55 protein-coding genes, 1 tRNA gene, 1 pseudogene and 1 riboswitch (1 of these 58 cut by a window edge) are annotated in these 54,939 nt (G+C 72.5%); of the genes and pseudogenes, 26 read left to right on the top strand and 31 right to left on the bottom strand.

Going from position 1 to position 54,939, the window contains the following annotated elements; genetic code table 11:
- A partial coding sequence (locus AB0M97_RS17610; RefSeq protein WP_365961761.1) for an MFS transporter occupies positions 1-1,438 on the bottom strand: 1,438 nt, incomplete at its 3' end.
- 164 nt (positions 1,439-1,602) lie between these two features.
- Here AB0M97_RS17610 and AB0M97_RS17615 point away from each other — a divergent pair.
- Entirely contained in the window at positions 1,603-2,364 is a 762-nt protein-coding gene (locus AB0M97_RS17615; RefSeq protein WP_365961762.1) for a phosphoglyceromutase, read from the top strand.
- A gap of 727 nt (positions 2,365-3,091) precedes the next feature.
- Here AB0M97_RS17615 and AB0M97_RS17620 read toward each other — a convergent pair.
- The 3 genes and pseudogenes from AB0M97_RS17620 to AB0M97_RS17630 form a co-directional block, all read right to left on the bottom strand.
- Positions 3,092-3,284: pseudogene (locus AB0M97_RS17620) on the bottom strand (site-specific integrase); the annotation flags it as partial.
- 176 nt (positions 3,285-3,460) lie between these two features.
- Positions 3,461-3,898: an ATP-binding protein gene (locus AB0M97_RS17625; protein WP_365961763.1), complete on the bottom strand. Its 438-nt coding sequence runs from the start codon at positions 3,896-3,898 to the stop codon at positions 3,461-3,463.
- A 275-nt stretch (positions 3,899-4,173) separates the two neighbouring features.
- Positions 4,174-4,914 carry a GntR family transcriptional regulator gene (locus tag AB0M97_RS17630; protein WP_365961764.1) on the bottom strand — a complete coding sequence of 247 codons (741 nt, stop codon included), beginning with the start codon at positions 4,912-4,914 and terminating at the stop codon, positions 4,174-4,176.
- Positions 4,915-4,994: 80 nt separating this feature from the next.
- Here AB0M97_RS17630 and AB0M97_RS17635 point away from each other — a divergent pair, with 80 nt between their 5' ends.
- Positions 4,995-6,095 (top strand): DUF1152 domain-containing protein, encoded by a 1,101-nt coding sequence (locus AB0M97_RS17635; RefSeq protein ID WP_365961765.1) that lies wholly within the window; start codon positions 4,995-4,997, stop codon positions 6,093-6,095.
- 316 nt (positions 6,096-6,411) lie between these two features.
- Here the strand turns inward: AB0M97_RS17635 and AB0M97_RS17640 are convergent, their stop codons facing one another.
- The 3 genes from AB0M97_RS17640 to phoU all read right to left on the bottom strand — a co-directional run bounded on the left by AB0M97_RS17640 (position 6,412) and on the right by phoU (position 7,932).
- On the bottom strand, positions 6,412-6,660 hold the full coding sequence (locus AB0M97_RS17640; RefSeq protein WP_365961766.1) for an SCO4226 family nickel-binding protein: 249 nt from the start codon (positions 6,658-6,660) through the stop codon (positions 6,412-6,414).
- Positions 6,661-6,987: 327 nt separating this feature from the next.
- Complete coding sequence (locus tag AB0M97_RS17645) at positions 6,988-7,143, bottom strand: hypothetical protein (protein WP_365961767.1); 156 nt, start codon at positions 7,141-7,143, stop codon at positions 6,988-6,990.
- Between the two features lie 90 nt (positions 7,144-7,233).
- A complete protein-coding gene (gene phoU, locus AB0M97_RS17650) occupies positions 7,234-7,932 on the bottom strand; it encodes a phosphate signaling complex protein PhoU (protein WP_365961768.1) in 699 nt (232 codons plus the stop codon).
- A 221-nt stretch (positions 7,933-8,153) separates the two neighbouring features.
- Between phoU and AB0M97_RS17655 the strand changes: the two genes are divergently transcribed.
- Positions 8,154-9,434: an ATP-binding protein gene (locus AB0M97_RS17655; RefSeq protein ID WP_365961769.1), complete on the top strand. Its 1,281-nt coding sequence runs from the start codon at positions 8,154-8,156 to the stop codon at positions 9,432-9,434.
- On the top strand, positions 9,431-10,111 hold the full coding sequence (locus tag AB0M97_RS17660; RefSeq protein ID WP_019326704.1) for a response regulator transcription factor: 681 nt from the start codon (positions 9,431-9,433) through the stop codon (positions 10,109-10,111). Before AB0M97_RS17655 ends, AB0M97_RS17660 begins: the two co-directional genes overlap by 4 nt.
- A gap of 89 nt (positions 10,112-10,200) precedes the next feature.
- On the opposite strand, the gene AB0M97_RS17665 is transcribed toward AB0M97_RS17660, so the two are convergent.
- Positions 10,201-10,848 carry a DUF461 domain-containing protein gene (locus tag AB0M97_RS17665; RefSeq protein ID WP_365961770.1) on the bottom strand — a complete coding sequence of 216 codons (648 nt, stop codon included), beginning with the start codon at positions 10,846-10,848 and terminating at the stop codon, positions 10,201-10,203.
- 658 nt (positions 10,849-11,506) lie between these two features.
- Between AB0M97_RS17665 and AB0M97_RS17670 the strand changes: the two genes are divergently transcribed.
- The 6 genes from AB0M97_RS17670 (at position 11,507) to AB0M97_RS17695 (ending at position 17,913) form a co-directional block, all read left to right on the top strand.
- Positions 11,507-11,989 carry a CarD family transcriptional regulator gene (locus AB0M97_RS17670; RefSeq protein WP_003953493.1) on the top strand — a complete coding sequence of 161 codons (483 nt, stop codon included), beginning with the start codon at positions 11,507-11,509 and terminating at the stop codon, positions 11,987-11,989.
- A gap of 347 nt (positions 11,990-12,336) precedes the next feature.
- The gene (ispD, locus tag AB0M97_RS17675; protein ID WP_365961771.1) at positions 12,337-13,089 is read left to right on the top strand and encodes a 2-C-methyl-D-erythritol 4-phosphate cytidylyltransferase; all 753 of its coding nucleotides are present in this window, start codon (positions 12,337-12,339) and stop codon (positions 13,087-13,089) included.
- Positions 13,079-13,597, top strand: a complete 519-nt coding sequence (gene ispF / locus AB0M97_RS17680; protein WP_365961772.1) for a 2-C-methyl-D-erythritol 2,4-cyclodiphosphate synthase — start codon at positions 13,079-13,081, stop codon at positions 13,595-13,597. The genes ispD and ispF overlap by 11 nt, the downstream gene beginning before the upstream one ends.
- A gap of 67 nt (positions 13,598-13,664) precedes the next feature.
- Entirely contained in the window at positions 13,665-15,065 is a 1,401-nt protein-coding gene (gene cysS / locus AB0M97_RS17685) for a cysteine--tRNA ligase (RefSeq protein ID WP_365961773.1), read from the top strand.
- A gap of 98 nt (positions 15,066-15,163) precedes the next feature.
- A complete protein-coding gene (gene rlmB / locus AB0M97_RS17690) occupies positions 15,164-16,105 on the top strand; it encodes a 23S rRNA (guanosine(2251)-2'-O)-methyltransferase RlmB (protein ID WP_365961774.1) in 942 nt (313 codons plus the stop codon).
- Between the two features lie 140 nt (positions 16,106-16,245).
- Positions 16,246-17,913, top strand: coding sequence for a DoxX family membrane protein (locus AB0M97_RS17695; protein WP_365961775.1), 1,668 nt, complete (start codon positions 16,246-16,248; stop codon positions 17,911-17,913).
- Between the two features lie 142 nt (positions 17,914-18,055).
- Here the strand turns inward: AB0M97_RS17695 and AB0M97_RS17700 are convergent, their stop codons facing one another.
- From AB0M97_RS17700 to ugpC, 3 genes are all read right to left on the bottom strand, one after another.
- Positions 18,056-18,787: a nucleotidyltransferase family protein gene (locus AB0M97_RS17700; protein ID WP_365961776.1), complete on the bottom strand. Its 732-nt coding sequence runs from the start codon at positions 18,785-18,787 to the stop codon at positions 18,056-18,058.
- Between the two features lie 122 nt (positions 18,788-18,909).
- On the bottom strand, positions 18,910-19,362 hold the full coding sequence (locus AB0M97_RS17705) for a hypothetical protein (RefSeq protein ID WP_365961777.1): 453 nt from the start codon (positions 19,360-19,362) through the stop codon (positions 18,910-18,912).
- 198 nt (positions 19,363-19,560) lie between these two features.
- A complete protein-coding gene (gene ugpC / locus AB0M97_RS17710) occupies positions 19,561-20,649 on the bottom strand; it encodes a sn-glycerol-3-phosphate ABC transporter ATP-binding protein UgpC (protein ID WP_365961778.1) in 1,089 nt (362 codons plus the stop codon).
- A 296-nt stretch (positions 20,650-20,945) separates the two neighbouring features.
- Between ugpC and AB0M97_RS17715 the strand changes: the two genes are divergently transcribed.
- Positions 20,946-21,018, top strand: a tRNA-Thr gene (locus AB0M97_RS17715).
- 40 nt (positions 21,019-21,058) lie between these two features.
- Here the strand turns inward: AB0M97_RS17715 and AB0M97_RS17720 are convergent.
- From AB0M97_RS17720 to AB0M97_RS17740, 5 genes are all read right to left on the bottom strand, one after another.
- Entirely contained in the window at positions 21,059-21,538 is a 480-nt protein-coding gene (locus AB0M97_RS17720) for a GNAT family N-acetyltransferase (RefSeq protein ID WP_365961779.1), read from the bottom strand.
- A 10-nt stretch (positions 21,539-21,548) separates the two neighbouring features.
- Complete coding sequence (locus AB0M97_RS17725; protein ID WP_365961780.1) at positions 21,549-22,442, bottom strand: aminoglycoside phosphotransferase family protein; 894 nt, start codon at positions 22,440-22,442, stop codon at positions 21,549-21,551.
- A 176-nt stretch (positions 22,443-22,618) separates the two neighbouring features.
- Positions 22,619-24,121 carry an MFS transporter gene (locus tag AB0M97_RS17730; protein ID WP_365961781.1) on the bottom strand — a complete coding sequence of 501 codons (1,503 nt, stop codon included), beginning with the start codon at positions 24,119-24,121 and terminating at the stop codon, positions 22,619-22,621.
- A gap of 110 nt (positions 24,122-24,231) precedes the next feature.
- Positions 24,232-25,212 carry a zinc-binding dehydrogenase gene (locus AB0M97_RS17735; RefSeq protein WP_365961782.1) on the bottom strand — a complete coding sequence of 327 codons (981 nt, stop codon included), beginning with the start codon at positions 25,210-25,212 and terminating at the stop codon, positions 24,232-24,234.
- A gap of 219 nt (positions 25,213-25,431) precedes the next feature.
- Positions 25,432-26,601, bottom strand: coding sequence for an NAD(P)-binding protein (locus AB0M97_RS17740; RefSeq protein ID WP_365961783.1), 1,170 nt, complete (start codon positions 26,599-26,601; stop codon positions 25,432-25,434).
- A 213-nt stretch (positions 26,602-26,814) separates the two neighbouring features.
- Between AB0M97_RS17740 and AB0M97_RS17745 the strand changes: the two genes are divergently transcribed.
- On the top strand, positions 26,815-27,504 hold the full coding sequence (locus AB0M97_RS17745) for a pentapeptide repeat-containing protein (RefSeq protein WP_365961784.1): 690 nt from the start codon (positions 26,815-26,817) through the stop codon (positions 27,502-27,504).
- A gap of 65 nt (positions 27,505-27,569) precedes the next feature.
- Here AB0M97_RS17745 and AB0M97_RS17750 read toward each other — a convergent pair whose 3' ends face one another.
- The 3 genes from AB0M97_RS17750 to AB0M97_RS17760 form a co-directional block, all read right to left on the bottom strand.
- Entirely contained in the window at positions 27,570-28,070 is a 501-nt protein-coding gene (locus AB0M97_RS17750) for a hypothetical protein (protein WP_365961785.1), read from the bottom strand.
- 380 nt (positions 28,071-28,450) lie between these two features.
- Positions 28,451-29,092, bottom strand: coding sequence for a response regulator transcription factor (locus AB0M97_RS17755; RefSeq protein WP_365961786.1), 642 nt, complete (start codon positions 29,090-29,092; stop codon positions 28,451-28,453).
- Positions 29,089-30,363 (bottom strand): sensor histidine kinase, encoded by a 1,275-nt coding sequence (locus tag AB0M97_RS17760; protein ID WP_365961787.1) that lies wholly within the window; start codon positions 30,361-30,363, stop codon positions 29,089-29,091. Before AB0M97_RS17760 ends, AB0M97_RS17755 begins: the two co-directional genes overlap by 4 nt.
- 292 nt (positions 30,364-30,655) lie before the next feature.
- Between AB0M97_RS17760 and AB0M97_RS17765 the strand changes: the two genes are divergently transcribed.
- Positions 30,656-31,237, top strand: coding sequence for a heme-binding protein (locus AB0M97_RS17765; protein ID WP_365961788.1), 582 nt, complete (start codon positions 30,656-30,658; stop codon positions 31,235-31,237).
- Between the two features lie 81 nt (positions 31,238-31,318).
- Here the strand turns inward: AB0M97_RS17765 and AB0M97_RS17770 are convergent, their stop codons facing one another.
- Positions 31,319-31,894 carry a TerD family protein gene (locus tag AB0M97_RS17770; RefSeq protein WP_365961789.1) on the bottom strand — a complete coding sequence of 192 codons (576 nt, stop codon included), beginning with the start codon at positions 31,892-31,894 and terminating at the stop codon, positions 31,319-31,321.
- Positions 31,895-32,092: 198 nt separating this feature from the next.
- Between AB0M97_RS17770 and arfB the strand changes: the two genes are divergently transcribed.
- Complete coding sequence (gene arfB, locus AB0M97_RS17775; protein ID WP_365961790.1) at positions 32,093-32,530, top strand: alternative ribosome rescue aminoacyl-tRNA hydrolase ArfB; 438 nt, start codon at positions 32,093-32,095, stop codon at positions 32,528-32,530.
- Between the two features lie 63 nt (positions 32,531-32,593).
- Here the strand turns inward: arfB and AB0M97_RS17780 are convergent, their stop codons facing one another.
- Entirely contained in the window at positions 32,594-33,148 is a 555-nt protein-coding gene (locus AB0M97_RS17780) for a flavin reductase family protein (protein WP_365961839.1), read from the bottom strand.
- Between the two features lie 421 nt (positions 33,149-33,569).
- Between AB0M97_RS17780 and cdgB the strand changes: the two genes are divergently transcribed.
- A complete protein-coding gene (gene cdgB / locus AB0M97_RS17785; protein ID WP_365961791.1) occupies positions 33,570-35,228 on the top strand; it encodes a diguanylate cyclase CdgB in 1,659 nt (552 codons plus the stop codon).
- A gap of 121 nt (positions 35,229-35,349) precedes the next feature.
- A complete protein-coding gene (locus AB0M97_RS17790) occupies positions 35,350-36,294 on the top strand; it encodes a carbohydrate-binding protein (protein ID WP_365961792.1) in 945 nt (314 codons plus the stop codon).
- A gap of 8 nt (positions 36,295-36,302) precedes the next feature.
- Here the strand turns inward: AB0M97_RS17790 and AB0M97_RS17795 are convergent, their stop codons facing one another.
- The 3 genes from AB0M97_RS17795 to AB0M97_RS17805 all read right to left on the bottom strand — a co-directional run bounded on the left by AB0M97_RS17795 (position 36,303) and on the right by AB0M97_RS17805 (position 39,519).
- Positions 36,303-37,232: a 1-phosphofructokinase family hexose kinase gene (locus AB0M97_RS17795; protein ID WP_365961793.1), complete on the bottom strand. Its 930-nt coding sequence runs from the start codon at positions 37,230-37,232 to the stop codon at positions 36,303-36,305.
- Positions 37,233-37,342: 110 nt separating this feature from the next.
- Complete coding sequence (gene nagA / locus AB0M97_RS17800) at positions 37,343-38,578, bottom strand: N-acetylglucosamine-6-phosphate deacetylase (RefSeq protein WP_365961794.1); 1,236 nt, start codon at positions 38,576-38,578, stop codon at positions 37,343-37,345.
- Positions 38,578-39,519 (bottom strand): ROK family protein, encoded by a 942-nt coding sequence (locus AB0M97_RS17805; protein WP_365961795.1) that lies wholly within the window; start codon positions 39,517-39,519, stop codon positions 38,578-38,580. The genes nagA and AB0M97_RS17805 overlap by 1 nt, the downstream gene beginning before the upstream one ends.
- Positions 39,520-39,653: 134 nt before the next feature.
- On the opposite strand from AB0M97_RS17805, the gene AB0M97_RS17810 reads away from it, so the two are divergent.
- Entirely contained in the window at positions 39,654-39,899 is a 246-nt protein-coding gene (locus tag AB0M97_RS17810; RefSeq protein ID WP_365961796.1) for a DUF3263 domain-containing protein, read from the top strand.
- 27 nt (positions 39,900-39,926) lie between these two features.
- Positions 39,927-40,802: a trehalose-phosphatase gene (otsB, locus tag AB0M97_RS17815; RefSeq protein WP_365961797.1), complete on the top strand. Its 876-nt coding sequence runs from the start codon at positions 39,927-39,929 to the stop codon at positions 40,800-40,802.
- 185 nt (positions 40,803-40,987) lie between these two features.
- Here otsB and AB0M97_RS17820 read toward each other — a convergent pair whose 3' ends face one another.
- Both AB0M97_RS17820 and AB0M97_RS17825 read right to left on the bottom strand, forming a co-directional pair.
- Entirely contained in the window at positions 40,988-42,400 is a 1,413-nt protein-coding gene (locus tag AB0M97_RS17820; protein ID WP_365961798.1) for a trehalose-6-phosphate synthase, read from the bottom strand.
- A gap of 88 nt (positions 42,401-42,488) precedes the next feature.
- Positions 42,489-43,433, bottom strand: a complete 945-nt coding sequence (locus AB0M97_RS17825; RefSeq protein ID WP_365961799.1) for a glucosyl-3-phosphoglycerate synthase — start codon at positions 43,431-43,433, stop codon at positions 42,489-42,491.
- A 167-nt stretch (positions 43,434-43,600) separates the two neighbouring features.
- Positions 43,601-43,757: riboswitch (SAM riboswitch) on the top strand.
- An 18-nt stretch (positions 43,758-43,775) separates the two neighbouring features.
- Here AB0M97_RS17825 and thrC point away from each other — a divergent pair.
- The 5 genes from thrC (at position 43,776) to AB0M97_RS17850 (ending at position 49,340) form a co-directional block, all read left to right on the top strand.
- Complete coding sequence (thrC, locus tag AB0M97_RS17830; RefSeq protein WP_365961800.1) at positions 43,776-45,059, top strand: threonine synthase; 1,284 nt, start codon at positions 43,776-43,778, stop codon at positions 45,057-45,059.
- Positions 45,056-45,334 carry a MoaD/ThiS family protein gene (locus AB0M97_RS17835; protein WP_365961801.1) on the top strand — a complete coding sequence of 93 codons (279 nt, stop codon included), beginning with the start codon at positions 45,056-45,058 and terminating at the stop codon, positions 45,332-45,334. The genes thrC and AB0M97_RS17835 overlap by 4 nt, the downstream gene beginning before the upstream one ends.
- Before the next feature lie 414 nt (positions 45,335-45,748).
- On the top strand, positions 45,749-45,952 hold the full coding sequence (locus AB0M97_RS17840) for a cold-shock protein (protein ID WP_004986573.1): 204 nt from the start codon (positions 45,749-45,751) through the stop codon (positions 45,950-45,952).
- A gap of 389 nt (positions 45,953-46,341) precedes the next feature.
- Positions 46,342-47,964 carry a chaperonin GroEL gene (gene groL / locus AB0M97_RS17845; protein ID WP_365961802.1) on the top strand — a complete coding sequence of 541 codons (1,623 nt, stop codon included), beginning with the start codon at positions 46,342-46,344 and terminating at the stop codon, positions 47,962-47,964.
- A gap of 230 nt (positions 47,965-48,194) precedes the next feature.
- Positions 48,195-49,340, top strand: coding sequence for an NADH:flavin oxidoreductase (locus tag AB0M97_RS17850; RefSeq protein ID WP_365961803.1), 1,146 nt, complete (start codon positions 48,195-48,197; stop codon positions 49,338-49,340).
- A 12-nt stretch (positions 49,341-49,352) separates the two neighbouring features.
- Here AB0M97_RS17850 and AB0M97_RS17855 read toward each other — a convergent pair whose 3' ends face one another.
- The 3 genes from AB0M97_RS17855 to AB0M97_RS17865 all read right to left on the bottom strand — a co-directional run bounded on the left by AB0M97_RS17855 (position 49,353) and on the right by AB0M97_RS17865 (position 51,983).
- A complete protein-coding gene (locus AB0M97_RS17855) occupies positions 49,353-49,922 on the bottom strand; it encodes a hypothetical protein (protein ID WP_365961804.1) in 570 nt (189 codons plus the stop codon).
- Positions 49,923-50,036: 114 nt separating this feature from the next.
- The gene (murQ, locus tag AB0M97_RS17860; protein ID WP_365961805.1) at positions 50,037-50,972 is read right to left on the bottom strand and encodes an N-acetylmuramic acid 6-phosphate etherase; all 936 of its coding nucleotides are present in this window, start codon (positions 50,970-50,972) and stop codon (positions 50,037-50,039) included.
- A 69-nt stretch (positions 50,973-51,041) separates the two neighbouring features.
- A complete protein-coding gene (locus tag AB0M97_RS17865) occupies positions 51,042-51,983 on the bottom strand; it encodes a MurR/RpiR family transcriptional regulator (protein WP_365961840.1) in 942 nt (313 codons plus the stop codon).
- A gap of 68 nt (positions 51,984-52,051) precedes the next feature.
- Here AB0M97_RS17865 and AB0M97_RS17870 point away from each other — a divergent pair, with 68 nt between their 5' ends.
- The gene (locus tag AB0M97_RS17870; protein WP_365961806.1) at positions 52,052-52,444 is read left to right on the top strand and encodes a hypothetical protein; all 393 of its coding nucleotides are present in this window, start codon (positions 52,052-52,054) and stop codon (positions 52,442-52,444) included.
- A complete protein-coding gene (locus tag AB0M97_RS17875) occupies positions 52,441-52,704 on the top strand; it encodes a DUF4031 domain-containing protein (protein ID WP_365961807.1) in 264 nt (87 codons plus the stop codon). Before AB0M97_RS17870 ends, AB0M97_RS17875 begins: the two co-directional genes overlap by 4 nt.
- Before the next feature lie 27 nt (positions 52,705-52,731).
- Here the strand turns inward: AB0M97_RS17875 and AB0M97_RS17880 are convergent, their stop codons facing one another.
- Both AB0M97_RS17880 and AB0M97_RS17885 read right to left on the bottom strand, forming a co-directional pair.
- On the bottom strand, positions 52,732-53,802 hold the full coding sequence (locus AB0M97_RS17880; protein WP_365961808.1) for a GNAT family N-acetyltransferase: 1,071 nt from the start codon (positions 53,800-53,802) through the stop codon (positions 52,732-52,734).
- Between the two features lie 28 nt (positions 53,803-53,830).
- Complete coding sequence (locus AB0M97_RS17885; protein ID WP_365961809.1) at positions 53,831-54,493, bottom strand: hypothetical protein; 663 nt, start codon at positions 54,491-54,493, stop codon at positions 53,831-53,833.
- A gap of 217 nt (positions 54,494-54,710) precedes the next feature.
- On the opposite strand from AB0M97_RS17885, the gene AB0M97_RS17890 reads away from it, so the two are divergent.
- On the top strand, positions 54,711-54,939 hold the 5' end (the start) of the coding sequence (locus tag AB0M97_RS17890) for a copper homeostasis protein CutC (protein ID WP_365961810.1). 506 nt of this gene lie beyond the right edge of the window; the window shows 229 of its 735 coding nt (coding positions 1-229); the start codon lies at positions 54,711-54,713; its stop codon lies off the right edge, out of view.

Raw genomic sequence — 54,939 nt, forward strand, 5'->3', positions numbered from 1 at the left:
ACGACCCGGGCGGGGTGATGCCGTCCGCGCATCCGGGCGGGGTGGTGCCGTCCACGGACCCGGGCGGGGTGATGCCGTCCGCGCATCCGGGCGGGGTGGTGCCGTCCACGGACCCGGGCGGGGTGATGCCGTCCGCGCATCCGGGCGGGGTGATGCCGTCCACGGACCCGGCCGGGATGATGCGGTCCCGAGCCGGCGGCCCCTCGTTCCCCTGGCTCTCCCGGCTCAGTTCGCTCTCCTCGTCCGGCAGCCGGCGCATGAGGACGCTGTACCCGGCGGCGGCCACCGTCCCGACGACGGCGCACAACCCCCACAGCCACTCGGCCCCGTACCGGTCGATGACGAAACCGGACAGCAGCGGCGCGACGAGCGCGGCCACGGACCAGGACATCGTGTACATGCCCTGGTAGCGCCCGCGCCCCCGCACCGGCGAGAGCCGCACGACGAGCGCGGTCTGTGTGGGGGCGTTGACGATCTCCGCGAGCGTCCACACGCACACCGTCAGCGCGAAGACCCCGACGGAACCGGCGAAGGCGGTCAGCCCGAAGCCGTACCCGGCGACCAGGGACGACAGGACGAGCAGCCGCCGGGTGTCGCGGTGCTCGATGAACCGGGTGACGGGGATCTGCAGCGCGACGATCAGCACGCCGTTGACGGCGATGGCCATGCCGTAGTCGGCGGGGCTGAACCCGGCCTCGCCCATGGCGACGGGCAGCCCGAGGAACCCCTGCTGGAAGACGAGCGCGACGAGGAAGGACAGTCCCACGACACTCATGAACCGCCCGTCGCGCAGTACGGTCCCCAGCCCGACGGCGTCCTCGCTCGCCGTCTTCCCGTCCTGGACGGGCCGGGACTCGGGCAGCTTGAGGAAGACCAGGACGGCGCAGATCAGGGTCATGCCGCCCTCGATGAGGAAGCCGGCGAGGTAGCTGAACTCGGCGATGAACCCGGCGGCCATGGACGACACGGCGAACCCGAGGTTGATGGCCCAGTAGTTGAGCGAGAAGGCGCGGACACGGTCCTCGGGCCGGATGATGTCGGCCATCATCGCCTGCACGGCGGGCCGGGAGGCGTTGGAGGCCATCCCGACGACGAAGGCGACGGCGGCGATGGCCACCGGGTGGTGCATGAACCCGAGCAGCGCGACGGACAGCGCGGTGGAGACCTGCGCGACGAGCAGGGTGGGCCGCCGCCCGAGCCGGTCGGTCATGACGCCCGCGACGAGGGAGGAGATGACGCCGCCGAGTCCGTGGAGGGCGGCGACCAGGCCGGCGTACGTGGCGGAGTAGCCGCGGTCGAGGGTGAGGTACAGCGCCATGAAGGTGGCGACGAAGGCGCCGAGCCGGTTCACGAGGGTGCTGGTCCACAGCCACCAGAACTCACGGGGCAACCCGGAGACGGTCTCCCGGACGGCGCGTCCGGCACGGGCGTACGGCATGAGGATCCCCCACGGACATCAGGCCAGCTGTAAGCGGCTCAAGCGGTGAGCACAACTTACGAGAGCGCGGCCGTCGGTGACCACTCGATTAACAGATCCCGTCAACCGTCCGCCCTGCGGGCGGGGCGCGCGAGGCATCCGGGGGTTCGATTACGCTCAGGCCCATGGCCGACGCACCGTACAAGCTGATCCTCCTCCGCCACGGCGAGAGCGAATGGAACGCGAAGAACCTGTTCACCGGATGGGTGGACGTCAACCTGAACGAGAAGGGCGAGAAGGAGGCAGTCCGCGGCGGTGAGCTGCTCAAGGACGCCGGCCTGCTCCCCGACGTTGTCCACACGTCCCTCCAGAAGCGCGCCATCCGCACGGCGCAGCTCGCGCTGGAGGCCGCGGACCGCCTCTGGATCCCCGTGCACCGCTCGTGGCGCCTGAACGAGCGTCACTACGGCGCCCTCCAGGGCAAGGACAAGGCGCAGACGCTCGCGGAGTTCGGCGAGGAGCAGTTCATGCTGTGGCGCCGCTCCTACGACACCCCGCCGCCGCCGCTGGACCGCGACGCGGAGTACTCCCAGTTCGACGACCCGCGCTACGCGACCCTGCCGCCGGAGCTGCGCCCGCAGACGGAGTGCCTGAAGGACGTCGTCGTCCGCATGCTCCCCTACTGGTTCGACGGCATCGTCCCCGACCTCCTGACCGGCCGCACGGTCCTGGTCGCCGCCCACGGCAACAGCCTGCGCGCCCTGGTCAAGCACCTGGACGGCATCTCGGACACGGACATCGCGGGCCTGAACATCCCGACGGGCATCCCGCTGTACTACGAACTCGACGCGACGTTCAGGCCGGTCACTCCGGGGGGCAAGTACCTGGACCCGGAGGCGGCGGCGGCTGCGATCGAGGCGGTCAAGAACCAGGGGAAGAAGAAGTAAACAGTACTGATCAAGCCCCCTGCCTGCGGCTTTTCCGTAGGTAGGGGGCTTGTTTCTGCACTGGGGCCGTCGCTGGGCCGTGAAAGGGATTCGGGGCCGCTGTCAAGGGTTCCCGCGCGCCTCGGTGAATAGCGATGTGCCCGGTATGCTGTTCGCGCCTCACCTGAACCTCCCCTGAACTCCGCGTAGATGTGCGTGAGTTCCAAGGCTCCGGCCCGAGAAGCAGGCCGGTTGGAGGAGAAGGGAGGCGGTAGAGGTGAGCCTTGAGAAGGACGAGCCTCGTAGGTGGACCAGCGCCGAGAGGTGGCAGGTCTGGCTTACGGGGGCAAGCCTCGTGGTGGCCATCGCTACCGGCGTGATGCAGTTCGCTCGATGAGCGAGTCACGCGCGAGGACGGTCGCGACCGGGAGCTGTACATGCAGCGAGCCCGGTCGGGTAGTAGGCGACCGGGCTCGTTGACTGCATGAGGGCCTGGGTCCGGCGGCAACCGGATCCAGGTCCGCAGTCTTTCCAGACTCCAATCTCTCACGCGTGAAATCTCGAATCAACTTTGTGAGCTTGTCCGCGAACTTTGCTCGCTTGCTTCTTCAGCGAACTTCTCCATCGAAATGTTCGTACGGCTACAGCAGTACCGGCTTCTGACCACGGCCCTCGTGTCACCGGTGATCGAAGACCGAAGCCACAGCCTTGTGGGACTCGGCGTACGGGGTCGGCCCCGTACGAGCACAGGGATGACGCCCGACGCAGCCAGCGCAGGCTGCCACGCCTCCTCGTTGAGTGAGGTACGCCAGACGTGCCGCCGCGCGGCCCGGTGAAGACGAGCCGCTTGGTCACCGGAGCTCCGTCGGCGTCCACGGAAAGGTGATCTCGACCGGCGAGAACCGCTTCATGTGCACCCGCAGCTTGGCGCCCTTCAGCGGCGCGACTCAACAAGATTCCGGCAAGACCCAGAGCAACAAGGAGCCTGCGCTTTCCTGGCCCGTCTTGCTGCTTCTTGGCAGGTGGGGGCTTTTCGTGGACCTGGGCTGTCTCTCTGCCGTGGGGGACGGTGGTGGGGATGTCCGCCCTATCGGGGCGAGGTGTCCTGTCGCGTCGGTCAGTCCGGCCAGGCGTCGGCGACCAGGAACGAGACGACGGTTCCGCCGAAGCGACTGGGGCCGGAGTGCCAGGAGTCGGCGATGGAGTCGACGAGGAGCAGCCCGCGGCCGTGAGCGTCACCAGCTTCCGGTTGCCGGAGTTGCACCTCTGTCGGGAGGCCGGGGTTGTGCACGTCGACGCGGAGCGCGTTTTCCTGGCGGTACCACTCGACCCGCACCAGCCAGGGTTCATCCGACTTCCCGTAGAGGATGGCGTTGGTGACCAGCTCGGAGATCATCAGCGTGCAGTCGTCGATCGAGCAGGCCGGGTTGTAGGGAGCGATGAATCTCCGGAACCAGCGCCGGGCACGGGGCACGGACTCAGGCTCCGGGTGAAGGGTCATCGCGCCGAGCCGGGGCGAGTCCTCGCAGGGGTAGCGGTCGATTGTGTAGGTCACGCGTGCTCGCTCCTTGCCGCTGCTGTCACCGACGAGGCAGCGCCGCTTCGGCGTGGCACGGCTGCGGTCGTTGGCCGGGGGGAACGTCAGCGTCACGCGGGAGGAGACGCGTTGGCACCCGCGCCCTCGACACCCGCGGCGAGCTGATCGTGCTCCCTTCACCGGCCGACGACTCGCCATCTCGTGCGTGCTCGTCAAGTGGCTAATGCCACTTCTCTGGATGGTGGCATTAGCCACATTGGCGGCGCAAGCGGCTCCCTGAAAGTGTCAAGCCATCAGGCGAGGGGATAGCCCTGCTCGAACGCCCAGCGGTGCGGCGGGTAGGTGGCTTCTGCGAACTCCAGAGGCCGGTCCTGGAGGTCGAAGACGACATGATGAACGACGAGGACCGCAGATCCGGGCTCCAGCTGCAGGTCAGCCGCCTCTTGGTCCCTGGCGGCCCGAGCGCACATGCGGTCTTCGGCGTAGCTGCCCTGGCGACCCGTCATCCGCTCGACGTACATCAGCGTCCCTTCCTGGATGCGCTCGGACTCCATGAGCTTGGGCGCCCGCCGACCGATGTCCGGAGCGAACCACGAGGTGGACAAGTCGATAGGGCCGTCCTGGTTGTGGGTCACGCGCCGGCGGTGCACGGCTCGGCGGTCCTTCCCCAGGCCCAGGGCCTCGGCCACATGGTCCGGAGCCTCAAGCCAACCGGCCGACGTGATCACCGCATACTCACCGGGCGTGTAGATCTTTCCGGTCTGCCGGGCCCGCCCGTACAGCTCCCTTGCGCGCCGGTTCACTTCGAGGCTGCGCACGTACGTCCCTGAACCCTGGCGCTTCTCGACCAGCCCTTGATGGCTCAGAGCTTCCAGTGAACGCGCGGCCGTTGGCCGGGAAACCTTCCAGTCGGCGGCGAGCTGTCGCTCCGAGGGCACTTCATCTCCGGGGCGTAGGTCACCCCGAAGGATTTGATCGCGGATGTAGTGAGCGATCTGCAGATACTTCGGCTGCGCCTCTTCGATCTGAGGCATTTCCCCTCCTGGTCCGAGTGGCCAAGGCCATTGGCCACTATAGGGTGAACGGTCAGCACCTGGACCCGTAGCCTGATCGCATGACGCGGTTGATCGTGGCAGCAGGAGGAGGGGGCGACGCAGTCGCGGCCGCAATGCTCCATGCCGCCCTGTACGGCGACGAGGATCAGGTGGTCATCCTCACCTATGCCTGGGACCGCCTGCTGGTCGACCCTCTGCCCGGCCCGCGGGGAGCCGACGACTTCGCGGGACTCGAACCCGTCACTCGATCCGTCTGGTCGGTGCCGGCCAAGGCTCGGCCGATCGCCCCGGCAGGCTCCACGCTCCCTCGCCTCGCGGCAGAGCTCCCGTACGTCCTCGCGCTGCTGGACCCTCGTCACGGCGCCGAGGGCATCGTCCGCCAACTGGGCGAGTTGGTGGAGCACTTGAATCCCGCGTCGATCGATCTCCTGGACGTCGGCGGCGACATCCTCGCCCGAGGCGACGAACCAACGCTCAAGAGCCCACTCGCCGACGCCCTCACTCTCACCGCCTGCTGGCAGGTCAACGCCCCGATCCGGCTCCTGATCGCAGGACCCGGACTGGACGGCGAAATCTCTGCCGACAATCTGCGCCCTCTGCTCGGTCCCCTCGTGCACACCTTCACGGCCAAGGATGTGCGGACCATCGGCAGCCTCCTGGAGTGGCACCCCTCGGAGGCGACGGCCATGCTCGCCGCGACAGCCCGCGGAACCCGCGGAATCTGCGAGGTGCGTGACGCCGGTCTCCCCGTCCCTCTCACCGATGAAGGGCCCATGGTCTACGAAGCCGACCTGGACGACGCGATGAGCCGCAGCAGTCTGGCCCGCGCCATCATGACGACCGCCACCCTGGACGAGGCCGAGGCACACAGCCGCGAAATCTGCGGATTCTCGGAAATCGACTACGAACGCAGCAAGGCGGCGTGGCTCAAGGCGCAGCCCTCAGTGACTCTGGACGCGGACCGGGTGCTGAGCCGACTCGTCACGTTCGAACGCGAAGCCAGAAGCCGCGGAGTCACGCACACGACCTTCCGCCGCCTCACCGAGGCGTTGGGGCTTCCTGGCAGCCGACGTGAAGCCGTGCGTGCCCTGCTCATTGAGGCCAGACCGCATCAGTACGCAGCACCTCTGTGGGAGCTGGCCGCAACCGAGGCCGAGTAGCAGGCGCAACGAGCGCCTTCAGAAGCGAACCTGACCGGAGGTATGCGGCGTCGCCGCCCTGCTGCTGACGGAGGTGTGCAGGTCAGGTGAGGAGGAGGGTGGGATCCGCGGCCTCTGCACAGTCCCGAGGTGGCTCCCGGGACCTGTGCCCATGCCCCGACGTTCCACCCGCCTACACGCGGACCGAGGACGCGGCGCGCGAGTTCCAACAGCCGGTGGCTTCGAGCGGACCGCTGGGCTCACCGCCCCGCCTCACCGCAGCCGGGCCGGACGGGAGCCTCACCGCACCCGCGGCCTCGCCGCACGCGCACCGGCCTCACACCGACAGCGGCACCTCGTGGATCTCGTCCGCCTTGTGGCCCGCGCGTTCGTGGAGGCGCTGGACCGCGTCCGCCGACGGGGCCTCCGACAGGCAGTAGACCGTGCCGGACTGCGGGTCCGCCCACGCGTGTTCGAAGTGGACGCCCTCGTCCTTTTCGATCGCCAGGTCCGCCTGGTGCGCCTCGTGCAGTTGGTCCGCCGTGATGCCCGTCATCCCGTGGTGGACGTCCATGAACTTGGCCATGGCCCCGCACCTCCTCTTCCCGACTCTTCCCGAGCGCCTTCCGGACGCGCCGCCCGCGGCTTCTCCCTCCACGCTGCGCCCCGGAGAAAGAAACCCGCTGCCTCTCCCTCCACGCCGAGCCTCGGAGGAAGAAACCCGCCGCTTCTCCCTCCATGCTCCGCCCCGGAGGGAGAAGCGGCGACTCGGCCGATCGGGTGAATCAACCGGTAGCCGGCCCGACCCATGTCGCCCCGCCAGGGACCACACGTCGGCACACCGCCACCACACCTGAACGACACACCGAAACGCCCCGGCGCCACCCACCCGCGCCGGGGCCCTTCGGTCTCGTCAGCTGCACTGGCAGGGACTGCCCGACTGGCACCCGCAGCCGCAGCCGGAGCCGCAGCCGCAGGCGCCGATCAGCATGAGGTTCCTGATCTCGGCGGGCTGCTCGGTCTCGCGCTCCTGCGCGGGGTCCGGCGTCGTGCCGGGGGTCTCGGCCATGGGTCCCTCCTAAAGAGAGGCTGATGCCTGTGCCCATTGCATGCCCGGCAGGGCGGGCGCATCAACGGCGCACAGGGGCTCGGAGCGGACTTACGCCCCCTCAACCCCCGGAACCCCCTGAATCTCGGACTTCTCCTGCTGCAACTCGTCCGCGTGCTCACCCGTCACCAGGTAGACGACACGCTTGGCGACCGCCACCGCGTGGTCGGCGTAGCGCTCGTAGTAGCGGCCCAGCAGCGTCACGTCGACGGCCGTCTCGATGCCGTGCTTCCAGCGGTCGTCCATCAGGTGCTGGAACAAGGTGCGGTGCAGCAGGTCCATCGCGTCGTCGTCCTGCTCCAGCTGGAGCGCCAGGTCGACGTCCTTGGTGACGATCACCTCGGCCGCCTTCGCCATCAGGCGCTGGGCGAGCTGGCCCATCTCCAGGATGGTGGCGTGCAGGTCCTGCGGCACCGCTCGCTCGGGGTACCGCAGCCGGGCGAGCTTGGCCACGTGCTGGGCGAGGTCGCCCGAGCGCTCCAGGTCCGCCGACATGCGCAGCGACGTCACCACGATCCGCAGGTCCGTCGCCACCGGCTGCTGCCGTGCCAGCAGGGCTATGGCGCGCGCCTCGAGCTCGTGCTGGAGCTCGTCGACCCGTTGGTCGGCCTCGATGACGTTCTCGGCGAGCTTCAGGTCGGAGTCGAGGATGGCGGTCGTGGCGCGCCCGATCGCCGACCCGACCAGCCGGGCCATCTCCACCAGTCCGTCGCCGATCGAGTCAAGTTCCTCGTGGTACGCGTCCCGCATCAGGGTTTCCCTCTCGTGCGTCTTCTCAGGGGGCTCAGCCTCGGAATGACAGATTTCAGGGGCTCAGCAACCCCACGCTCCCACGTTCGTGCCCGTACGCGACCGTTTCCATCACCTCAAATGAATCAATACTGGCCCCAAGGTGAACTCTGGGCGACGAGTGTTCGAGGGGGGACCCGGACGGCTGTGGAGGAGCGGTATCGCATGCCTAACCTGGACGCATGGACGTGAACGCGGCGGTCGCCGCAGCGGCAGCGATCGCCGGTGTACTCACCGGCGTCATCGCCATGCTGGCGTTCCGCTGGAGCGAGCGCGAGCAGAAGCGCCCCACGCGCACCTCACTGCACACGGACCCGGTGCTGCCGCCGGGTGTGGACACCGTGCTGTCCGTGCTGCGCTCCTCCGCCGTCGTCCTCGACGAGGCCGACGCCGTGGTCAAGGCCAGCTCCGCCGCGTACGCGCTCGGGCTGGTGCGCGGCGGCAAGCTCGCCGTCGAGCCCATGCTGCAGATGGCCCGGGACACCCGGCGCGACGGGGAGATACGCCAGGTCGAGCTGGACCTGCCCCGCCGGGGCACCGGACGCGGCGAGGCCCTCGCCGTCTCCGCGCGCGTCGCGCCGCTCGGCTCCCGGCTCGTCCTCCTGCTGGTGGAGGACCTCACCGAGGCCCGCCGCATAGAAGCGGTACGACGCGACTTCGTCGCCAACGTGAGCCACGAGCTGAAGACCCCCGTCGGCGCGCTCTCCCTGCTGTCCGAGGCCGTGATGGACGCCTCCGACGACCCGGAGGCCGTGGAGCGCTTCGCCGGCCGGATGCAGATCGAGGCCACCCGGCTCACCAACCTGGTCCAGGAGCTCATCGACCTCTCCCGGGTCCAGAACGACGACCCGCTGGAGGACGCCGAGCCCGTCCGCGTGGACGAACTCGTCGCCGAGGCCGTCGACCGCTGCCGCCACCAGGCCGGTGCCAAGCAGATCACCATGGCCGCCGGCGGCACCGCCGACCTGGCGGTCTGGGGAAACCGCGGCCAGCTCGCCGCCGCCCTCGGCAACCTCGTCGAGAACGCCGTCAACTACTCGCCCGCCCGCACCCGCGTCGGCATCGCCGCACGCAGCGTCTCCGCGCCGGGCGGCGACATGATCGAGATCGCCGTCACCGACCAGGGCATCGGCATCTCCGACAAGGACAAGGAGCGCATCTTCGAGCGCTTCTACCGCGTCGACCCGGCCCGCTCCCGCGCCACCGGTGGTACGGGTCTGGGGCTGGCGATCGTCAAGCACGTGGCCGCCTCGCACGGCGGGGAGGTCACGGTGTGGAGCGCCGAAGGCCAGGGCTCCACCTTCACCCTGCGACTGCCGGAGGCGGGCGCGGCCCGCGACCGTGCTCAGCAGCGGACCGCCCGCGAAGCCCGCACGAGCCTGGACGCCGCGGCCGGACGGTCCACCACCACCTCCCGAACATCCCCGTACCAAACGCTTCCCGCCCCGGAGGTCCTTCCGTGACCCGTGTGCTCGTCGTCGAGGACGAGGAGTCCTTCTCCGACGCCCTGTCGTACATGCTCCGCAAGGAGGGCTTCGAGGTCGCAGTGGCGACCACGGGGCCCGACGGACTCGACGAGTTCGAGCGCAACGGCGCCGACCTCGTCCTGCTCGACCTGATGCTGCCCGGCCTGCCGGGCACGGAGGTCTGCCGTCAGCTGCGCGGCCGCTCCAACGTTCCCGTGATCATGGTGACCGCCAAGGACAGTGAGATCGACAAGGTGGTCGGGCTGGAGATAGGAGCCGACGACTACGTCACCAAGCCCTTCTCCTCCCGCGAGCTGGTCGCCCGTATCCGTGCCGTGCTGCGCCGCCGCGGCGAGCCCGAGGAGGTGGCCCCGGCCGCCCTGGAGGCCGGCCCGGTCCGCATGGACGTCGACCGGCACGTGGTCACGGTCGGCGGCACGAAGATCGACCTGCCGCTGAAGGAGTTCGACCTGCTGGAGATGCTGCTGCGCAACGCCGGCCGCGTCCTGACCCGTATGCAGCTGATCGACCGCGTCTGGGGCGCCGACTACGTCGGTGACACCAAGACCCTGGACGTGCACGTCAAGCGGTTGCGCGCCAAGATCGAGCCGGACCCGGGCGCGCCCCGCTACCTGGTGACGGTCCGCGGCCTGGGCTACAAGTTCGAGCCGTAAACCGGCCCGGACACGACGGCACACGGCAGGGGCGGAACCTCCCGAGGAGGTTCCGCCCCTGCCGTGTGCGGTGTCTGTACCGCGCGGGCTCAGTGGCCGCTTGCCGCGTGGTCCTCCGACGCGGAGGCCGACGCGCTCGCGGACGCGGCGTCGGTCGGCGTTGCGGAACCGCCCGGCGTGGCCGACGCGCCCTCGGAGGGCTCGCCGCTCGCGGCACCGGACGGCGCCGCCGCAGCCTCGGTCGGGCCCCACGAGGAGTAGTAGCCCTCGGACGGGACGACGAACGCGCGCAGCACCACGGCACCGGTCGTGCTGAAGGTGAAGGTGACCTTCTGCGCGCTGCCGCCGACCAGGCCGGCGCCGGGCAGGACCGCCGAGGCGTTGTCCTTGCCGCCGATGACGAGCGAGCCGCCCGCGGGGACGGTCAGGCTCTTGCCCTTGGCGGGCGTCAGCTTGGCCTTGCCGGCGCCGTCCACGGTGATGGACTCCAGCGTCTCGGCGCGGCTGCCGCTGTTGAAGACGGTGGCGGAGACCGTCGCGGGGCCCGTCGACTCCTTGTCGGCCCGGGTCACCACGACCGCGTTCTGGATTTTCAGGTCGCCGACGGTCGCGGCCGCGTTGTCCGGCCTGATCTCCAGCGACTGGGCGTTGTGACCGGCGCCGCACGCGGCGAGCGAGGCGATCGAGACGGCGATGGCGGCGGCGGCGAGGGCGCCGCGTCGAAGGCTGCTGCTCACGGCGGCGGCAACTCCTTGACTCGAGCGTGGCGGCCGGGGAAGCCACCCTTACGTGTCTGTCAGCGGCCTTAGGTTACCGAGCCGTTCCCGCCCCGCCGCACCCGACCCTCCCTCAGGGCGCGGGCTTCTCCCGCGTGGCACCGGCAGACCCGCCTCACATGCGGCCGGCGGCCGCTTTCGCCCTCCCCTGCTCCGCGATTCGCATAAGCCGTGCTCGGGCGTCCTGCGGGATTTCCGTGAAGAATGCGCCGCCGGGCGAAGAATTGATCACGGGGAGATCTCCGGGACCGGCGCGGGGAGATCTCGGGGGCCGGTGCGGGGAGATCTCCGGGACCCGCCGCGCCGCCCGGTGATCAATTCCGGAATCGTCCGGAAGCTCACGCCGACAACCGAACGGAGTACCGGAAGTCGATCACTTGGAAGCGGACATTTGGGGATGTTCAGCCGCTCGGCGGGGCCTCCGGGCGGGTGTGACGGGGGTGTTTCGTCCGCCCCGGACAGCCGCTCCGACCTGCGAATACCTGCTTCCGTTCGCTCGTCGCAGCACGTCCCGGTTGCAGTTGTCAAGCCCCGAGATATGCCCTGACCTGCGAAAACGCCATTCAGAAGACGCCGTATCCGTGTTACCCTGGATAGCCACGGAAGGGGTACCTGTCACATGACGTTCAAGGTTGGCGACACCGTGGTCTATCCCCATCACGGGGCCGCGCTGATCGAGGCTATCGAAACTCGCCAGATCAAAGGCGTGGACAAGACCTACTTGGTGCTGAAGGTCGCCCAGGGTGACCTCACGGTGCGTGTGCCAGCGGACAATGCGGAGTTCGTCGGCGTGCGTGATGTGGTCGGTCAGGACGGACTGGACCGGGTCTTCGAGGTGCTGCGCGCGCCGTACGCCGAGGAGCCCACGAACTGGTCGCGTCGATACAAGGCAAACCTGGAGAAGCTCGCCTCCGGCGATGTCATCAAGGTCGCGGAAGTCGTGCGTGACCTGTGGCGTCGTGAGCGCGAGCGCGGACTCTCCGCCGGTGAGAAGCGCATGCTCGCCAAGGCCCGCCAGATCCTGGTGAGCGAGCTCGCTCTCGCGGAGAACACCAACGAGGACAAGGCCGAGGCGCTGCTCGACGAGGTTCTCGCCTCCTGACGCAAGGCAGGCAGCCAGCCCGCTCAGCTCTCAGCACAGTGCAGTGAAATGCCGCGGTGCCCGATGACACTTCTCCTGTCGCCGGGCGCTGCGGCATGTTCGTCTTCCGGCACCCCTGTGCCGCGCGTCACGCTCATGCCGTACGCCTCGAACGATCACGCCGTACACCGGAAGACCTGGCCCGATCACGCCGTACGCCCGAAGACGGGGGTCGCCCCCCGGTACTGATGGTGCCGGTCCCGGGCAGCTGTCCCGACCGGTGTCACGGAAGGGTCCGGTCGAGGCTCGCGCCCGGCACGGTGTGGCCATACCCACGTAGGTTGAGCACACAAACCTGACAGGAACCGATGTCTGACGTTTCGCGTCCCACGCCCGCGCAAGCCCGCACCGCAGCCGTCATTCCGGCCGCCGGACGTGGTGTGCGCCTCGGTCCGGGCGCCCCCAAAGCGCTCCGCGCGCTCGGCGGGACCCCCATGCTGATCCACGCCGTGCGCGCGATGGCCGCCTCGCGGGCCGTCTCCCTGGTCGTGGTCGTGGCACCGCCGGAGGATGCCGCCGAGGTCAAGAGCATGCTCGACGCGCACGCGCTGCCCGAGCGCACCGACTTCCTCGTGGTGCCCGGCGGCGCGTCGCGGCAGGAGTCCGTCCGGCTCGGGCTGGACGCGCTGCCGCCCGGCTACGACATCGTGCTCGTCCACGACGCGGCCCGGCCGCTGGTCCCGGTCGACACGGTGGACGCGGTGATCGAGACCGTGCGCGAGGGCGCGCCCGCCGTCGTACCGGCGCTGCCCCTCGCCGACACCGTCAAGGAGGTCGAGCCGGCGGCGACGCCCGGTGAGGCGGAGCCCGTGGTGGCGACGCCGGTACGGGCGCGGCTGCGGGCGGTGCAGACTCCGCAGGGCTTCGACCGGGCGACGCTGGTGCGGGCGCACGAGGCGGTGGCCGACGACGTCACCGACGACGCGAGCATGGTCGAGCGGCTCGGGCTGACGGTCGTGACCGTGCCCGGGCACGAGGAGGCGTTCAAGGTGACGCGCCCGCTCGACCTGGTGCTGGCGGAGGCGGTCCTGGCGCGCAGGAGGCTCAACGATGGCTTCTGAGGCGTCACCGGAGGTCCGGCCGCCGGGCGTCTGGCTGCCGCGGGTCGGCATCGGCACCGACATCCACGCCTTCGAGGAGGGCCGCGAGCTGTGGTGCGCCGGCCTGAAGTGGGAGGGCGAGGGGCCGGGGCTGGCCGGGCACTCCGACGCGGACGTCGTCGCGCACGCCGCGTGCAACGCGCTGTTCTCGGCCGCCGGGCTCGGCGACCTCGGGCAGCACTTCGGCACCGGGCGGCCCGAGTGGTCCGGCGCGTCCGGGGTGACCCTGCTGACGGAGGCCGCCCGGATCGTGCGCGCGGCGGGCTTCCACATCGGGAACGTCGCCGTGCAGGTCGTCGGCCCCCGGCCCAAGATCGGCAAACGCCGCGACGAGGCCCAGAAGATCCTCTCGGACGCGGCCGGCGCCCCGGTGACCGTCTCGGGCGCCACCACGGACGGCCTGGGCTTCCCCGGGCGCGACGAGGGCCTCATGGCGGTCGCCACGGCCCTGGTGGTCCGGGCGGGCTGAGGGGCACCGGCCGGGCTTGTCGGGGGAAGGGCGCGTGGCACGGGTCCGCGCCCACTACCCTGGAGGCGTGACTATTCGGCTGTACGACACCAGCGCCCGGCAGATCCGTGACTTCGCCCCGCTCACCCCGGGCTGCGTCTCGATCTACCTGTGTGGCGCCACCGTGCAGGCCGCACCCCACATCGGGCACATCCGCTCGGGGCTGAACTTCGACATCATGCGCCGCTGGTTCGAATACCGCGGCTACGACGTCACGTTCATCCGCAACGTCACGGACATCGACGACAAGATCATCACCAAGTCCGCCGAACAGGGCCGCCCCTGGTGGTCCATCGGCTACGAGAACGAGCGCGCCTTCAACGACGCCTACCGCGCGCTCGGCTGCCTGCCGCCCACCTACGAGCCGCGCGCCACCGGGCACGTGACCGAGATGGTCGAGATGATGCGCGGGCTGATCGAGCGCGGGCACGCCTACGAGGCCGACGGCAACGTCTACTTCGACGTGCGCTCCTTCCCGGAGTACCTGCGGCTGTCCAACCAGGAGCTGGAGAACCTCAAGCAGCCCTCCGGCACCGGCGAGACCGGCAAGCGGGACCCGCGCGACTTCGCCCTGTGGAAGGCGGCGAAGCCCGGCGAGCCGAGCTGGGAGACGCCGTGGGGCCGGGGCCGCCCCGGCTGGCACCTGGAGTGCTCCGCCATGGCGCACAAGTACCTGGGCACCGCCTTCGACATCCACGGCGGCGGCCTGGACCTGATCTTCCCGCACCACGAGAACGAGATCGCCCAGGCCAAGGCCTACGGCGACGACTTCGCCGCCTACTGGGTGCACAACGCCTGGGTCACCATGAGCGGCGAGAAGATGTCGAAGTCGCTCGGCAACTCCGTGCTCGTCAGCGAGATGGTCAAGCAGTGGCGGCCCGTCGTGCTGCGCTACTACCTGGGCACCCCGCACTACCGCTCGATGATCGAGTACAGCGAGGAGTCGCTGCGCGAGGCCGAGTCGGCGTTCGCGCGCATCGAGGGCTTCGTGCAGCGCGTGGTGGAACTCGCCGGCGGTGCCGTCGAGCCGTCCGCCGAGGTGCCGCCCGCCTTCGCCGAGGCGATGGACGACGACCTGGGCGTCCCGCAGGCGCTCGCCGTCGTGCACACCACGGTCCGGCAGGGCAACAGCGCGCTGGCCGCCGACGACAAGGAGGCCGCCGTCGCGCGCCTCGCCGAGGTGCGCGCCATGCTCGGCGTCCTCGGCCTGGACCCGCTCGACCCGCAGTGGGCCGGCGAGTCCGACCGCGGCGAGGACCTGGAGGGCGTCGTCGACAGCCTCGTACGACTCGTCCTGGAGCAGCGGGAGGCCGCGCGGGCGCGCAAGGACTGGGCGACCGCGGACGCCATCCGTGACCGGCTGAAGGAGTCCGGGCTCGTGATCGAGGACAGCCCGCAGGGGCCGCGCTGGAGCGTCGGCAGGCGCTGATGCGCCGTCGGCCCCGAAGATCGACTGTGCCGCCCGGCCCCCCGGGCGGCACACTGCATGAACACGTACGTACGCAACTTCACGGAGACGGGTAGCTCATGGCCGCGAACAACCGCCGCATGTCCGGCAAGAAGGGCGCGCAGGTCGGCAGTGGCGGCAAGCGGCGCCGGGGCCTCGAGGGCAAGGGCCCGACGCCTCCCGCCGAGATGCGCAAGGGGCACAAGAAGAACCGCATCGCCTCCGCCCAGGCCAAGCAGGCCGCGCGCCGGCCCGCGGCCCGCGGCCGGGGCGGCAGGTCCGCCTCCGAACTGGTCGTCGGCCGCAACCCGGTCGTCGAGGCGCTGCGCGGCGGCGTGCCCGCGTCGACGCTGTACGTGCAGCAGTTCATCGACAACGACGAGCGGGTGCGCGAGGCGCTCCAGCTCGTGGCGGAGCGCGGCGGCATCAACCTCATGGAGGCCCCGCGCCCCGAGCTCGACCGGATGACGAACGGCCTGAACCACCAGGGCCTCGTCCTCCAGGTCCCGCCCTACGAGTACGCCCACCCCGAGGACCTCGTCGCCGCCGCCCACGAGGAGGACGAGGACCCGCTGATCGTCGCCCTCGACGGCGTGACCGACCCGCGCAACCTCGGCGCGGTCGTGCGGTCCGTCTCCGCCTTCGGCGGGCACGGTGTGGTGGTGCCCGAGCGGCGTGCCGCCGGGATGACGGCCGGCGCCTGGAAGACGTCCGCCGGGACCGCCGCGCGAACCCCGGTGGCGCGTGCGACGAACCTCACGCGCGCCCTGGAGGCGTACAAGAAGGCCGGCATCGTGGTCGTCGGGCTCGCCGCCGACGGTGAGACGGAGATCGGCGAACTGGAGGCCCTCGGCGGGCCCGTCGCCGTCGTCGTCGGCAGTGAGGGCAAGGGGCTGTCCCGGCTGGTCGGCGAGACCTGTGATTTCCGGGTGCGGATCCCGATGCCCGGTGGCGCCGAGTCGCTGAACGCCGGAGTCGCGGCGGGCATCGTGCTGTACGAGGCGGCCCGCAGGCGCGCCTGACCCGCCCGGCATGGACGCTTCGAACGGGCGTCCATGCCGTCGCCCGCCCGGGGCAATCCCGGCGAGCAGGACAAGCTTGACGCGGTCCGGACACATCCGACGGGTCAAAGCAGTGTCCTATCCACACGTCACTCGGTTAGATGAGTGTGGACACCAGAACACCCCGCACACCCACGGGGGACCGCTCGTTGGGAAACGACGACGCTCCCGCGCTGAGCATGGTGAAGGTGCCGAGCGATCCGGCGCAGGTCATCGTCAGTCACGCGAGCTTCCGCGTGCAGCTGGGCGCCTCGACGTCGTTCGCCCAGTCCCCGCGCATCGCCCGGCACTTGAGCGCCACCCAGGACACCGCACCGATGCCCGTCGTCGGCAGCGCCGGTGCCCGTCGCCGTCCCGTCGTGTGGAGCGGCCGGTCCGCCCCCGACGACACCGGCGCGCACCGGCTCCTCCAAGCCGTGCGGACCGAAGGCGTCCGGTACGCCGACGAGCCGCTCACCGACGCCGGAGCCACCCAGGTCATCCCCCGCGTCGACGTCGACGGCGGCCCGGCCGACGGGTACGGCGGGCACGACGGCGACCCGGCCGCGCAGACCGCCGGGACACCCGTCGTCGGCGCCCAGCGCAGCCACGACGCGCAGGACACCGGCGGCACCCGCCTCCTGCCGCAGATGCGCACCGTCGGCAGCGCCTACGACGAACCGGGCTACGCGGACGACGAGCCCGACGACACCGGCGCCTACGAGGCGGCGGGCGCCGACGGCGACACCGGGCGGCGCACCCGGCGCCACGCCGACGACCCCGCGCGGCACGCCTACTACCCGGGCCGCCGCATGAACCTCGGCGTCGTGCTGCTCCCGCTGCGCGTCTTCCTCGGCTTCATCTCCATCTACGCCGGCATGGGCAAGCTCTGCGACCCGCACTACTTCGACGGCGGCAAGCGCGGCTCCATGGTGAAGTGGCTCAACACCCTGCACCCCTGGGAAGTGGCCGAGCCGCTGCGGCAGTTCGCCCTCGAACACCCCGTCGGCTCCGGCCTCGTCATCGCCTTCCTCCAGGTCGTCGTCGGGGTCCTGACGGTCCTGGGCTGCTGGCAGCGGGTGGCCGCCGTGGTCGGTGCGGCGCTGTCCGCGGCGCTGCTCGTCACCGTCAGCTGGAAGAGCGTCCCCGCCTACGACGCGCCCGACATCATCTATCTCGCCGCCTGGTCCCCGCTGATCATCGCCGGGGCCCCGGTCTACTCGGTCGACGGCCGCCTCGCCGCCGGCGCCTGGCGGCGCCTGGGACCGCGCGCGCCCATCTGGGACCTGCGCCGTCACGTGCTGCGCCGCGGCGCACTCGTCACGACCGTCGTGGCCGGGCTCACGCTGCTGATCGGCTCGGTGCTCGGCGGTGCCGTCCGGGACGCCGACCGGGTGGTCGTGCCCGGCCCCGGCGAGGCCCCGCGCAACGAACTGCCGGGCTCCCCGCTGCCGGAGAAGCCCCGCGAGCGGGAGAAGCGCACACCGTCGGCGTCCGGCTCGCCCTCACAGGGCGCCACGTCCGGCCCGAGCGCCGGTTCCTCGCCCCCACAGGGGGCGGCCACCGGCGCGCCCGGCGACAGCACCTCGGGCACGCGGCCCACCGCGACGCAGGGCACCTCGGGCCAGGCGCCGCCGCAGCAGTCCTCCCCGGCCGGTCAGGCGCCCAGCACCACCTCCGGGCCCACCGCGGGCGGCACCACCGGCGGTGGCGACTCCAGCGGCGGCGGCGACGACGGCGGCGGGGACTCCTCCCCCCGGCCCGGTCTCGTGGGCGGCCTGCTGGGGTAGCCGGGCCGGTGGGCGGCCTCCTCGGACGGGCCACCGGCTGACCGTGCAGCGGCGGGGTCCCGCACACTCGGTGTGCGGGACCCCGCCGACGTGTGCCGTGCCGCTCAGGGCTGCGGGCGGTTCCCGCCCGGGCGCGGAGCTGTCAACGGCCCTGGGAGGCCAGTTCCTTCGCCGCCTCGGTCAGGTCCTTCGCGGTGTCGATGGCCCGCCAGTAGGAGCCCTGCGGGATCGGGAACCCGGCCAGTCGGCGTTCGCGGGCCAGCCGCGGGAACGTGGTGCGCTCGTGGTCGCCGCGCGCCGGGAGCAGGTCGGCGAAGCCGGGGGAGAAGACGTACACGCCCGCGTTGATCTCGAACGTGGACGGCGGTGCCTCGATGAAGTCCGTGATGTGGCCGAAGCCGTCCGTCTGCACGGCGCCCCACGGCAGCCGCGGGCGGGCCAGGGCGAGTGTGGCGACGGCGTCGCGCTCGGCGTGGAAGTCCGCCATGTCGCGCAGCGAGAAACGGGTCCAGATGTCGCCGTTGGTCGCGTACCACGGCCGGTCCGGGTGGGGGAGGTGCGCGGCGGCGTACTTGAGGCCGCCGCCGCGGCCGAGGGGCTCGGTCTCGACGACGGTGGTGACGGAGACCGGCAGGTCGGCGGAGTCCAGCCACTTCTGGAGGACTTCGGCGAGGTGGCCGCAGGAGACCACCACGTCGGTCACGCCTTCCGCGGCGAGCCAGGACAGCTGATGGCCGATGATCGGCGTCCCCGTGCCGGGGATCTCGACCATCGGCTTGGGCCGGTCGTCGGTGTAGGGACGCAGCCGGGAACCCTGACCACCGGCCAGGACGACGGCTTGGACGGGGCGGGACGCAGCGCTCGGATCGGTCATGACCGAACCTTACGTGGCGTCCCGCCAGGGCCTGTGCGGCGTGTCCGCTCGCGGGAGTCCATGATCCGCCGGACAGGGCTGGGCTGCCGTCGGCGACCGCTCGGGGGAAGGTGCCGCGGGGTTCAGCGGTGTGCCGCGGCGACCCCCGTGGCGAAGGAGGTGTCGCAGACGGGGCGCGCGAACGACTGGGCCCGGGTCGGGCCGTAGACGCGGACCGCGGCCCTGCCCAGTGCGCGGGCGATGGACGCGCAGTGCCGCGCCAGCTTGGGACGGCCGTTGACGGCCTGCTGGAGGCGGGTGAGGGCGACGCCCGGGTCCTCCTCCTGCAAGACGGCGAGCAGTTCGTGGCGCAGCACGTCCTGCGGGGCGAGGCGTGCGGTGCGGGCGGTTCCGGCCACGGATGCGTCGGCGGCGGTGAGCACCGGGCTGGAGGGATTCCCCGACCAGTTGACTCGGGTGACCGCGAGGGTCCCGGAGAGCACCAGGACGACGGGCAGAACGAGGGCGAGGGTGCGGCCGATCCGTCGGGCGGGGCCCCGGCCGCGTCGCGTCTGTTGGGTAGTGGAGTGCTTCACGCGAGTGAGGGTAGCGTGCAGTGATGATTTGGAGACATTTAGTCACCGGTTCGGGGGACGGGGAACCGCCCCGAAGTGGGTAGTGCGTTGACGCACACTGCTCGAAACGTCCGGTGTGCCGGGGTATTTGTCGACAGCACGGGAGAAGGGGCCCCGCAGCGGTCTGCGGGGCCCCTTCTCGTGCGCTGTGGTGGCGCGTCAGCCGGACAGGCGCGCGCCCGTGGAGGTGGCGAACACGTGGGTCTCGCCGCCGCGCGGGACGACGTGCAGCGTGCTGCCCTTCTCGGGGACGTCACGGCCGCCGACGCGGACGACCAGGTCCTTGGACTCGCCGCCGACGTCGGCGGTGCCGTAGACGAAGGCGTCGGAGCCGAGCTCCTCGACCACGTTCACGGTGACCGCGACGCCCAGGTCGGACTCGGGGCCGGCGACGTCGAAGTGCTCGGGACGCACGCCGACGGTGACGGTCTTGTCGGTGGCGGAGGACAGCGCCTCGCGCTGGACCGGCACCACGCTGTTGCCGAACTTCACACCGCCGTCGGTGATCGGCACCTCGACCAGGTTCATGGCGGGGGAGCCGATGAAGCCGGCGACGAAGAGGTTCGCGGGGCGGTCGTACATGTTGCGCGGGGTGTCGACCTGCTGGAGCAGACCGTCCTTGAGCACCGCCACGCGGTCGCCCATCGTCAGGGCCTCGACCTGGTCGTGGGTGACGTAGACGGTGGTGATGCCCAGGCGGCGCTGGAGCGAGGCGATCTGCGTACGCGTGGACACGCGGAGCTTGGCGTCCAGGTTGGACAGCGGCTCGTCCATGAGGAACACCTGCGGCTCACGCACGATGGCGCGGCCCATGGCGACACGCTGGCGCTGACCGCCGGAGAGCGCCTTCGGCTTGCGGTCCAGGTACTCGGTGAGGTCGAGGATCTTCGCGGCCTCCTCGACCTTCTGCCGGATCTCCGCCTTGTTGACGCCGGCGATCTTCAGCGCGAAGCCCATGTTGTCGGCGACCGACATGTGCGGGTAGAGGGCGTAGTTCTGGAACACCATGGCGATGTCCCGGTCCTTCGGCGGCAGGTGCGTGACGTCGCGGTCGCCGATGCGGATGGCGCCGCCGTTGACGTCCTCGAGACCCGCGAGCATGCGCAGGGAGGTGGACTTGCCGCAGCCGGACGGACCGACGAGGACGAGGAACTCGCCGTCCGCGATCTCGATGTCCAGGGCGTCGACGGCGGGCTTGGTGGAACCCGGGTAGATCCGGGTCGCCTTGTCGAACGTGACAGTGGCCATGGTGATGGGCCCCCTTCTACCGGCAGGAACGTGCCGGACGATCCGTTGTAGGAAGGTGGTGCCACGACGGGTGATTCCGTTGTGGTGCAGTCCACGAGCGTGAACTGGATCAGGACGGTACCTGGCGTTCACCTGGTCTGTCAGTACTTCGCGGTGTGTGAACTTCGCCGAAATTTTCCACACCGCTCCGTCCCCGGCCCCGCGGGCCCGCCCCGCCGGGGAACTTCGTGGCTCGGGGAAAGGGGCTCTGTGTACAGTGGAGCAGCCTCCGTGCAGGGCAGCGCACCCCGCACGGCGCCTCCTTAGCTCAGCTGGTAGAGCACCGCTCTTGTAAAGCGAAGGTCGTCGGTTCGAGTCCGACAGGGGGCTCGCGTGGGCCCGGGCCGGGTGGTGTGCGGCCCGGGCTTTGTCATGCCCGTTCGCCGAGTGCCGTGAGGGCGTCGTCGGTCAGGCGGTACACCGTCCACTCGTTCTGGGGGCGGGCGCCGAGGGACTCGTAGAAGGCGATGGACGGGGCGTTCCAGTTCAGGACCGACCACTCCAGGCGCTGGTAGCCGCGTTCGAGGCAGATGCGCGCCAGTTCGGTGAGCAGGGCCTTGCCGTGGCCGGCGCCGCGGGCCTCGGGGCGGACGTAGAGGTCCTCCAGGTAGATGCCGTGCACGCCGCGCCAGGTGGAGAAGTTCCGGAACCACAGCGCGAAGCCGACGGGGACGCCGGTGCGGTCGTCCTCGGCGAGGTGGGCGTGGACGGCCGGGCGGTCGCCGAAGAGGGCCTCGTGGAGCTGTTCCGGCGTTGCCTTCGCCTCGTGGGGGGCCTTCTCGTACTCGGCGAGTTCGCGGATCAGGGTGTGCAGGACGGGGATGTCGGCGGGGGTCGCGGTGCGGATCATGCCGGGCAGGCTAGCCGTTGCCGGTGTCGCGCAGGGTGCGGGCGATGGTCAGGTGGTCCGGGCGTACGGGGCGGCCCTCCTCGATGTCCCACAGGCCGTTCTGCAGGACGCGGGCGAGGGTCCAGGCGCGGGCCCGGGCCCGGTCGAGGCCGAGGGCGGCGGTCATGGCGTCGAAGCGCCAGCGGGTCTCGGCCGGGTCGTAGCGGTTGTGGAGGGCCGGGAACAGGTCGAACCCCGGGTCGCCGGCCAGGGGCTTGGGGTCGATGGCCAGCCACGGGGAGCGGGTGGCGGCCAGGACGTTGCCGAAGTGCAGGTCCCAGTGCAGGAGGCGGTCGCCGGGTTCGGTGGCGACCTCGCGCAGGGCGGCGGCGCAGTCCGCGAGCAGGCGCCGGTCGGCCGGGTCGGGGACGCGCGCCAGGGCCGGGGGCGTGCGGTCGAGCATCCGCCGCGCGATGTCGCCGAGGCGGCGCAGGGACGCGGGTGCCGGGGTGGTGGTGAGGCGGGCCAGCAGCCGGGCGACGACGAGGACGGCTTCGCGGCTGTCGGCGACCCGGTCGAGGCTGCGGGCCGGGTCCAGGCGCTCCAGCAGCATCGTGCCGGTGGGCTCGTCGTGGTCGAGGAGGCGGACCGCCCCGTGGCCGTCCCACCGGCGCAGCGCGGCCGGCTCGCCCTCGCTCTCGGCGTCGACGAGGTGCAGCTTGAGGACGGCCGGCGTGCCGTCGGCACGGCGTACGACGGGCAGTACCAGGGCGCACACGCCGTGCAGGGAGGGGCCGTCCGGGCTCAGGTCCCAGCGGTCGAGGAACGCGGCGGCCAGGCCCGGCAGGCGGGCGACGAAGGCCCGGCCCGCCGCGCCGTTGACCATCTCCTGCGAGGCCGCGAGCTGCTCCGGGACGTGGATCACCGTACGGACGGTAGTGGCACGGGCGGTGCGGGGCACGCGGTTCCGCGCGGGAGCGGCGTGCTGGGCGGGCGGTGCGGCGGGTGGGGTGCGAGGCGACTGCTGGGCGGTGCGTCGGTGGGGTGCGAGGCGGGGAGGGGCCCGCACGGATCGGTTCGTGGCCCCTCCCCGCGTCCCCCTCAGGCCACCGACTGCGGCACCGGCGCACCGGCCGGACTGCCGTGTTTCGGGGCCCTGGCGGTCACCATCAGGCCCGCGACCAGGCCGGCCAGCATCATGATGCCGGCGGCCCACCAGATGGCGACGGTGTAGCCGTGGACGATGCCCTCCCGCACGACCTGCTCGCGCTGCGCGGGGTCGGTGCGGCGGGCGGAGAGGTAGCCGGCGCTGCTGGTCGTGGCGATGGTGTTGAGCAGGGCCGTGCCGATGGAACCGCCGACCTGCTGCGAGGTGTTGACGGTGGCGGAGGTGACGCCGGAGTCCTGCGGGGCGACGCCCGCGGTGGCGGTGGCGAAGACCGGCATGAAGGTGAGGCCCATGCCGAGGCCCATGAGGATCAGCGCGGGCAGGATGTCGGACGCGTACGACGAGTGCGCGGTCATCCGGGTCAGGAGCAGCAGGCCGGCGGTGGCCAGGATCATGCCCGGGGTCAGCAGCATGCGGGGCGGGACGTGCTGGAGCAGCCGGGCGGAGATCTGGGTGGCGCCGACGATGATGCCCGCCGTGAGCGGCAGGAAGGCCAGCCCGGTGCGGACCGGCGAGTAGCCGAGGACGACCTGGAGGTAGTAGGTCATGAACAGGAACAGGCCGAACATGCCGACGACGGCGAGCGCCATGGTGAGGAAGCAGCCGGCGCGGTCGCGGTCCTTGAGGATGTGCAGCGGCAGCAGCGGTCCGAACGTGTGGTTCTGCCACCGCACGAACACCGCGAGGAGTACGGCTCCGGCGGCGAGCAGGGCCAGGACGTACGGGTCGCTCCAGCCGCGGGGCTGGGCCTCGCTGAAGCCGTGGACGAGGGCGACGAGCCCGCCGCAGCCGAGCAGGACGCCGGGCACGTCGAGGCGGGCTCCGGCGGGGCCGGGGCGGTCGTGCAGCAGGGCGAGGGCGCCGGTGACGGCGACGACCGCGATGGGCACGTTGACGTACAGGCACCAGCGCCAGTTGAGGTACTCGGTGAGGACGCCCCCGACCACGAAGCCGATCGCGGAGCCGCTGCCGGCCAGGGCGCCGTAGACGCCGAAGGCCTTGCCGCGCTCCCTGGGGTCGGTGAAGGTCGTGGTCAGCAGGGACAGGGCGGCGGGCGCGAGCAGCGCGGCGAACACGCCCTGCAGGGCGCGGGCGGCGAACAGCATGGCAGAGCCGGTGGCGGCGCCGCCCAGTGCGGAGGCGGCGGCGAAGCCGACGAGGCCGATGACGAAGGCGCGCCTGCGGCCGACGAGGTCGGCGATGCGCCCGCCGAGCAGCAGCAGCCCGCCGAAGGCGACGGAGTAGGCGGTGATCACCCACTGGCGGTCGCCGTCGGAGATGTCCAGCGCCCGCTGCGCGGAGGGCAGCGCGATGTTCACGATGGTCGCGTCGAGGACGACCATCAGCTGGGCGAGCGCGATGACCACAAGGCCCCACCAGCGGCGCGGATCGGCGTCCACCGGAGGCTGCGGTCCACCTGCCCGGGTGACACTCATCTGGACAGAACATCACGAATCGGGGCGTGTCGCATTCCTGTGGAGTTCCTGCGGAGCCCTCCGGCACCCTTGCGGGCCTTACGCACGGTGCATGCCGGGCCGACGCCCGGTCATGGCTCCAGGACCACCTTGCCGGTGGTCGCCCTGGTCTCCAGGGCACGGTGCGCGGCGGCCGCGTCGGCGAGCGGGAAGCGCTGCACGGCCGGGGTGAGCCGGCCGGCGGCGGCCTCGGCGAGGGCGCGCAGCTCCAGGGTGCGTACGGGGTCGGGGCCGCCCGCCTTGCGCAGCATCACCGGGCCGAGGACCTGCTCGGAGACACCGTCGACGAGGTAGGGGCCGCCGCCCTTGACGCCCTCGGCGGACCAGCCGAAGACGATGTGCCTGCCGCCGGGTCCGAGGAGGGCGACCGCCGCGCGTGCCACGTCGCCGCCGACGCCGTCGAAGACGACCGTGGCCGGGGTGCCGCCGAGGTGGGCGCGGACCTTGGCGGGCCATGCGGGGTCCCGGTAGTCGACGGCGAGGTCGGCGCCGTTCGCGGCGACGCGGGCCACCTTCCCGGGGCCGCCGGCCAGGCCGATCACGGTGGCCCCGGCGTTCTTGGCGTACTGCACGAGCAGGGTGCCGATGCCCCCGGCGGCGGCCGGGACGACGGCCACGGTGTCCGGGCCCGGCTCGGCGAACTGCACGATGCCCATCGCCGTACGGCCCGTGCCGATCATGGCGACCGCCGCGGCGAAGTCGAGCCGCGCGGGAATCTCGTGCAGGCGGGCGGCGTCGGCGACGGCCAGTTCGGCGTAGCCGCCGGGCGCGAAGCCGAGGTGGACGACGACACGCTTGCCGAGCCAGTGGGCGCCCACGCCCTCGCCGAGCGCGTCGACCACGCCCGCGACCTCGCGGCCCGGGACGGTGGGCAGGGCGGGCAGCTCGGGGAGCGGGCCCTGTTCGCCCTCGCGCAGGGCGGTGTCGATCAGGTGGACGCCGGCCGCGGCGACGGCGATCCGCACCTGGCCGGGGCCCGGCCGGGGGTCCTCGACCTGCTCGAAGGTGAGGTTCTCGGCCGGTCCGAAGGCGTGCAGGCGGACGGCGTGCATGTGGGCCCCCCAAAAAGAAGCGGTGCGTGGTCGGTGGAGGTGCCGTCCGCGGGCGGCACGGGGCCCACTCTTCGACCTCAAGTCTGCTTGAGGTCAAGTCGGTGGGTGCCGGTTCTGGTGGGGGCGAGCGGATGGTTCGGTCTCATTCTTCGGTCCCGTTGTTCGGGCGTGTTCTCCGGTCCCTTTCTCGGCCGTGTTCTCCGGTCGCGTTCTTCGGTCTCAGGCGCCCTTGAGGTCGAGGGACCGGTGGTCCTGGTGGCCGAGTGCCAGGGACACCGCCGTCAGGGCGCTGTTGAAGGACACCTCCGACAGCACGCCGGGCGCGGCGACCTGGTCACCGGCGAGGTACACGCCGTCGCCGCGGTCCACCGCCGGCCGGTCCCGCCAGCTCGTGCCCGGCAGGTCCACCGCACCCGTGCGGCCGGCCGCGACCGCCTCCCGCCGCCAGGTCACGCGCCCGCGCCAGCTCGGGAAGCCCAGGTCGAGCAACCGCTCGGCGCGGGCGATGCCGTCGGCCTTCGTCTCGCCCGGGCCGATCGGGATCTGCCCCTGGATCAGTTGCTCGCCCGCGGGCGCGAGCGTGCGGTCCTGGGCCGTGAACCGCTCGAGCCAGCCCGGCGCGTCCAGGTCGGACACGACGAAGGCGTCGCCGCGCCGCGTCCGCACCGCCAGGTCGATCAGCGCCGTACGCCCACTGGGCCAGGTCAGGGAGTCGTCCCTGAGCAGTCGGCGGGCGGCGTCCAGCGAGGTGGCGACGATGACCGGGGTGTCCGTCGGGAGCGTGTCGACACGGGCCAGGGTCTCCAGCCGGACGCCCAGGTTCCACGCGTGCGTGGCCATGCGGTCGATGACGCCGCCCCAGCCGCCGCGCGGATAGTGCGCCTCGGGCGGCAGCTTGGTGGCGCGGCGCAGCCGCTCCTGCACGAACGCCGCCGACAGCGCGCCCGGGTCGTGGTGGAACAGGGCGACCGCCGAGTAGTGCGCGGCGGCCCGCGCGCCCTCCTCCCCGGCGATGCGGGTGGCCCAGGTCAGGAAGTCGGTGTCGACGGGCGCGGGCGGCAGGCCCCGGCGCAGCAGCTTCAGCATGGCGAACGGCGGTATGCGGCGCAGTGCGCCCCGGTGCCGCAGTCGCAGCCGGGCGGCCTCCAGCGGCGGGAGCGGGGCGAGCGGGCCGATCAGGTCGCGCTGCTTGAGCCACGTCCAGTGCGGGCCGCCGTTGTAGAGGGCGTGCGGACCCTCATTGGTCTGGTACGGACCCTCGGCGGTGCGCGCCCGGCCGCCCAGGGTGTGGTGCGCTTCGTACACGGTGACTCTGGCGCCCGCCTCGGCGGCGGTGATGGCCGCGGTGAGCCCGGCGAAGCCGCCGCCGATGACGGTGATGCGGTGCATGTCGGGGATCTCCCTCTGTTCGGGTCTGCGGGCCCGGCACGGGCCGGTTGCGGTGTGCCGGGGGCCGGCTGTTGCGCCACTACGACATGAGGAGGGACCCCGAATGTGACATCGGTGCCTGACACGGCGGGTGATGCGCGGGTGATGCGGCGAGTGGTGGGGCTGTTTTCGCAGGTCGGGGCGGTTGTCAGTGGTGGGGTGCAGCATGGGGGCATGGCAAGGAGAGCGGTGGGCGGGCGGTCAGGGGTCGGTACGGCGGTGCGGGCGGCGCGCCGCCCCGAGCTGCGGCTGCCGCCGCTGGAGGCCTACGGGAGCGGCGGGCTCGAGCCGGACGGGGACTACGACGGGCTGGAGTTCCGGGAGGCGGATCTGTCCGGGCAGGACGGCGCGGGTGCCCGGTTCATGGACTGCGCTCTGACGGGCTGCGCCCTGGACGAGACGCGGCTGCCGCACGCCCGCTTCCTGGACTCCCGCCTCACCGGCATACGGGGCGTGGGCACGGACCTCGCCGAGGCGACCCTGCGTGACGTGGAGGTCGTCGGCGCCCGCCTCGGGGGCACGCAGGCGCACGGTGCCGTGCTGGAGCGGGTGGTGATCCGGGGCGGCAAGCTCGACTGCCTGAACCTGCGCACGGCCCGCCTCAAGGACGTCGTCTTCGACGGCTGCGTCCTGATCGAGCCGGACTTCGGGGGCGCCCGCCTGGAGCGCGTCGAGTTCGTGGACTGCGAGCTGAAGGCCGTGGACCTCCACGCGGCGACCCTGACGGACGTCGACCTGCGCGGGGTCGCCTCGCTGGAGATCGCCCGGGGGGTGGACCGGCTGGCGGGGGCGGTGATCAGTCCGGGGCAACTGGTGGAGCTGGCGGGGGCGTTGGCGGCGACGCTGGGGGTGCGGGTGGAGTAGGGAGTCCGGTCCGGCCGCGACGGAGGCTGAGGGGGCCTCAGGGGGCCATCCTCGGGATAGGTGGCTCAGGGCAGTCGGGGGAAGCGGGCCTGGAGCGTCCACACCGCGGGGTTCTCGGCCAGGTCCTCGTGCAGGTCGCACAGGTCGGCGATCAGGTCGTGCAGGAAGTCCCGTGCCTCGCGGCGGAGTTCGGCGTGGGAGAAGGTGAGCGGCGGCTCCTCGGCCGGCATCCAGTCGGCCTCGACGTCCACCCAGCCGAACCGGCGCTCGAACAGCATGCGGTCGGTGGACTCGGTGAAGTCCAGCTCCGCGCGCTGGGGGCGGGAGGCCCGGGAGCCCGCCGGGTCCTGGTCGATCCGCTCGACGATGTCGCACAGCGCCCACGCGAAGTCCAGTACCGGCACCCATCCCCAGGCTGTGGACAGCTCCCGGTCCGACTCGGTGTCGGCGAGGTAGACGTCACCGCAGAACAGGTCGTGGCGCAGCGCGCGGACGTCCGCGCGCCGGTAGTCGGTCTGCGGGGGGTCCGGGAACCGGTTGGAGAGGGCGTAGCCGATGTCGAGCACGGGGCGATGGTGTCACGGCTCGCCGGGACGCTGCGCCGACCCTGCCTCGTGCCCGGCGCCTGGCGCTACGGCGTGATCCCCCACGTCACCGTCACGTGCTCGGCGCTGTCGCCGCGCTACCACTTTTCCCCGGCGCCACGTTCCGGTGCCCGGCGCCTCGTTCCTGTGCCCGGTTCCCGGCGCACGTTCCCGCCCTCCCGGCGCCACGTTCCGGTCCCCGGCGCCACCGTTCCCGTTCCCGCGCCCGGCGTCACCGTCTGTCCCGGGCGCCACCGCGCTGCCCGTGTCCCTGCCCCCGGCGCCACTGCGCCCCGTTCCCCGCGCCCCGGCGCCCAGTTCCCGGCGCTCGTCCCCCCCCCGTGCCCGGCGCCGCGGTCCCCTCACGGCAGCAGGCGCTGTTCCTTCGCCACCGCCACCGCGCCCGCGCGGGTGTCGACGCCGAGCTTGTCGTAGATGCGGCTGAGGTGGGTCTTCACCGTGGCCTCGCTGATGAACAGGGCGCGGGCGATCTCCCGGTTGCCGAGGCCGCGGGCGAGCTGCGTGAGGATGTCGCGCTCGCGGTCGGTGAGCGAGGGCCGCGGCCGGCGCATGTTGGCCATCACCCGGCTGGCGACGGGCGGCGACAGCGCCGTACGGCCCCGGGCGGCGGCGTGGATCGCGGCGAACAGCTCCTCGGGGCGTTCGGCCTTGAGCAGGTACCCGGTCGCCCCGGCCTCGATGGCGCGGGTGATGTCGGCGTCCGTGTCGTACGTGGTCAGCACCAGGACGTGCGGCGCGGGCCCCGGCCCGGAGGTCAGGCGCCGGGTGGTCTCCACGCCGTCGATGCCGGTGCCGAGCTGGAGGTCCATCAGCATCACGTCGGGCGTGAGCCGACCGGCGAGCGCGAGCGCCTCCTCGCCGGTGCCGGCCTCCCCGACGACCTCGATGCCGGGGGCGCTGTCGAGCAGGGCGAGCAGCCCGGCGCGTACGACGACGTGGTCGTCGCAGACCAGGATGCGCACGGGGTGGCCGCTGTCGGTCATCGGGGTGCCTCCAGGGGGACGGCGGCGGACAGGACGGTGCCCTCGCCGGGGCCCGACTCGACGGTCAGCGTGCCGCCGAGCTGCCGCAGCCGGGCGCGCATCGCGGGCAGGCCGTGCCCGCGCACCCCGGGCGGGGCGCCGGGCGGTGCGGCCGGGTCGAAGCCGTGGCCGTCGTCGGCGACGTCCAGGACGACCCGGTCGTCGAGGAGGGTGAGGGTCAGCGTGGCGCTGCGGGCGTCCGCGTGCTCGCGGACGTTGGCGAGGGCGCCCTGGGCGATGCGCAGCAGGGCGGACTGGACACGGTCGGGCAGCCGCGGCTCGCGCCCGCCGGCGTCGATGTGGACGCGTACGGTGAGCCGGTCGCCGGACTCGCGGGCGGCCAGGGTGTGCAGCGCGGCGCCGAGGCCGCCGCCGCGGGCGAGGTCGGCGGGCGCCAGGTCGTGCACGAAGCGGCGGGCCTCCGTGAGGTTGTGCTCGGCGACGGACGCGGCGGTCCGGACGTGGGCGCGGGCCTTGCCCGGGTCGGCCTCCCAGATCCGCTCGGCGGCCTGGAGCAGCATGCGCTGACTGGACAGGCCCTGGGCGAGGGAGTCGTGGATCTCCATGGACAGCCGCTCGCGTTCGGCGAGGGTGCCCCCGCGGCGTTCGGAGGCGGCGAGTTCGCGGCGGGTGCGGATCAGGTCGTCGATGAGGGCGCGCTGGCGGGTGGTCTGCCGTTCCGCCCGGAGGAACACGGCCGTGGCGATGGCGGCGACGGCGGGCGGCGCGAGCAGCAGGTTCGGGTCGAAGCGGCCGGCGAGCCGGAGCTGCGCGGCGACGACGAACACGGTCAGTACGGCGACCAGGACCAGGGCGGCGCGCGGCGGCAGGGTGCGCAGCCCGGTGTAGAAGAGGGGAACCGCGCACCAGGCGAAGCTCGGCGCGAGCACCACGAGCACCATCCACACCACGACGACCAGCCCCAGCCAGGCCGTCCGCCTCAGCCGCGTCCCCGGCCTGCCGGGCCGGCCGCCGAGCACGGGCCCGAGCACGTGCAGCAGGGCGAGCGTCACGGACAGGGCCACGATCCACGGGGTGCGCGGCTCGCCGGGGTGACGCAGCAGGAAACGCGCGAGGGCCCCGCCGAGCAGCAGGAAGAACGCCGTGTGCAGCACGGCAGCGAGCCACCGGGCGTCCGGGTCGTACGGCTCACGCGCGCCGGGCTCGCGCAGGCGGGGCTCACGCCGGTCGAGCGCTTCAGGCGGCTCGCGCCTGTCGTACGGCTCACGCATCCCGGCGCGCCTCCTTCCGCCTACGTGCCGCGCCACCGGGAGGACGGGGGCGCGCCGCGTCACAACCGACCCGGCCCTCCCGCCTCCGCCGCCCCGAACTGGGCAGACACTCCCATGGTGAGGCCTCGCCCGGCCGTCCGGGTCAGCTGATCGGATGACCCCGGCGTCGGCCGTTCCGCGCGCCGTGAGCAGCCGGAACGGCGACGGCTCGGGCCCGTTTCCGGCCCGAGGGTGGTTGCGGAGCCCAGCCCGGGCCCGCTTCCACCGCCGACCCACCGAGGAGCCGACCCCCATGCCCAGCACGCCCACGCTCTCCCGCCGCGCCCGCGTCGCCACCGCCGGTGCCGCCCTCACCGCCGCCGTCGCCGTCGCCGTCACGGCACTCGGCACGGTCTCCGCGAACGCTTCCGCCCCCGCCACCCCCGCTAAGGCCTCCACCGCGGCCCCGGCCACCGCCGCGTCCGGCCGCACCACCACCTCCACCCACCTCACGATCGACGCGGCGACCGAGGCCGCGCGGGCCGCGCTGGACGCCGCCGAGAAGGAGAACCAGCGCGTCACCGTCGCCGTCGTCGACCGCAACGGCAACACCCTCGTCACCCTGCGCGGCGACGGCGCCGGCCCGCAGTCCTACGCGTCCGCCGAGCGCAAGGCCTACACCGCGGTCTCGTGGAACGCCCCCACCTCCCGGCTCGCCGAGCGCCTGGAGCAGGCCCCGAACCTGAAGGACATCCCCGGCACGCTGTTCCTCGCCGGTGGCGTGCCGGTCACCGCCCAGAACGCCCCGATCGCCGGTATCGGCGTCGCGGGCGCCCCGTCCGGCACGCTGGACGAGAAGTTCGCCGCGGCGGGCGCGGCGGCGCTGGCCCCGTAGCCCCGCGGCGGACCCGGACACGGCGGAGCCCCCGGCGCCTGTCGGCTGCCGGGGGCTCCACTTGCCCGGGGTGGGGCCGGGTCAGACGTTCACACCGAAGTCCTGGGCGATGCCCACGAGGCCCGAGGCGTAGCCCTGGCCGACCGCGCGGAACTTCCACTCGGCGCCGTTGCGGTACAGCTCGCCGAAGACCATGGCCGTCTCGGTGGCCGCGTCCTCCGACAGGTCGTAGCGGGCGATCTCCGCGCCGCCGGCCTGGTTCACGATCCGGATGTAGGCGTTGCGGACCTGGCCGAAGTTCTGGTTGCGGTTCTCGGCGTCGTAGATCGAGACCGGGAAGACGATCTTGTCGATGTCCGCCGGGAGGCCGGCCAGGTTGACGTTGATCGCCTCGTCGTCGCCCTCGCCCTCGCCGGTGCGGTTGTCGCCGGTGTGGACGATGGTGCTGTCCGGCGTCTGCTTGTTGTTGAAGAACACGAAGTGGGCGTCCGAGTAGACCTTGCCCTGCGCGTTCACCGCGATCGCGGAGGCGTCGAGGTCGAAGTCAGTGCCGGTGGTGGTGCGGACGTCCCAGCCGAGGCCCACGGTGACGGCGGTCAGGCCCGGAGCTTCCTTGGTGAGCGAGACGTTGCCGCCCTTGGACAGGCTTACAGCCATTGTTCGGGAGTCCCTTCCTTCGATGCGTACGCGATTGCGTGGTGCGGCGGGCTTCCTACCCGTACCGCTTGCGTACGGGCACGAAGTTACCGCTACCCCTATGAACGCCGCGGGAGGTGCCGAAGGTTCCGGGCGGCTTTACCTTTTTTACCTGCCGGGGCGAAAACGGGGTGACGTGGACCGGACAGGGAGGGGAACATGGACGGCATGTCCGGTCCCCATGTCATCCGCGGCTCCGTCTGCCTCCCGGAGGCCGAGCTCCAGTGGCGTTTCTCGCGGTCGTCCGGGCCGGGCGGGCAGCACGTCAACACCACCGACACGGCGGTGGAACTCCGCTTCGACCTGGCGGCGACGCAGGCGCTTCCCGAGGTGTGGAAGCAGCGGGCACTGGAGCGGCTGGCCGGGCGCCTGGCCGACGGCGTCGTCACCGTCCGCGCCTCCGAGCACCGCTCCCAGTGGCGCAACCGCGAGACGGCGGCCGTACGCCTGGCGTCCCTGCTGGCCGAGGCCACGGCGCCGCCGCCCCGGCCGCGCAGGCCCACCCGCGTCCCGCGGGGCATCAACGAGCGGCGGCTGCGGGAGAAGAAGCAGCGCTCGGAGACCAAGCGGGGGCGTTCCCCGAAGAACTGGTCGTAGCCGCAGAGCCGGTCGTGACCGCGGTACTGGCCGCAACCGCCCGCGGCCGAGGGGACGGCCGCCTCAGCCCAGGTGCCGGTAGCGGCCCCGGAAGTACAGCAGCGGGCCGCCGTCCGCGCTCGGGATGTGGGCCGTCAGCACACGGCCGACCACCAGCGTGTGGTCGCCGGCCACGACGCGCTGTTCCGTGCGGCACTCCAGGGTGGCCAGGGCGCCGCCCACCAGGAGCGCGCCGGTCACCTCGCCGCGTACGTAGGGGATGTCCTCGAACAGCAGGCGGTCGCTGAGGCGGCCCTTCATCGCGAAGCGGCCCGCGACGTGGCGCTGGCTCTCGGAGAGGACGGAGACCGCCCACTGCGGCTGCTCGTCGAGCAGGTCGTCCATGCGGGAGCCCACGCGCAGGCTGACCAGCACCAGCGGCGGGTCCAACGAGACCGACATGAACGCGGTCGCCGTCATGCCGACGTCCTCGGCGTCCGGTGCCTGCGGATCGCCGGCGTCGAGCGGCGGCTCCTGCGCGGTCACCAGGACCACGCCCGCCGCGAGCCGGGACATGGCTGCGCGGAACTCGTCGTGGGTCACCCCCTCAGCATGCCCGGAGGCGGGCGCGGGGATCATCGGGGGCGGGGCGGGGGAGTTCTTCGGCACTCCCGGAACGCTAGTCTCCGCCCAGCGCGCCCCGCATCGGGCCCCGGACCCAACCGCGGCCTAGGTCCGACGGCCGAGCCGGCCGCGGGGGCGGGCGCTGCAGGCGGTACCGACGGGGCTTGCGGGGTCGGCGGGGCACTACGGGGTTCACGGGAAAACGCCGAAAACGTCACCCTGCGCGCATAAATGCGTTCAGTAAAGGGACAGGAGAAACGCAGAACCCCCACTCAATTGTTCATCTTCACCTGTGACTTGAGTCACAAGGGCCAGGAATTGTTGACCCTGTGTACCGAGTGGGCAGCGCGCTGTGATTCAGTGGCGGAGAAGCTGCCAGTTCGATACGCCGAAGAGAACCCTTGATTCGCTGCGAGGTCTCGGGGGGAGGGCGAGCATGGAGACCGAGTCGGAGCCGTATGTCCGCCTTGCGTCCCTGCGCCAGTTGCACCAGGCCATGGCCGAGATGAACACGGCACGCAGCCTGGCGGACACGCTGCAGACCGTCGCCGACGGCGCGGTGGGCGCCCTCGGGTACGAACTGGCGTGCGTCAACCTCGTCCTCCCCGACGGCGACCTCGTCGTCGCCGCCTTCGCGGGCAACCCCGCCGCCGAGGCCCTCATCACCGGCCGCGTCGGCTCCCGCGAGTCCTGGGACCGCCGCCTCGCCATGGGCGAGCAGTGGGGCGACCTGGTGTTCATACCCCACACCGAGGGCTGGGTCCTCGACGACGACGACGTCCCGCAGTGGTACACCGACGGCCCCGCCCCGCGCTTCGAGGACGAGTGGCACCCGGCCGACCGCCTCTTCGCCCCGATGTACGCGCCCGGCCCCGGCGGCTCCAGCGGCGAACTCCTCGGCGTCCTCTCCGTCGACCGCCCGCGCAACGGCCGGCGGCCCGGCGCCTGGGGCCGCGAGGCCCTCCAGATGTACGCCTTCCAGGCCGCCATCGCCATCAGCAACGCCCGGCTGCGCTCCAACATGCAGCGCGCCCTGGTCCGCCTGGAGCGCGAGCAGCAGGCCCTGCGCGCCAGCGAGGAGAGCTTCCGCCAGGCCTTCGAGTACGCGCCCTCCGGCATGGCCATCGCCGAGATGGGCGGCGAACAGCACGGCCGCATCCTGCGCACCAACGACGCCCTGTGCCGGCTGCTGGGCCGCCCCGCCTCCGCGATGCGCCGCTACGCCTTCTCCGACCTGGTCCACCCCGAGGACATCGGCACCCTGCTGCGGACCTCCGCCGAGGGCGGCCGGGCCGAGCTGCGCCTCGGCCGCCGCGACGGCAGCTACGTGTGGGTGTCGCTGCGCAACTCCGTGGTCGCCGACGCCGCCGACGGGCCCCGCTTCCTGCTCACCCACGTCGAGGACATCGAGGAACGCAAGCGCCGCGAGCTGCAGCTCGCCCACCGCGCCTCCCACGACTCCCTGACCGGCCTGCCGAACTCCGCCGAGCTGCGCGCCCGGCTGGCCGCCCGGCTCTGCCAGCGCCCGCAGTCGCTGCACGCCGCCACGGCCGATTCCCTCGACGCGGCCTACGGCCACCCCGCCGTCTACGACACCCCGAGCCACGGCTTCGACTACGGGCCCGCGGCGGAGGCGTACGACGCCTTCGACCACCACGTGCACACCGTCGCCCCCCACAGCGACCGCGACGACGGCACCAAGGGGCTCGCGGTCCTCTTCTGCGACCTCGACGGCTTCAAGTCCATCAACGACCGCTTCGGGCACAACGCGGGCGACGCCGTTCTCATCGAGGTCGCCCGGCGGCTGTCACGCGGCGTGCGCGACGGTGACACGGTCGCCCGGCTCGGGGGTGACGAATTCGTCATTCTCGCCAACGGGCTCGGCCGGGCCGACGCGCAGGACCTCGCCGTGCGGCTGCGCAACGAGATCATCCAGCCCATCCGGGCGGAGGGCCGCGCGGTGCGCGTGGGCGCCAGTTTCGGCATCGGGTGGGCGCATTGCGGCATGACCGCCGACGAAGTCCTGAAGTCTGCTGACGAGCGGATGTACATCGAGAAACGATCTCGTCCCAAACAGCACCGGCGCGCCGGTTGAGGTCCAGGTCAGCGAGTTGATGCGATCCGTGTCACCCGTTCGGGGCACGGGAAGCGGGTAGGCTCGCCCTTCTCACCACCCCTACCGCATCCGCACCGCACCTGTTTGAGGAGACCAAGGGATGACGCCCGGCAACAACGGCGCGAGCACGCCCGAGGACGACGACCCGTTCGGCTACCTGTACGCCGACGGGCAGGCCAACGGAGCCCAGCCGCCGTCCGGTGGATACGGCTACCCGAACTCGGTCAACCGGGTGCGGACGGTCGGCACACGCCAGTACGGCCAGCAGCCGCCGGCCGGCGCCCCCATGCCGCAGCAGCAGAGCCCGTACGGCAGGCCCGGCGCGCACTACGCGGCGCCGGAGACCTTCCCCGGCGGCGCCACCACCGTGCAGCACCCGACGCCCGGCATCGGGTCCGGTGGCGGCGGCGGGCGGGGTCGCGGGCCCAACACCAAGGGCCTGCTGATCGGTGCCGTCGCGGTCGTCGCGGCCGTCGTGATCGGCATCGGCATCGCCATGGCCACCAGCGACGGCGACGACGACAACAAGTCCGGCGGGCAGGCGACCACCGCCCCGACGGCCCAGCAGAGCGCGAAGCCGAGCGAGGCGCCGAGCAAGGGCGCCGAGGAGGAGGCCGAGCTGCCGGCGATCGACGCGAAGGCGCTCCGGCTGGAGAACGGCCCCGTCCTGGCGTCGGACGTCAAGGGCGCGAAGGCCGACGGCGGCGTCTACGTGGCGGGCTTCAACCAGGTCGGCGCCACGGTGACCTGGACGGTGAACGGCATCGAGAAGGCCGACACCTACCGGCTCTACGTGCGGTACGGCATCCCGGGGGTGGACGCCAACGCCACCCTCCTGGTCAACGGCAAGGCCAACGCCCAGCCGCTCAACATGAAGAACTTCGCGGGCTCTCCCAAGGACGACTGGGAGAAGGGCTGGCAGAACACCTGGGCCGACGTCAGCCTGACCGAGGGCACCAACACGATCCAGCTCGTGTGCAACGAGGGCAACCAGTGCAACGCGAACCTGGACCAGCTGTTCCTCGAGGACGAGCCGAACGCGTAGGCCGCGGTTCAGGCCGCGCTCGCCTCCGCCGTCACCGCCACGCGGGACAGCAGGTGCTCGTACGTCCGGCGGTCGAACTCGCCCGCTGCCGGTGCCGCAACCGTCGCCGCCGACAGGGCCACCGCGCGGGTCAGCCGGTCCGGCCAGGACAGGCCGTCAGCGAGGCCCGACAGCAGGCCCGCGCAGGCCGAGTCGCCGGCGCCCGTCGGATTGCCGCGGACCGGGGCGGGCGGGGCCGCGCGCCAGCGGCCCTCGGGGGTGAGCGCGAGCAGGCCCGCCGCGCCCAGTGACGCCACCACCGTGCGCGCACCCCGGCGCCGGACGTCCTGCGTGGCCCGCAGCGGCTCGTGGGAACCGGTCAGCTCGGCCAGCTCCTCCGCGTTCGGCTTGACGATGTCCGGGCGGGCCGCCACGCCCCGGCGCAGCGGCTCCCCGCTGGTGTCCAGCAGGACCGGGACGCCCGCCGCCCTGGCCGTCCGCACCAGACCGGCGTACGCGCCCACCGGGACGCCCGGCGGCAGGCTGCCGCACAGGGCCACCGCCGACGCGGACCCGAGGAGCCGCTCGTACGCGTGCAGGAAGTTGGACCACTCGGCGGGGGAGACGGGCGGGCCCGGCTCGTTGAGCTGGGTCGTGTCGCCCGTCGTGTCGTCCACCACGGCGACCGTGCGCCGGGTCGGCCCGGCGACCGGCACCAGCTCGTCCGCCACGCCCGCCGCCCGGGCCAGCAGGTCGCGCACCGCGCACCCGGTGGCGCCGCCCGCGAACCCGGTGACGGTCACCCGGTGGCCGAGGGCCGCGAGGACCCGGGCCACGTTCACCCCCTTGCCGCCGGGGCGTTCGGTGACGTCCGTGACCCGGTGGGAGGCGTGCGGCGTGAGGGCCGGGACCCGGTAGGTGATGTCGAGAGCGGTGTTCAGCGTGACCGTGAGGATCACCTGGGCCGACCTCCCCCGCGTGCGTGCAGTGCCGTTTCCGAGGCCACGATCATGCCAAAGACCCGGCTGTCCTCCCAGCCCGCGTCCCGGCGGCCACCCCCCGGGACGGATCAGGCCGGCCGGGGATCGACCACCCATGCGCCCCGGCGCATCACGCCCTTCACGTCGAAGGCCTCGTCCAGCAGCACCAGGTCGGCGTCCTTGCCGGGTTCCAGGGAGCCGATCCGGTCGGCGAGGCCGAGCAGGCGGGCCGGGGTCGCCGAGAGCGCGGCGACCGCCTGCTCCACCGGCAGCCCGTCCACCGTCACCGCCCGCTTGAACGCGCGGTCCAGCGTCAGCGTCGAGCCCGCGATGGAGCCGCCCTCCACCAGGCGTGCCACGCCGTCGGCCACCTCGACCTCCAGCGGGCCGAGCATGTAGCGGCCGTCGCCGAAGCCCGCCGCGTCCATCGCGTCGGTGATGAACGCGACCCGGTCCGCTCCCGCGTGACGGAACGCCAGCTGGAGCGCCGCCGGGTGCAGATGCGTGCCGTCGTTGATCAGCTCGACCGTGACCCGCTCGTCCTCCAGCAGGGCGGCGATCGGGCCGGGGGCGCGGTGCCCGAGCGCCGGCATCGCGTTGAACAGGTGCGTGGCGACCGTCGCGCCCGCGTCGATGGCCTCGGCGGTCTGCTCGTACGTCGCGTCCGTGTGGCCGACCGCCGCGATCACGCCGTGCTCGGCGAGCAGCCGTACGGAGTCGACGCCGCCCGGCAGTTCGGTGGCGAGGGTGACCATGCGGGCCTGGCCGCGCGCCGCGTCGAGCAGCTTGCGCACCTCGGCCGGGTCCGGGTCGCGCAGCAGGTCCTCGGCGTGGGCGCCCTTGCGGCACGGCGAGATGAACGGGCCCTCGAAGTGGATGCCGGCGATGTCGCCCTGCTCGGCCAGCTCCGACAGCAGGCCCGCGCGGTGCGCGAGGAAGTCCATGTCCCCGGTGACGGTGGAGGCGACCAGGGTGGTGGTGCCGTGCAGCCGGTGGGTGCGGATGCCCCGCAGGACCTCCTCGACCGTCCCGGAGGTGAAGGACGCGCCGCCGCCGCCGTGGTTGTGCAGGTCCACGAAGCCGGGCACCAGCCAGTGGCCGGTGACGTCGACGACCCGGGCGTGTTCCGGTGCCGCGGCGGCGATGCGGGTGCCGTCCACGACGACCCGGCCGTCCTCCACCGTTCCGGTGGGCAGCACCACGCGGGCGCCCGCGAGGACCGTGGGGGCCCCGGCCGTCGCGGGCCGCGGGTGGTCGGTGGCAGGGTGCGCGTCGCGGCGGTGCCGCGCGTCGGCGCTGTCCCGCGTCCCTGGGGCGTTGGCCATCAGCCGCTTACCTCCGTACGGTCGGTGTGGTCAAGGAGATCCCAGGCCAGGAGCCCGGCACCGAGGCATCCCGCCGTGTCGCCCAGCGCCGCGGGGACGAGGGACGGCAGCTTCTGGAAGGTGAGGCGACGCCGGACGGCGTCCCGCAGGGGCGAGAACAAGGTTTCCCCCGCCTCGGCCAGGCCGCCACCGATGATCAGCGTGCGCGGGTCCAGCAGGGTGAGCGCCGTGACCAGGCCGTCGGCGAGCGCGTCCACCGCCTCCTGCCAGACCCGCACCGCGCGCGCATCGCCCGCCTCGACGGCCTTGGCGCAGTCCGCGGCGTCCGCGTCCGGGTCCCCGCACACCCGCGCCCACGCCTCGCTGACCGCCGCCGCCGACGCGAACCGCTCCAGGCAGCCGCGCTGACCGCACGGGCAGGGCAGCCCGCCGGGCCGTACGACGACGTGGCCGATCTCGCCCGCGAAGCCGTGCGCGCCCGCCTCCACCCGGCCGTCGATGCCGATGGCGCCCGCGATGCCGGTGCCCAGCGCCACGAACAGGAACCGGTCGGCGCCGCGGCCCGCTCCGACCCGGCCCTCGGCGAGGCCGCCGGTGCGCACGTCGTGCCCGAGGGCGACGGGCGTGCCCAGCCGCTCGGCGAGCAGGGCCCGCAGTGGTACGTCGCGCCAGCCGAGGTTGGCCGCGTACACGGCGACGCCGGACGCCGCGTCCACGATGCCGGGGACGGCGACGCCGGCCGCGGAGGCGGGCCCGCCCAGGTGCGTCACGCCGTACGCGTGCAGGTCGGCCGCGAAGCCGAGGATGTCCTCGACCACCGCGTCCGGTCCGCGCTCGCGGCCCGTCGCCCGGCGGGCCCGGTGCAGCAGCTCGCCGTCCGCCCCGACCAGGGCGGCCTTCATCCCGGTGCCGCCCACGTCGAGGGCGATGACATGTCTCACGGGGACAGTGTGGCCCGATTACCCTCAAGAGGTCTAGTCCACTTGCGTGGCGGAGGCCTTATGGCCGATTTGCCCGTACGGGGGGCGGGTGCCGGGTGGGGGTGCTGTCGGTGCCGGGCGTTAGCGTGGGCGGCATGGGTGCGGGTGACGGTCCGGTGGGGCTGGGGACGCGGGAACGGGACATCCTCGCGCTGGAGCGCCGGGGGTTCCCCGGACCCGGCGCGAAGGAGCGGGCCATACGGGAGGAGCTGGGGCTGGCGCCCGTCCGGTACTACCAGCTCCTCAACGCCCTCCTCGACGACCCCCGCGCGCTCGCCCTCGACCCCGTGACCGTGAACCGGCTGAGACGGGTGCGGGACGCCCGGCGCGCCGAGCGGTGACCGGACCCGCCTGGATAGGGTCGCCGTATGGGCAGCTATACGGACTCCACGGAAACCGACCCCGCACGGCCCCTGCCGACGCCTGCCACCGCGGCCGGGCGCAGCGGCCTCGACGCGATTCTCGCGCGGCCCGGCAAGGCCGTCGTCGCGCTCGACTTCGACGGGACGCTCGCGCCGATCGTCGCCGACCCCGAGCAGGCCCGCCCGCATCCCGACGCGGTACGGACCCTGGCCGCGCTCGCGCCGAAGGTGGCCTCCGTCGCGGTGATCACCGGGCGGCCCGCGGAGGTCGCGGTGCGCTACGGCGGGTTCGCGGGCGTCGCCGGGCTGGAACACCTCGTCGTGCTCGGGCACTACGGCGCCGAGCGCTGGGAAGCCGCGAGCGGTCAGGTCGTCGCGCCCGCGCCGCATCCCGGGGTCGCGGGTGCGCTGGGGGAGTTGCCGGGGCTGCTGACGGGGTCCGGGGTGGCCGCGGTGGCTGCCGGTGCGTGGGTCGAGGAGAAGGGGCGGGCGGTGGCCGTGCACACGCGGCGGGCCGCCGATCCGCAGGCGGCGTTCGAGGTGCTGCGGGAGCCGTTGACGGACCTGGCGGCCCGGCACGGGCTGATCGTGGAACCGGGCCGTCTGGTGCTGGAGCTGCGGCCGCCGGGGATGGACAAGGGTGTGGCGCTGAGCGAGTACGTGCGGTCGGTCGGCGCGGAGTCGGTGCTGTACGGGGGCGACGACCTGGGGGACCTGCCGGCGTTCGCGGCCGTGGACCGGCTGCGGGAGGAGGGGGTCGGGGGGCTGCTGGTGTGCAGCGGCAGCGACGAGGTGCCGGAGCTCCGGCAGCGGGCGGACGTGGTGGTGGACGGGCCGGAGGGCGTGGTGCGGCTGCTGGCGGCGCTTGCGGGTCGCCTCTGACGCGGGGTGGCGCCGGGCGGGTCGCGCGGGGCGCGATGTGCGGGTCGCCGACTGCGGGCAGTCGCGCCGCTGGGGCGACGGGGGTCCCCCGGGCTCGGACGAAGTCGAGAGTCCGGGGGAGGGCGGGCGCGGGCGGCAACCCGTCAGCGCCGGGCCGCGCCCCCCGCCCCCGGCCGCAGCCGCGTTCAGCCCCGCAACGCCTCCACCTGCTCCAGGAACCACCGCGCCGGCGGCAACGCCGTCGCCGCCGCCGACAACCGCTTCGCCCGCTCCGCCCGCTCCCCGGCCGGCATCGTCAGCGCCTCGTGCAGCGCCCCGGCCGTGCCGACCACGTCGTACGGGTTCACCTCGATCGCGTCCTCGCCCAGCTCCTCGTACGCCCCCGCCTCCCGCGACAGCACCAGCGCGCAGCCGGCGTCGGACAGCAGCGGGATCTCCTTGGCGACGAGGTTCATGCCGTCCCGGATGGGGTTGACCAGGGCCACGTCGGCCAGTCGGTAGGCCGCCAGCGAGCGGGCGAAGTCGTCCTTCACGTGCAGCACGACCGGCCTCCAGCCGGGCGTGCCGAACGTCGAGTCGATCTCGTCCGCCACCCGCCGCACCTCGGCCGTGTACTCCCGGTACACCGCGAGGTCCTGCCGCGACGGGTAGGCGAAGGCGACGTGCACCACCCGCTCCCGCCACTCCGGGTGGTCCGCCAGCAGCCGGCGGTAGGCCAGCAGGCCCCGGACGATGTTCTTCGACAGTTCCGTGCGGTCCACGCGGACGATGGTGCGGCGCGGCGTGCCGTCGGGTGCCGTGCCGATCTCCTCGCGCAGGCTCCTGATGCGCTCCTCGACGTCCGCCTCCTGCGACCGCTCGCGCAGGAAGTCCGCGTCGACGCCGAGGCCGTGCACGCCGACCCGGGTGTCCCCGAGCCCGCCCGCGAACTGCTCGCAGCACGCCGTGAACGCGTCCGCCCAGCGCCGGGTGAGGAAGCCGAGGCGGTCGGCGCCCAGCATGCCGCGCAGGACCTGGGCGGCGATGTCGTCCGGCAGCAGCCGGAAGTACTCCGGCGGTGCCCACGGCGTGTGCGAGAAGTGACCGATGCGCAGGTCCGGGCGCAGCTCGCGCAGCATGCCCGGGACCAGGGTCAGGTGGTAGTCCTGCACGAGCACCGACGCGCCGTGGGCCGCCTCCTGTGCGAGTGCCTCGGCGAAGGCGCGGTTGTATGTCTCGTACGACGTCCACTGGCGGCGGAACTCCGCGTCGAAGACCGGTTCCAGCGGGGTCTGGTAGAGCATGTGGTGCACGAACCACAGCACGGAGTTGGCGATGCCGTTGTACGCGTCGGTGTGCACGTCGGCCGCGATGTCCAGCATCCGCACCCCGGGCTCGCCGGCCCCGCGCCGCACCGCCTCGCGGTCGCCGTCGGACAGGGCCGAGCACACCCACAGCGCGTCGGCGTCGGAGCCGATCGCGGAGAGGCCGGAGACCAGCCCGCCGCCGCCGCGTTTCGCGTGCAGCGAGCCGTCCTCGCCGACCGTGTACGAGACCGGGCCGCGATTGGACGCGACCAGCACTTGGGCACCCTGAGCTGCAGCCTGCGTTGAAGCCATAAGCCTCAACCTAGCCCAGCCGGTAAACGCTCAAACGTACGGTTCCGCGGCGTGGCCCGGTCGTATACGGCGGGCCGCCTCCCGGGCGTCACGCGACCTTCCGCTCGGCGTACTCCGCGATCTCCGCCATCGGCGGGCGCTCCTCCGTGTCGACCGAGAAGGTCCGCGGCTCGAAGCCGTCCTCGCCGCGTTCGAACTGGGTGAGGGCGGGCCGGATCAGGTGGCCGCGGGCCAGCCGGAGCTGGGCGGTGCGGTAGATCGCGGCGGACATGCGGCCCAGCGCCTGGCCGTCCTGGTGGCGGTGCCTGCGCACGCCGACGTCGACCTGGGCCAGCGCGTCGAGGCCCACCAGGTGCAGGGCGTCGACCAGCATGCCCAGCTCCACGCCGTAGCCGACGGGGAACGGCAGCTGCTCCAGGAGCGTGCGGCGGGCCGCGTACTCGCCGCCGAGGGGCTGCACGAAGCCCGCGAGCTGCGGCCAGTGCATGTTCAGCAGGGGGCGGGCCATCAGCTCGGTGACCCGGCCGCCCTGGCCGGCCGCCGAGCCGAGCGGGCGGTCGTACATCGCCTTGACCAGGTGTACGTCCGGGTCGGTGAGCAGCGGGCCGACGATGCCCGAGACGAAGCCGGAGGAGAACTCCCTCAGGTCGGCGTCCACGAAGCACACGATGTCCCCGCGCGTGACCAGCAGCGAGCGCCACAGCACCTCGCCCTTGCCGGGGACGGCCGGGATGCGGGGCAGGATCGCGTCGCGGTGCACCACGGTGGCGCCCGCGGCGGCCGCCACCTCGGAGGTGCGGTCGGTGGAGCCCGAGTCGACGACGACCACCTCGTCCACCAGCGGCACCTCCCGCATCAGGTCGCGGCGGACGACAGCGACGATGTCGCCGACCGTCTCCTCCTCGTTCAGCGCGGGCAGCACGACGCTGACCGTCTGCCCCGTGGCGCGCTTCGCGGCCAGGAGCTGGTGGAGGGGACGATCGGTCGCGGACCAGGAGCGTGCAGTCAGCCAGCGCTCGACTTCTTCCAGCACGGTCGGTGGCTCCTCTGCGTTCTCTCGGCGAGCCGGTGTGATTCATCTCGCGGTTCGGACGACTATCTCAACTGTCCTGGCCGTCGGTTACAGTCTTGAACAACGCGGATGACCATCGCATGTCGGGGGTCACGACCCCGCCGTCCGCGTGATCAACAACCACATACAGCTCATCCAGAGGGGCAGAGGGAAACGGCCCGATGAAGCCCCGGCAACCCTCCAGCCGGTCTCGTAGATCATTCTTGATCGCTCTCCGCGAGGCTCCCGGCTAGGGAAGGTGCCAAATCCGTCTCACGGCGAGATGCGTCGTGAGGAAGATGAGGAGAAAGGGCCTCGCCTCACATGGCTGTGCAGACTGTTGCAAGCACCACGAACTCCGTCGACCTGGGCCCCGCCGCGGCGCTTTCCTGCCGGGAGTGCGGCCACCGCGTGCCGCTCGGCCCGGTCTTCGCGTGCGAGGAGTGTTTCGGCCCGCTGGAGATCGCCTACGACTTCTCGGCGTACGACACCGAGGAACTCCGCGCGCGCATCACGGCGGGCCCCGCGAACATCTGGCGCTACGCGCCGCTGCTGCCCGTCCCGGCCGACGTGGCGGACAAGCCGAACATCAACCCCGGCTGGACCAAGCTCGTCAAGGCCGACAACCTCGCCCGCGAGCTGGGTGTCGACGCGGGCAGGCTGTTCGTCAAGGACGACTCCGGCAACCCGACGCACTCCTTCAAGGACCGGGTCGTCGCGCAGGCCCTGGAGGCCGCCCGTGCCTTCGGCTTCACGACGCTGAGCTGCTCCTCCACCGGCAACCTGGCCGGTGCCGTCGGCGCCGCCGCCGCCCGCGCGGGCTTCCGGTCCTGCGTGTTCATCCCGCACGACCTGGAGCAGGGCAAGATCGTGATGGCCGCGGTGTACGGCGGCGAGCTCGTCGGCATCGAGGGCAACTACGACGACGTGAACCGCTTCTGCTCCGAGCTGATCGGCGACCCGGCCGGCGAGGGCTGGGGCTTCGTCAACGTCAACCTGCGCCCTTACTACGCGGAGGGGTCCAAGACCCTCGCGTACGAGATCTGCGAGCAGCTGGGCTGGCGGCTGCCCGACCAGCTCGTCGTGCCCATCGCCTCCGGGTCCCAGCTCACGAAGATCGACAAGGGGCTCAAGGAGCTGATCGAGCTCGGGCTCGTCGCGGACAGGCCGTACAAGATCTTCGGGGCGCAGGCCGAGGGCTGCTCGCCGGTGTCCGCCGCCTTCAAGGCGGGCCACGACGTCGTCCGGCCGCAGAAGCCGAACACCATCGCCAAGTCCCTGGCCATCGGCAACCCGGCCGACGGGCCGTACGTCCTGGACATCGCGCGGCGGACCGGTGGGGCCGTGGAGGACGTCACCGACGAGCAGGTGGTGGACGCGATCAAGCTGCTCGCGCGGACCGAGGGCATCTTCGCGGAGACCGCCGGCGGGGTGACCGTGGGTGTCACCCGCAAGCTGATCGAGAACGGCGTCCTGGACCCGACGCTGACGACCGTCGTGCTGAACACCGGCGACGGCCTCAAGACCCTCGACGCGGTGGCCGGCACCGGCCTCACCGCCACCATCCGCCCGAACCTGGACTCCTTCCGAGAGGCTGGCCTCGCATGAGCGTGACCGTTCGCATCCCCACCATCCTGCGCACCTACACCGGCGGGCAGGCCGAGGTCGCCGCCGAGGGCGCCACCCTCGGCGAGGTCATCGCCGACCTGGAGAAGAACCACACCGGCATCGCCGCCCGCGTCCTGGACGACCAGGGCAGGCTGCGCCGCTTCGTGAACGTCTACGTCAACGACGACGACGTCCGCTTCGAGCAGGGCCTGGACACCGCGACGCCCGAGGGCGCCGGCGTCTCCATCATCCCGGCGGTCGCCGGCGGCTGCTGAGCCCCCGATCACCCACCGTTCGCCGGGTTGCCCCCTCCGTGAGAGAAACGGAGGGGGCAATTCTGCAGGGTTGAGCACGGTAGAGTTGGGGAACCGGGCTTGATCCACATGCCAAGCGCATATGAACTCCGGTTCCGCTTGCGATGAGAAGTAGCCAAAGTGTGTGGCTCTTTTGCGACATTGGTTCCTTTTGTGGAGCCCGACTTGCCCTGAACTCGGGCGAATTCTCACTACATTCCGGACCGCGCGCGTCCAGATTTCTCGTCCGATTGACCTGTTGCAGACGGCAGTTGGACAGATACATTCGGCCGCGGTCGACGCGTTCCGGCGCACGCCCCCACCGTGGGGGGTGAGGTCTGACCCGGGTCCGCGAAGTGTGGATCTGTGCAAGGGCCAGTAATAGGGGAGTTAGGCATGGCTCAGGGCACCGTCAAGTGGTTCAACGCGGAGAAGGGGTACGGCTTCATCGCGGTCGACGGTGGTGCGGATGTTTTCGTCCACTACAGCGCGATCCAGATGGACGGGTACCGCACCCTGGAAGAGGGCCAGCGGGTCGAGTTCGAGATCTCGCAGGGCCAGAAGGGCCCACAGGCCGACATGGTCCGCGTCACTGCCTGAAAAGCGCGCGGCTGCCGCAGACCGGTTCTTCAGGCGAAGGGTCCGTACCTCCGGGTACGGGCCCTTCGTCGTGCCCGGACGGCGCCCGGGGCGTGCCGCGGTCGCGCCCGGAGCGCGCCGGGCCGGACCCGGAGCGTGCCGGGAACCCGTGCGAGCGCTGTTCGCGCGCGGCTGAGCGCCCCCCTGGATACCGGGCGGGCGCTTGCACTCGGCAGGGGCGAGTGCTAATCATTGGCGTTAGCACTCTGAAGGTGAGAGTGACAACGTAAGGACCGGGTCGGTGAGGCCACGGGCAAGGTGGAGCAAGGAACCACCGGCCGGGGGCCGTCCGTCGCGGGCGCGGGCGCGGTCCGAAGTAATCACCCCCAGTCCTGGAGGGACCACTTCACATGGCCAAGATCATCGCGTTCGACGAGGAGGCGCGGCGCGGCCTCGAGCGCGGCATGAACCAGCTCGCGGACGCCGTCAAGGTGACGCTCGGCCCCAAGGGCCGCAACGTCGTCCTCGAGAAGAAGTGGGGCGCCCCCACGATCACCAACGATGGTGTCTCCATCGCCAAGGAGATCGAACTCGAGGACCCGTACGAGAAGATCGGCGCCGAGCTGGTCAAGGAAGTCGCCAAGAAGACGGACGACGTCGCCGGTGACGGTACGACCACGGCGACCGTTCTCGCCCAGGCCCTGGTGCGCGAGGGTCTGCGCAACGTGGCCGCCGGCGCCAACCCGATGGCCCTGAAGCGCGGTATCGAGAAGGCCGTCGAGGCCGTCTCCGCCGCCCTGCTGGAGCAGGCGAAGGACGTCGAGACCAAGGAGCAGATCGCCTCCACGGCCTCCATCTCCGCCGCCGACACCCAGATCGGCGAGCTCATCGCCGAGGCCATGGACAAGGTCGGCAAGGAAGGCGTCATCACCGTCGAGGAGTCCCAGACCTTCGGTCTGGAGCTGGAGCTCACCGAGGGTATGCGCTTCGACAAGGGCTACATCTCGGCGTACTTCGCCACCGACATGGAGCGCATGGAGGCCGTCCTCGACGAGCCGTACATCCTGATCGCGAACTCCAAGATCTCCAGCGTCAAGGACCTGCTCCCGCTCCTGGAGAAGGTCATGCAGTCGGGCAAGCCGCTGCTGATCATCGCCGAGGACGTCGAGGGCGAGGCCCTGTCGACCCTGGTCGTCAACAAGATCCGCGGCACCTTCAAGTCCGTCGCCGTCAAGGCCCCGGGCTTCGGCGACCGCCGCAAGGCCATGCTCGGCGACATCGCGATCCTCACGGGCGGCGAGGTCATCTCCGAGGAGGTCGGCCTCAAGCTGGAGAACGCGACGCTGGACCTGCTGGGCAAGGCCCGCAAGGTCGTGATCACCAAGGACGAGACCACCATCGTCGACGGTTCCGGCTCGGCCGACCAGGTCCAGGGCCGCGTGAACCAGATCCGCGCCGAGATCGAGAACAGCGACTCGGACTACGACCGCGAGAAGCTGCAGGAGCGCCTGGCGAAGCTCGCCGGCGGCGTGGCCGTCATCAAGGCCGGTGCCGCCACCGAGGTGGAGCTGAAGGAGCGCAAGCACCGCATCGAGGACGCCGTGCGCAACGCCAAGGCGGCCGTCGAGGAGGGCATCGTCGCCGGTGGTGGCGTGGCCCTGCTGCAGGCCTCCCAGGTCTTCGAGAAGCTGGAGCTGGAGGGTGACGAGGCGACCGGTGCCCAGGCCGTCAAGCTGGCCCTGGAAGCCCCGCTGAAGCAGATCGCCGTCAACGCCGGCCTCGAGGGCGGCGTCGTGGTGGAGAAGGTGCGCAACCTGACCCCGGGCCACGGCCTGAACGCCGCGACCGGCGAGTACGTCGACCTGGTCAAGGAAGGCATCATCGACCCGGCCAAGGTGACGCGCTCCGCGCTGCAGAACGCCGCGTCGATCGCCGCGCTGTTCCTCACCACCGAGGCCGTCATCGCCGACAAGCCGGAGAAGGCCGCCGCGCCCGCCGGTGGCGGCATGCCGGGCGGTGACATGGACTTCTGATCCTCCCGAGGATCGGACCGTCCGTCAGTACGGAGGACCGGGGGCGGCATTCCCTGCACGGCAGGGGGTGCCGCCCTCGGGCGTGTCCGGTATCACATCGGGGCGCGGCGGGACGCCGGAATGCCGTGCGCGGCGCGGCCGTTGAGGGCTGGTGAGCGCTTTAATGCACGCGCACATACCAGTTGGTCGGAAGTCTGCCTTCCGTCTGCCGTCGACGCCGAGGAGTCCTCATGGCCGCCCCCGCCCCCGAGACCGCCGTCCAGACCGCCGCCTCCCGAGCTGCGGAGATCCTCTCCCGCCCGGTCGGCATCAACGGCCTGACCGTCCCCAACCGCGTCGCCATGGCGCCCATGACCCGCATGTTCTCCCCGGGCGGCATCCCCGGCGAGGACGTCGCCTCGTACTACGCCCGCCGCGCCGCCGCCGGTGTCGGCCTGATCATCACCGAGGGAACCTACGTCGGCCACGAGTCGGCCGGGCAGAGCGACCGCGTGCCGCGCTTCCACGGCGAGGAGCAGCTCGCGGGCTGGGCGAAGGTCGCCGAGGCGGTGCACGAGGCGGGCGGCACCATCGTGCCGCAGCTGTGGCACGTCGGCATGGTCCGCACGCAGGGCGAGCCACCCTTCCCGGACGCCCCCGCCGTCGGCCCGTCCGGGCTGCGCATCGGCGCGGACGAGCCCACCGGCAGGGCGATGACGCGGGCCGACCTGGACGCCGTGATCGGCGCGTTCGCCGAGGCCGCTGCCGCCGCCGAGCGCATCGGCTTCGACGGCGTGGAGCTGCACGGCGCTCACGGTTACCTCATCGACCAGTTCCTGTGGGCGGGCACCAACCGCCGCACCGACGCCTACGGCGGCGACCCGGTGTCCCGCACGAGATTCGCCGCGGAGATCGTGGCCGCCGTCCGCGAGGCCGTCTCGCCCGGCTTCCCGGTCGTCTTCCGCTACTCGCAGTGGAAGCAGGAGGCCTACGACGCCCGTCTCGCCGAGACACCCGAGGAGCTGGAGGCGATCCTCGCGCCGCTCGCCGCGGCCGGCGTCGACGCCTTCCACGCGTCCACCCGCCGTTACTGGGAGCCGGAGTTCGAGGGCTCGGACCTCAACCTGGCCGGCTGGACGAAGAAGCTCACCGGCCGGACGTCCATCACGGTCGGCTCGGTCGGCCTGACCGGCGACGTCGTCAGGTCCTTCCAGGGCGAGGGCTCGGACGTCGGCGACATCGACGGCCTCCTCGACCGGCTGGAGCGAGACGAGTTCGACCTGGTGGCCGTCGGCCGAGCCCTGCTCCAGGACCCGCTGTGGGTCCGCAAGGTCCTCGACGGGCGCCTGGACGAGCTGGCGCCGTACGATCCGGCGGCGCTGAAGACGCTCAGCTGAGCCCGGCGGGGGCTACAGGTTCCCCATCGGCTCGATGTCGGCCCGTACCGGTGTGCCCCACACGCGCAGCACCTCGTAGTCGGTGAACTCGTGCACGAGCCGGTACGCGGTCGCCGACCGGGGCGCGCGCACCTGGGCGGCGATGTACGCCTCGGCCTCGCGCCGGTCCCGGCGGGGCGTGCCGCACAGCTGCCACTCGCGCCCGTTCCACAGCTCCGGCAGCCAGCGCTGCTGGGGCTGCGGCCGGTCCCCGCGCACGCCGTACCGGGACGGCGCGGGCTCCGCGGGCCTGACCCGCGGGGCGCCGCCGCCGTACTCGGCGCGGCGGGCGGCCCTGCGCCGCGTCTCGCACAGCAGGCACAGGTCGGGGGCGGCCGTGTCGACGGGCCCGTTCGGGTGCTCGGGGCAGCGGGTGGTGGGCGCGCCGCCCGTGACGCTCTCCTCCAGCAGGTCCAGCGCCCGCCGCAGGTCGGCCTTGACCTCGTGCAGCTTGGCGTCGGGCGTGTCGGCGGTCAGCGCCTCCCCGTGCTCCCCGAGCAGACGGAGGGCGCGGCCTAGGGCGGTGAGCTGGGCGTGGTTCATGGCGGGTCGGTTACGTCCTCGGGCTGACGGTAAACTGCGGCATGCGCGCGGTGGCGCGCGGGACACCAGCCTCCGCGCATCGGGCGCGTTTGTCGATCCGGTGCCGGTGCGCCGTCAGCGGCCCGCGCGCGCCAGCGCCCTTCGCAGGTGCCCGTCCGACTCCGCGAGGAGGCGGGCCGCGGCCGCCGCGTCGACCCCGGCGAGGATGGTCAGGATCGCGTCCTTCACCTCGCCGTCGGTGGCCGTGAGGGCCGCCTCGATCTCGTCGTCCGAGGCGCCCGTCGCCAGCGCGACGATACGGCGGGAGCGGGCCCGCAGCTTCTCGTTGGAGGCGCGGACGTCGACCATCAGGTTCCCGTACGTCTTGCCCAGCCGGATCATCGTGATGGTCGAGATCATGTTGAGGACCAGCTTCTGTGCCGTGCCGGCCTTGAGACGGGTGGAGCCGGTGATCAGCTCGGGTCCGACGACGATCTCGATGCCGTGCTCGGCGGCGGCGGCCAGCGCGCTGTCCGGGTTGCAGGCCAGGCCGACGGTCAGGGCGCCCAGCGCGCGGGCGTGCTCGACGGCGCCGACCGCGTACGGGGTGCGGCCGGAGGCGGAGATGCCGACCACCGCGTCGGCGGCGCCCACCCCGGCCGCGTCGAGGTCGGCCCGCGCGAACTCCCTGGAGTCCTCCGCGCCCTCCACGGACGTCACCATGGCCCCCGGGCCGCCCGCGATCAGGCCGACGACCTGCGCGGGGTCCGTGTTGAACGTGGGCGGGCACTCGGAGGCGTCGAGCACGCCCAGCCGCCCGGCGGTGCCCGCGCCCGCGTAGATGAGCCGGCCGCCCTTCGCCATCCGCTCGGCCACGGCGTCGATCGCGGCGGCGATCTGCGGCAGTTGGTCGGCGACGGCCGCGGGCACGGTGGCGTCCTCGCCGTTCATCAACAGCGCGATGTCGAGCGTGGGCAGCCGGTCGATGCCGGCCAGGTCCGGACGGAACGCCTCGGTCGGCAGCGTCTCCAGCTGGGCTCTGAGGTTGCGGTTGTCGGACATGGAGGTCATGGGGCGGCGGCTCTCTCGTGCGTACGGCTGGCTGAGGGGGGTGCGGGAGACGAGCGGACGGGGCCCGGTCTAGCGCTGGGCGCCGCCGCGCGGGCGGTGGCGGTGGGCGAGCGCCTCGTACGACGCCGACAGGGCGGGCGCCGCCGACTCGTACGTGCGCTGCGCCACCCCCACGAACAGGCAGTCCACCACGAGGAGCTGACTGGTCCGCGACGACATGGCCGCCGGGCGCAGCTCGCTCTCCCGGGCCGTGGACGTGGTCAGGACGTGGTCCGCGTACTGGGTGACGGCGGAGTCGGGCCTGCCGGTGACGGCGATGGTCGTCGCGCCGTGCTCGAAGGCCACCCGCAGCGGCTCTATGACGTCGCCCGTCGAACCGGAGTGCGTGATCGCGATGGCCACGTCGCCGGACCGCAGCTGCACCGCGTTGGTGACGGCGAGGTGCGGGTCGCTGTGCGCGTGCGCGATCAGCCCTATCCGCAGCAGCTTCTGGGTGAGGTCCTGGGCGACCAGTCCGGAGGCGCCCACCCCGTACACGTCGGTGCGGCGGGCCGTGGCCAGGGCGGTGACGGCCGCGCCGAGCTGCACGGTGTCCAGGCCGGCCGCCGTGTCGGCGAGGGTCTGCTGTTCGTCGTAGGCGAGTTTGGCGACGACGTCGGCGATCGGGTCGTCCACCGCGATGTCCGTGGTGATGGCGGGCGCCCTGCCGGACTGCTGCTGCGCGGCGAGCCCGGCGAGGGCCAGGCGCAGGTCGCGGTAGCCGGGGTAGCCGAGCAGGCGGGCGGTGCGGACGACCGTGGCCTCGCTGGTGCCGGTGAGCTCGGCGAGGCCGGTGACCGTGAGCGCGGCGCAGCCGGCCGGGTCGCCCGCGACGGCCTCGGCGACGCGCTGCATGGAGCGGGTCATCGACGGCGCGAGCGTGCGAACCTTGGCGGCGAGGGCGGCGGGCGCGGGCGGGGTGGCGCCGGAACCGCCGGAGCCGCCGCGCTCGGTTGCGAAAATTCCCTTCACATGCTGGGTCACCTCTGAAAGATATTTTCCGTTCGGCGGTCCGGTCAAGAGTGCGCACAATGGGTGCCATGAACCCCACCGGCAACCCCGTCAGCCCCTTGGAGCAGGCGCTGCACGCCGCACGCGCCTTGGTGCTCGCCGACCTGGTCGCGCGCGAGGTCGCCGAGGCGGACGTGGTCTCGCTGGTCGAGGAGTCGGTCGCGCAGCGGCGCTGGTGGGTGGAGCAGTGGCCGGAGGGCTCGGCGTACCTGGCCGGGCTGGTCGCGCAGGACGTGCAGGACGCGCTGCTGGACCGGTACGGCCGCTGGCCGCTGTGCCCGGTGTGCCCCTCCGGCGACCCGCACGCGCTCGACGTCGAACCCGACCTCGGGCCCGACCCGCACTGGGTGTGCCACAAGGCCGGCGTGAAGGTCGCCGCGGTGGGCGCACTGGGCGCGTCCGGCGGGACGCCGTCCTCGTGACGGTCTACATCGACCGGCCGACCTGGCCCGGCCACGGCCGGATGTGGTCCCACCTGGTCAGCGACGTGTCGTACGAGGAGCTGCACGCGTTCGCCGATCAGCTGGGCGTCCCGCGCCGGGCCTTCGAGCGGGACCACTACGACATCCCCTCGCACCGGTACGCGGACGCGGTGGCCGCGGGCGCGGTCGAGGTCAGCAGCCGCGATGTGGTGCGGCTGCTGACGGGGGCGGGCCTGCGCAGGCCGAAGGGGCGCGCCTGAGCCCCGCCGGGCCTCTACCGGACCCGCCTAGCCGCGCAGCTCGTACGTGAAGTTCTCCGCGTCCTCGGCCACGCGCCGGAAGCCGGCGCGTTCCAGCACCCGCTGCGAGGCGCGGTTGCCCAGGTCCACGCGGGCGGTCACGACCCGTACCGCGTCCTGCGCGAGCGCCCGGGCCGACAGGGTGCGCAGCGCCTCCGTGGCGTAGCCGTGGCCGCGGGCGGGCTCCACGAGGTCGTAGCCGACCTCGACGCGGCCCGACTCGTCCGGCACGCCGTGGAAGCCGACCGCGCCGAGCGCCGCGTCGTCCTCGTGCCGCACCAGCGCGAACATGCCCCACTCCGGCCGGTGCGTGCCCGCCTCGTACTGCTTGGCCACCACCAGCTCCGCCCCGACCCGCGTGCCCTCGGCGGGGCTTCCGCCGAGCCAGCCGAAACCGCCGTCGCCGCCGACGGCGAGATCGGCGGCGGCAGCGGGCGTGACACCCTCCAGGGCCAGCCGGTCGGCGGGGATCACGAGGTTGTTGTACCAGCGCCACTCGGTGACCGGCTCCCGGCCGGGCAGCTCGGCGCGGCCGGTCGCCCACAGCAGGGTGCGCCAGGGGTCGGAATCCGGCCGGACGTGCGGGAAGATCCGGCGGAGCACGAAGTCGCTCAGCCCGGCGGGCGGTTGGTACGCCAGCCCCAGCCCTTGCGCGACGTCGTGGGTGTGCACCAGCACCTCCGCCACGCCCATCGCGGCGAAGCCCTCACGGTTCGCGCTGCGGAACGGGTACGGGTGGAAGGCGCGCGCCTTGCGCGGGGCGGTGCGCACCGCCGCGGCCAGCAGGGCGCCCGTCGTCTCCACGACGTCCAGCAGCCCCTCGTTGCCGGTGCCCTCCTCCAGGGCGATCTCGAACGGCACGTACGTGTCCCGCGCGCGGCCCGCGAGCTGACCGGCGTACGCGATCAGGTCGTCGGCGATGTGCAGCACCGTCCGGCGGCAGTCCCACTCCAGGCGACCGGCCGGTACGGCCGTCCAGTCCCGCTGTGTCACCGTCCGCAGCAGTGTCACGGTGCCCGCGACCGCCTGTTCCACCTGGTCCCCGCCCATGACTCGCATGCCGGGCAGGTTACGGGCCCGGGTCCGCTCAGGGCGACAGCATTTCCAGCTCGGCGGCGAGGTTGTAGCGGGCGGTCGCCTCCCACCTCTCCCGGCCGTAGGGGGTGTGGAACAGGCTGGGCAGGGCCAGGAGCCGGCGCAGGATCGCGGAGCGGCCCTCGCGGAAGGCGTCGTTCGGCACGAAGTGGTACTCCTCGCGGACGGCGGCCGTGTACGCGGCGTACGCGGACGGCGGCGACGCGAGGACGGCCAGGTCGGCGTCGCACAGCACCTGCCCGTCGCGGTCGTCGTCCGCCGGGTCGTGGCCGGCGGTCAGCCGGACCAGCCGGGCCACCTGCGCGGTCTTCGCGGCGGACACCCCGGCCTCGGGCAGCGCGCGCTCGGCGAGCCGGGCCGAGCGCTCCTCGTTCTCGGAGCGGTCGGGCAGGTACACGGCGTCGTGGAACCACGCGGCGAGCCGCACCACGTCCGGGTCGTCCGCGTACGCCTCCAGCACGTCGACGTGGTCGAGGACGGCGGTGAGGTGCGTGAGCGTGTGGTAGCGGCGCTGCGGCTCCCGCCAGCGGCCGAGCAGGTTGTCGGCGTACGGCGCCGGGTCCGGGAGCGGCGTCCGGTCCAGGCGCTCGGCGGGGCCGCGGGCTCCTTCCAGGGCGCGGGCGAAACGGGCGCGGAGGGCGTCGAGGTCGGCCATGGGGTCATTGTCGCGCCGGGCGGCCGGAATCCTGGCGCGCGTCGGTGGTCGACGAGCGGGAGCGCCTGGCGGGGCCGCGGAGCTGAACGTCCTCGGTGGCTGAAAGGGCCTCGGGAGGGCGGCCGGGGAAGGGGATCTCGGCGTGGGGCGGCGCAGGACCGCGTAGTCTTTGATTGGACTAGACCTCCTGTTACCCGCCCAACGGAAATGGGGTCCCATGAGCAAGCGTGCAGTCCTGGAGGTGATCGCCCTCGACGTCGAGGACGCGGTCGCCGCCCAGGCCGGAGGCGCGGACCGCCTCGAGCTGGTCACCGACATGGCGGCCGACGGGCTCACCCCGCCGGTCCGCACCGTCGCCGCAATCCGTGCGGCCGTCGGCATCCCGCTGCGGGTGATGCTGCGGCTGGCGGACGGGTTCGCGGCGGGTGACGTCGAACGGCTCGTGA

Origin of the sequence: Streptomyces sp. NPDC051207, assembly GCF_040682395.1 — a bacterium.
Classification (GTDB): Bacteria; Actinomycetota; Actinomycetes; order Streptomycetales; family Streptomycetaceae; genus Streptomyces.

Coding starts and splice junctions, on each gene's coding strand:
- AB0M97_RS17615 (WP_365961762.1), top strand. CDS start 1,603: ATGGCCGACGCACCGTACAAGCTGATCCTCCTCCGCCACGGCGAGAGC.
- AB0M97_RS17630 (WP_365961764.1), bottom strand. CDS start 4,914: ATGCCTCAGATCGAAGAGGCGCAGCCGAAGTATCTGCAGATCGCTCAC.
- AB0M97_RS17635 (WP_365961765.1), top strand. CDS start 4,995: ATGACGCGGTTGATCGTGGCAGCAGGAGGAGGGGGCGACGCAGTCGCG.
- AB0M97_RS17640 (WP_365961766.1), bottom strand. CDS start 6,660: ATGGCCAAGTTCATGGACGTCCACCACGGGATGACGGGCATCACGGCG.
- AB0M97_RS17645 (WP_365961767.1), bottom strand. CDS start 7,143: ATGGCCGAGACCCCCGGCACGACGCCGGACCCCGCGCAGGAGCGCGAG.
- phoU (WP_365961768.1), bottom strand. CDS start 7,932: ATGCGGGACGCGTACCACGAGGAACTTGACTCGATCGGCGACGGACTG.
- AB0M97_RS17655 (WP_365961769.1), top strand. CDS start 8,154: ATGGACGTGAACGCGGCGGTCGCCGCAGCGGCAGCGATCGCCGGTGTA.
- AB0M97_RS17670 (WP_003953493.1), top strand. CDS start 11,507: ATGACGTTCAAGGTTGGCGACACCGTGGTCTATCCCCATCACGGGGCC.
- ispD (WP_365961771.1), top strand. CDS start 12,337: ATGTCTGACGTTTCGCGTCCCACGCCCGCGCAAGCCCGCACCGCAGCC.
- ispF (WP_365961772.1), top strand. CDS start 13,079: ATGGCTTCTGAGGCGTCACCGGAGGTCCGGCCGCCGGGCGTCTGGCTG.
- rlmB (WP_365961774.1), top strand. CDS start 15,164: ATGGCCGCGAACAACCGCCGCATGTCCGGCAAGAAGGGCGCGCAGGTC.
- AB0M97_RS17695 (WP_365961775.1), top strand. CDS start 16,246: ATGAGTGTGGACACCAGAACACCCCGCACACCCACGGGGGACCGCTCG.
- AB0M97_RS17700 (WP_365961776.1), bottom strand. CDS start 18,787: ATGACCGATCCGAGCGCTGCGTCCCGCCCCGTCCAAGCCGTCGTCCTG.
- ugpC (WP_365961778.1), bottom strand. CDS start 20,649: ATGGCCACTGTCACGTTCGACAAGGCGACCCGGATCTACCCGGGTTCC.
- AB0M97_RS17720 (WP_365961779.1), bottom strand. CDS start 21,538: ATGATCCGCACCGCGACCCCCGCCGACATCCCCGTCCTGCACACCCTG.
- AB0M97_RS17730 (WP_365961781.1), bottom strand. CDS start 24,121: ATGAGTGTCACCCGGGCAGGTGGACCGCAGCCTCCGGTGGACGCCGAT.
- AB0M97_RS17735 (WP_365961782.1), bottom strand. CDS start 25,212: ATGCACGCCGTCCGCCTGCACGCCTTCGGACCGGCCGAGAACCTCACC.
- AB0M97_RS17740 (WP_365961783.1), bottom strand. CDS start 26,601: ATGCACCGCATCACCGTCATCGGCGGCGGCTTCGCCGGGCTCACCGCG.
- AB0M97_RS17745 (WP_365961784.1), top strand. CDS start 26,815: ATGGCAAGGAGAGCGGTGGGCGGGCGGTCAGGGGTCGGTACGGCGGTG.
- AB0M97_RS17755 (WP_365961786.1), bottom strand. CDS start 29,092: ATGACCGACAGCGGCCACCCCGTGCGCATCCTGGTCTGCGACGACCAC.
- AB0M97_RS17760 (WP_365961787.1), bottom strand. CDS start 30,363: ATGCGTGAGCCGTACGACAGGCGCGAGCCGCCTGAAGCGCTCGACCGG.
- AB0M97_RS17765 (WP_365961788.1), top strand. CDS start 30,656: ATGCCCAGCACGCCCACGCTCTCCCGCCGCGCCCGCGTCGCCACCGCC.
- AB0M97_RS17770 (WP_365961789.1), bottom strand. CDS start 31,894: ATGGCTGTAAGCCTGTCCAAGGGCGGCAACGTCTCGCTCACCAAGGAA.
- arfB (WP_365961790.1), top strand. CDS start 32,093: ATGGACGGCATGTCCGGTCCCCATGTCATCCGCGGCTCCGTCTGCCTC.
- AB0M97_RS17780 (WP_365961839.1), bottom strand. CDS start 33,148: ATGATCCCCGCGCCCGCCTCCGGGCATGCTGAGGGGGTGACCCACGAC.
- cdgB (WP_365961791.1), top strand. CDS start 33,570: ATGGAGACCGAGTCGGAGCCGTATGTCCGCCTTGCGTCCCTGCGCCAG.
- AB0M97_RS17790 (WP_365961792.1), top strand. CDS start 35,350: ATGACGCCCGGCAACAACGGCGCGAGCACGCCCGAGGACGACGACCCG.
- nagA (WP_365961794.1), bottom strand. CDS start 38,578: ATGGCCAACGCCCCAGGGACGCGGGACAGCGCCGACGCGCGGCACCGC.
- AB0M97_RS17810 (WP_365961796.1), top strand. CDS start 39,654: ATGGGTGCGGGTGACGGTCCGGTGGGGCTGGGGACGCGGGAACGGGAC.
- otsB (WP_365961797.1), top strand. CDS start 39,927: ATGGGCAGCTATACGGACTCCACGGAAACCGACCCCGCACGGCCCCTG.
- AB0M97_RS17820 (WP_365961798.1), bottom strand. CDS start 42,400: ATGGCTTCAACGCAGGCTGCAGCTCAGGGTGCCCAAGTGCTGGTCGCG.
- thrC (WP_365961800.1), top strand. CDS start 43,776: ATGGCTGTGCAGACTGTTGCAAGCACCACGAACTCCGTCGACCTGGGC.
- AB0M97_RS17835 (WP_365961801.1), top strand. CDS start 45,056: ATGAGCGTGACCGTTCGCATCCCCACCATCCTGCGCACCTACACCGGC.
- AB0M97_RS17840 (WP_004986573.1), top strand. CDS start 45,749: ATGGCTCAGGGCACCGTCAAGTGGTTCAACGCGGAGAAGGGGTACGGC.
- groL (WP_365961802.1), top strand. CDS start 46,342: ATGGCCAAGATCATCGCGTTCGACGAGGAGGCGCGGCGCGGCCTCGAG.
- AB0M97_RS17850 (WP_365961803.1), top strand. CDS start 48,195: ATGGCCGCCCCCGCCCCCGAGACCGCCGTCCAGACCGCCGCCTCCCGA.
- AB0M97_RS17855 (WP_365961804.1), bottom strand. CDS start 49,922: ATGAACCACGCCCAGCTCACCGCCCTAGGCCGCGCCCTCCGTCTGCTC.
- murQ (WP_365961805.1), bottom strand. CDS start 50,972: ATGACCTCCATGTCCGACAACCGCAACCTCAGAGCCCAGCTGGAGACG.
- AB0M97_RS17870 (WP_365961806.1), top strand. CDS start 52,052: ATGAACCCCACCGGCAACCCCGTCAGCCCCTTGGAGCAGGCGCTGCAC.
- AB0M97_RS17880 (WP_365961808.1), bottom strand. CDS start 53,802: ATGCGAGTCATGGGCGGGGACCAGGTGGAACAGGCGGTCGCGGGCACC.
- AB0M97_RS17885 (WP_365961809.1), bottom strand. CDS start 54,493: ATGGCCGACCTCGACGCCCTCCGCGCCCGTTTCGCCCGCGCCCTGGAA.